This is a genomic window from Haloarcula nitratireducens, assembly GCF_019599505.1.
Genome location: NZ_RKLT01000005.1, coordinates 1 through 56,640, shown reverse-complemented (window position 1 = coordinate 56,640; position 56,640 = coordinate 1). Strand labels below are relative to the sequence as shown.

At 62.5% G+C, this 56,640-nt stretch carries 54 protein-coding genes and 1 pseudogene; 24 read left to right on the top strand and 31 right to left on the bottom strand.

Annotated features, from left to right (window positions below; translation table 11 throughout):
* Window positions 1-57: 57 nt before the first annotated feature.
* The 3 genes from EGH23_RS14900 (at window position 58) to iolM (ending at window position 2,919) form a co-directional block, all read left to right on the top strand.
* The gene (locus tag EGH23_RS14900; RefSeq protein WP_220580785.1) at window positions 58-843 is read left to right on the top strand and encodes an SDR family NAD(P)-dependent oxidoreductase; all 786 of its coding nucleotides are present in this window, start codon (window positions 58-60) and stop codon (window positions 841-843) included.
* A 47-nt stretch (window positions 844-890) separates the two neighbouring features.
* On the top strand, window positions 891-1,694 hold the full coding sequence (locus EGH23_RS14895) for an aldo/keto reductase (RefSeq protein ID WP_220580784.1): 804 nt from the start codon (window positions 891-893) through the stop codon (window positions 1,692-1,694).
* Window positions 1,695-1,761: 67 nt separating this feature from the next.
* Window positions 1,762-2,919: a scyllo-inosose 3-dehydrogenase gene (gene iolM, locus EGH23_RS14890; protein ID WP_220580783.1), complete on the top strand. Its 1,158-nt coding sequence runs from the start codon at window positions 1,762-1,764 to the stop codon at window positions 2,917-2,919.
* 51 nt (window positions 2,920-2,970) lie between these two features.
* Here the strand turns inward: iolM and EGH23_RS14885 are convergent, their stop codons facing one another.
* Both EGH23_RS14885 and EGH23_RS14880 read right to left on the bottom strand, forming a co-directional pair.
* Window positions 2,971-4,710: a thiamine pyrophosphate-binding protein gene (locus EGH23_RS14885; RefSeq protein ID WP_220580782.1), complete on the bottom strand. Its 1,740-nt coding sequence runs from the start codon at window positions 4,708-4,710 to the stop codon at window positions 2,971-2,973.
* 104 nt (window positions 4,711-4,814) lie between these two features.
* Window positions 4,815-5,792, bottom strand: coding sequence for a TIGR03557 family F420-dependent LLM class oxidoreductase (locus EGH23_RS14880; RefSeq protein ID WP_220580781.1), 978 nt, complete (start codon window positions 5,790-5,792; stop codon window positions 4,815-4,817).
* A 289-nt stretch (window positions 5,793-6,081) separates the two neighbouring features.
* Between EGH23_RS14880 and EGH23_RS14875 the strand changes: the two genes are divergently transcribed.
* Both EGH23_RS14875 and EGH23_RS14870 read left to right on the top strand, forming a co-directional pair.
* Window positions 6,082-6,846 (top strand): IclR family transcriptional regulator, encoded by a 765-nt coding sequence (locus tag EGH23_RS14875; RefSeq protein ID WP_220580780.1) that lies wholly within the window; start codon window positions 6,082-6,084, stop codon window positions 6,844-6,846.
* 196 nt (window positions 6,847-7,042) lie between these two features.
* Window positions 7,043-8,020, top strand: a complete 978-nt coding sequence (locus tag EGH23_RS14870) for a TIGR03557 family F420-dependent LLM class oxidoreductase (RefSeq protein ID WP_220580779.1) — start codon at window positions 7,043-7,045, stop codon at window positions 8,018-8,020.
* 37 nt (window positions 8,021-8,057) lie between these two features.
* Here the strand turns inward: EGH23_RS14870 and EGH23_RS14865 are convergent, their stop codons facing one another.
* The 3 genes from EGH23_RS14865 to EGH23_RS14855 form a co-directional block, all read right to left on the bottom strand.
* Complete coding sequence (locus EGH23_RS14865; RefSeq protein WP_220580778.1) at window positions 8,058-9,065, bottom strand: C-terminal binding protein; 1,008 nt, start codon at window positions 9,063-9,065, stop codon at window positions 8,058-8,060.
* 651 nt (window positions 9,066-9,716) lie between these two features.
* On the bottom strand, window positions 9,717-10,775 hold the full coding sequence (locus tag EGH23_RS14860) for a DUF8147 domain-containing protein (protein ID WP_220580777.1): 1,059 nt from the start codon (window positions 10,773-10,775) through the stop codon (window positions 9,717-9,719).
* 236 nt (window positions 10,776-11,011) lie between these two features.
* Window positions 11,012-12,508, bottom strand: coding sequence for an extracellular solute-binding protein (locus EGH23_RS14855; protein WP_220580776.1), 1,497 nt, complete (start codon window positions 12,506-12,508; stop codon window positions 11,012-11,014).
* Window positions 12,509-12,604: 96 nt separating this feature from the next.
* Between EGH23_RS14855 and EGH23_RS14850 the strand changes: the two genes are divergently transcribed.
* Entirely contained in the window at window positions 12,605-14,599 is a 1,995-nt protein-coding gene (locus EGH23_RS14850; protein WP_220580775.1) for a DUF7997 domain-containing protein, read from the top strand.
* A gap of 108 nt (window positions 14,600-14,707) precedes the next feature.
* On the top strand, window positions 14,708-15,763 hold the full coding sequence (locus EGH23_RS14845) for a TrmB family transcriptional regulator (RefSeq protein WP_220580774.1): 1,056 nt from the start codon (window positions 14,708-14,710) through the stop codon (window positions 15,761-15,763).
* A gap of 526 nt (window positions 15,764-16,289) precedes the next feature.
* On the opposite strand, the gene EGH23_RS14840 is transcribed toward EGH23_RS14845, so the two are convergent.
* The 7 genes from EGH23_RS14840 to EGH23_RS14810 form a co-directional block, all read right to left on the bottom strand.
* The gene (locus EGH23_RS14840) at window positions 16,290-16,607 is read right to left on the bottom strand and encodes a DUF7521 family protein (RefSeq protein WP_220580773.1); all 318 of its coding nucleotides are present in this window, start codon (window positions 16,605-16,607) and stop codon (window positions 16,290-16,292) included.
* 1 nt (window position 16,608) lies between these two features.
* Entirely contained in the window at window positions 16,609-16,980 is a 372-nt protein-coding gene (locus tag EGH23_RS14835) for an ArsR/SmtB family transcription factor (protein WP_220580772.1), read from the bottom strand.
* 301 nt (window positions 16,981-17,281) lie between these two features.
* Window positions 17,282-18,466, bottom strand: a complete 1,185-nt coding sequence (locus EGH23_RS14830; RefSeq protein WP_220580771.1) for a LolA family protein — start codon at window positions 18,464-18,466, stop codon at window positions 17,282-17,284.
* 184 nt (window positions 18,467-18,650) lie between these two features.
* Window positions 18,651-18,941, bottom strand: a complete 291-nt coding sequence (locus tag EGH23_RS14825; protein ID WP_220580770.1) for a winged helix-turn-helix domain-containing protein — start codon at window positions 18,939-18,941, stop codon at window positions 18,651-18,653.
* Window positions 18,942-19,107: 166 nt separating this feature from the next.
* Window positions 19,108-20,121, bottom strand: coding sequence for an mRNA 3'-end processing factor (locus EGH23_RS14820; RefSeq protein WP_220580769.1), 1,014 nt, complete (start codon window positions 20,119-20,121; stop codon window positions 19,108-19,110).
* Window positions 20,122-20,164: 43 nt separating this feature from the next.
* Window positions 20,165-21,835 (bottom strand): ATP-dependent DNA ligase, encoded by a 1,671-nt coding sequence (locus EGH23_RS14815; protein ID WP_220580768.1) that lies wholly within the window; start codon window positions 21,833-21,835, stop codon window positions 20,165-20,167.
* A gap of 112 nt (window positions 21,836-21,947) precedes the next feature.
* A complete protein-coding gene (locus tag EGH23_RS14810) occupies window positions 21,948-23,162 on the bottom strand; it encodes an aminotransferase class V-fold PLP-dependent enzyme (protein ID WP_220580767.1) in 1,215 nt (404 codons plus the stop codon).
* 217 nt (window positions 23,163-23,379) lie between these two features.
* On the opposite strand from EGH23_RS14810, the gene EGH23_RS14805 reads away from it, so the two are divergent.
* The gene (locus EGH23_RS14805) at window positions 23,380-23,829 is read left to right on the top strand and encodes a response regulator (protein WP_220580766.1); all 450 of its coding nucleotides are present in this window, start codon (window positions 23,380-23,382) and stop codon (window positions 23,827-23,829) included.
* A gap of 162 nt (window positions 23,830-23,991) precedes the next feature.
* Here EGH23_RS14805 and EGH23_RS26865 read toward each other — a convergent pair whose 3' ends face one another.
* From EGH23_RS26865 to EGH23_RS14790, 4 genes are all read right to left on the bottom strand, one after another.
* The gene (locus tag EGH23_RS26865) at window positions 23,992-24,126 is read right to left on the bottom strand and encodes a hypothetical protein (protein ID WP_268899451.1); all 135 of its coding nucleotides are present in this window, start codon (window positions 24,124-24,126) and stop codon (window positions 23,992-23,994) included.
* Between the two features lie 33 nt (window positions 24,127-24,159).
* Window positions 24,160-24,303, bottom strand: a complete 144-nt coding sequence (locus tag EGH23_RS14800) for a hypothetical protein (RefSeq protein ID WP_220580765.1) — start codon at window positions 24,301-24,303, stop codon at window positions 24,160-24,162.
* A gap of 84 nt (window positions 24,304-24,387) precedes the next feature.
* Window positions 24,388-24,588, bottom strand: coding sequence for a hypothetical protein (locus EGH23_RS14795; RefSeq protein ID WP_220580764.1), 201 nt, complete (start codon window positions 24,586-24,588; stop codon window positions 24,388-24,390).
* A gap of 66 nt (window positions 24,589-24,654) precedes the next feature.
* Complete coding sequence (locus EGH23_RS14790; RefSeq protein ID WP_220580763.1) at window positions 24,655-24,828, bottom strand: hypothetical protein; 174 nt, start codon at window positions 24,826-24,828, stop codon at window positions 24,655-24,657.
* Window positions 24,829-24,990: 162 nt separating this feature from the next.
* On the opposite strand from EGH23_RS14790, the gene EGH23_RS14785 reads away from it, so the two are divergent.
* Together EGH23_RS14785 and EGH23_RS14780 are read left to right on the top strand one after the other, a co-directional pair.
* Window positions 24,991-25,851: a M48 family metallopeptidase gene (locus EGH23_RS14785; protein ID WP_425433233.1), complete on the top strand. Its 861-nt coding sequence runs from the start codon at window positions 24,991-24,993 to the stop codon at window positions 25,849-25,851.
* A complete protein-coding gene (locus EGH23_RS14780; protein WP_220580761.1) occupies window positions 25,852-26,088 on the top strand; it encodes a DUF6199 family natural product biosynthesis protein in 237 nt (78 codons plus the stop codon).
* A gap of 401 nt (window positions 26,089-26,489) precedes the next feature.
* Here EGH23_RS14780 and EGH23_RS14775 read toward each other — a convergent pair whose 3' ends face one another.
* On the bottom strand, window positions 26,490-27,545 hold the full coding sequence (locus EGH23_RS14775) for an inositol monophosphatase family protein (RefSeq protein ID WP_220580760.1): 1,056 nt from the start codon (window positions 27,543-27,545) through the stop codon (window positions 26,490-26,492).
* Window positions 27,546-28,010: 465 nt separating this feature from the next.
* Window positions 28,011-28,166: a hypothetical protein gene (locus tag EGH23_RS27210; protein ID WP_425433232.1), complete on the bottom strand. Its 156-nt coding sequence runs from the start codon at window positions 28,164-28,166 to the stop codon at window positions 28,011-28,013.
* Window positions 28,167-28,448: 282 nt separating this feature from the next.
* Between EGH23_RS27210 and EGH23_RS14765 the strand changes: the two genes are divergently transcribed.
* Window positions 28,449-29,306: a universal stress protein gene (locus EGH23_RS14765; protein WP_220580759.1), complete on the top strand. Its 858-nt coding sequence runs from the start codon at window positions 28,449-28,451 to the stop codon at window positions 29,304-29,306.
* A gap of 89 nt (window positions 29,307-29,395) precedes the next feature.
* The gene (locus tag EGH23_RS14760; RefSeq protein WP_220580758.1) at window positions 29,396-30,271 is read left to right on the top strand and encodes a universal stress protein; all 876 of its coding nucleotides are present in this window, start codon (window positions 29,396-29,398) and stop codon (window positions 30,269-30,271) included.
* Between the two features lie 14 nt (window positions 30,272-30,285).
* On the opposite strand, the gene EGH23_RS14755 is transcribed toward EGH23_RS14760, so the two are convergent.
* Entirely contained in the window at window positions 30,286-30,717 is a 432-nt protein-coding gene (locus EGH23_RS14755) for a universal stress protein (RefSeq protein WP_220580757.1), read from the bottom strand.
* A gap of 155 nt (window positions 30,718-30,872) precedes the next feature.
* Between EGH23_RS14755 and EGH23_RS14750 the strand changes: the two genes are divergently transcribed.
* Window positions 30,873-32,402 (top strand): SLC13 family permease, encoded by a 1,530-nt coding sequence (locus EGH23_RS14750; RefSeq protein ID WP_220580756.1) that lies wholly within the window; start codon window positions 30,873-30,875, stop codon window positions 32,400-32,402.
* Between the two features lie 45 nt (window positions 32,403-32,447).
* On the opposite strand, the gene EGH23_RS14745 is transcribed toward EGH23_RS14750, so the two are convergent.
* Window positions 32,448-33,191, bottom strand: coding sequence for a proteasome assembly chaperone family protein (locus EGH23_RS14745; RefSeq protein ID WP_220580755.1), 744 nt, complete (start codon window positions 33,189-33,191; stop codon window positions 32,448-32,450).
* A 669-nt stretch (window positions 33,192-33,860) separates the two neighbouring features.
* On the opposite strand from EGH23_RS14745, the gene fabG reads away from it, so the two are divergent.
* A complete protein-coding gene (fabG, locus tag EGH23_RS14740) occupies window positions 33,861-34,631 on the top strand; it encodes a 3-oxoacyl-ACP reductase FabG (RefSeq protein WP_220580754.1) in 771 nt (256 codons plus the stop codon).
* A gap of 105 nt (window positions 34,632-34,736) precedes the next feature.
* Here the strand turns inward: fabG and EGH23_RS14735 are convergent, their stop codons facing one another.
* From EGH23_RS14735 to EGH23_RS14715, 5 genes are all read right to left on the bottom strand, one after another.
* Complete coding sequence (locus EGH23_RS14735) at window positions 34,737-36,161, bottom strand: sodium-dependent transporter (RefSeq protein WP_220580753.1); 1,425 nt, start codon at window positions 36,159-36,161, stop codon at window positions 34,737-34,739.
* A 289-nt stretch (window positions 36,162-36,450) separates the two neighbouring features.
* Complete coding sequence (locus tag EGH23_RS14730) at window positions 36,451-37,296, bottom strand: sugar phosphate isomerase/epimerase family protein (RefSeq protein WP_220580752.1); 846 nt, start codon at window positions 37,294-37,296, stop codon at window positions 36,451-36,453.
* 123 nt (window positions 37,297-37,419) lie between these two features.
* Window positions 37,420-38,358 (bottom strand): UbiA family prenyltransferase, encoded by a 939-nt coding sequence (locus EGH23_RS14725; protein ID WP_328766030.1) that lies wholly within the window; start codon window positions 38,356-38,358, stop codon window positions 37,420-37,422.
* Window position 38,359: 1 nt separating this feature from the next.
* Window positions 38,360-39,187 carry a sugar phosphate isomerase/epimerase family protein gene (locus EGH23_RS14720; protein WP_220580750.1) on the bottom strand — a complete coding sequence of 276 codons (828 nt, stop codon included), beginning with the start codon at window positions 39,185-39,187 and terminating at the stop codon, window positions 38,360-38,362.
* 6 nt (window positions 39,188-39,193) lie between these two features.
* Entirely contained in the window at window positions 39,194-39,994 is an 801-nt protein-coding gene (locus tag EGH23_RS14715) for a TatD family hydrolase (protein WP_220580749.1), read from the bottom strand.
* Between the two features lie 210 nt (window positions 39,995-40,204).
* On the opposite strand from EGH23_RS14715, the gene EGH23_RS14710 reads away from it, so the two are divergent.
* On the top strand, window positions 40,205-41,413 hold the full coding sequence (locus EGH23_RS14710; protein ID WP_220580748.1) for an inositol-3-phosphate synthase: 1,209 nt from the start codon (window positions 40,205-40,207) through the stop codon (window positions 41,411-41,413).
* A complete protein-coding gene (locus tag EGH23_RS14705; protein ID WP_220580747.1) occupies window positions 41,410-42,813 on the top strand; it encodes an alkaline phosphatase family protein in 1,404 nt (467 codons plus the stop codon). The genes EGH23_RS14710 and EGH23_RS14705 overlap by 4 nt, the downstream gene beginning before the upstream one ends.
* Window positions 42,814-42,815: 2 nt before the next feature.
* Here the strand turns inward: EGH23_RS14705 and EGH23_RS27205 are convergent, their stop codons facing one another.
* Together EGH23_RS27205 and EGH23_RS14695 are read right to left on the bottom strand one after the other, a co-directional pair.
* On the bottom strand, window positions 42,816-42,965 hold the full coding sequence (locus EGH23_RS27205) for a YHS domain-containing protein (protein ID WP_220580746.1): 150 nt from the start codon (window positions 42,963-42,965) through the stop codon (window positions 42,816-42,818).
* Between the two features lie 153 nt (window positions 42,966-43,118).
* On the bottom strand, window positions 43,119-44,351 hold the full coding sequence (locus EGH23_RS14695) for a polysaccharide deacetylase family protein (protein WP_220580745.1): 1,233 nt from the start codon (window positions 44,349-44,351) through the stop codon (window positions 43,119-43,121).
* 349 nt (window positions 44,352-44,700) lie between these two features.
* Here EGH23_RS14695 and EGH23_RS26365 point away from each other — a divergent pair, with 349 nt between their 5' ends.
* Window positions 44,701-44,865, top strand: coding sequence for a hypothetical protein (locus EGH23_RS26365; RefSeq protein ID WP_236044856.1), 165 nt, complete (start codon window positions 44,701-44,703; stop codon window positions 44,863-44,865).
* A 107-nt stretch (window positions 44,866-44,972) separates the two neighbouring features.
* On the opposite strand, the pseudogene EGH23_RS27200 reads toward EGH23_RS26365, so the two are convergent.
* Window positions 44,973-45,092: pseudogene (locus EGH23_RS27200) on the bottom strand (PhoD-like phosphatase N-terminal domain-containing protein); the annotation flags it as partial.
* Window positions 45,093-45,414: 322 nt separating this feature from the next.
* Between EGH23_RS27200 and EGH23_RS14685 the strand changes: the two are divergent.
* Window positions 45,415-46,776 (top strand): GntP family permease, encoded by a 1,362-nt coding sequence (locus EGH23_RS14685; RefSeq protein ID WP_220580743.1) that lies wholly within the window; start codon window positions 45,415-45,417, stop codon window positions 46,774-46,776.
* Between the two features lie 646 nt (window positions 46,777-47,422).
* Window positions 47,423-47,881 carry a pyridoxamine 5'-phosphate oxidase family protein gene (locus EGH23_RS14680; RefSeq protein ID WP_220580742.1) on the top strand — a complete coding sequence of 153 codons (459 nt, stop codon included), beginning with the start codon at window positions 47,423-47,425 and terminating at the stop codon, window positions 47,879-47,881.
* A 67-nt stretch (window positions 47,882-47,948) separates the two neighbouring features.
* Here the strand turns inward: EGH23_RS14680 and EGH23_RS14675 are convergent, their stop codons facing one another.
* Together EGH23_RS14675 and EGH23_RS14670 are read right to left on the bottom strand one after the other, a co-directional pair.
* On the bottom strand, window positions 47,949-48,416 hold the full coding sequence (locus tag EGH23_RS14675; RefSeq protein WP_220580741.1) for a pyridoxamine 5'-phosphate oxidase family protein: 468 nt from the start codon (window positions 48,414-48,416) through the stop codon (window positions 47,949-47,951).
* Window positions 48,417-48,511: 95 nt separating this feature from the next.
* Window positions 48,512-49,441: a CBS domain-containing protein gene (locus EGH23_RS14670; protein WP_220580740.1), complete on the bottom strand. Its 930-nt coding sequence runs from the start codon at window positions 49,439-49,441 to the stop codon at window positions 48,512-48,514.
* A 307-nt stretch (window positions 49,442-49,748) separates the two neighbouring features.
* Here EGH23_RS14670 and EGH23_RS14665 point away from each other — a divergent pair, with 307 nt between their 5' ends.
* Both EGH23_RS14665 and EGH23_RS14660 read left to right on the top strand, forming a co-directional pair.
* Complete coding sequence (locus EGH23_RS14665; RefSeq protein WP_220580739.1) at window positions 49,749-50,654, top strand: universal stress protein; 906 nt, start codon at window positions 49,749-49,751, stop codon at window positions 50,652-50,654.
* Between the two features lie 41 nt (window positions 50,655-50,695).
* Window positions 50,696-51,781: a sodium:phosphate symporter gene (locus EGH23_RS14660; RefSeq protein ID WP_220580738.1), complete on the top strand. Its 1,086-nt coding sequence runs from the start codon at window positions 50,696-50,698 to the stop codon at window positions 51,779-51,781.
* A gap of 193 nt (window positions 51,782-51,974) precedes the next feature.
* Here EGH23_RS14660 and EGH23_RS14655 read toward each other — a convergent pair whose 3' ends face one another.
* Window positions 51,975-52,871 carry a CPBP family intramembrane glutamic endopeptidase gene (locus tag EGH23_RS14655; protein WP_220580737.1) on the bottom strand — a complete coding sequence of 299 codons (897 nt, stop codon included), beginning with the start codon at window positions 52,869-52,871 and terminating at the stop codon, window positions 51,975-51,977.
* 92 nt (window positions 52,872-52,963) lie between these two features.
* On the opposite strand from EGH23_RS14655, the gene EGH23_RS14650 reads away from it, so the two are divergent.
* The 3 genes from EGH23_RS14650 to EGH23_RS14640 form a co-directional block, all read left to right on the top strand.
* Window positions 52,964-53,392 (top strand): universal stress protein, encoded by a 429-nt coding sequence (locus EGH23_RS14650; protein WP_220580736.1) that lies wholly within the window; start codon window positions 52,964-52,966, stop codon window positions 53,390-53,392.
* Window positions 53,393-53,517: 125 nt separating this feature from the next.
* Window positions 53,518-55,698 (top strand): heavy metal translocating P-type ATPase, encoded by a 2,181-nt coding sequence (locus EGH23_RS14645; RefSeq protein ID WP_220580735.1) that lies wholly within the window; start codon window positions 53,518-53,520, stop codon window positions 55,696-55,698.
* Between the two features lie 206 nt (window positions 55,699-55,904).
* Window positions 55,905-56,640: DUF4396 domain-containing protein (locus tag EGH23_RS14640; protein ID WP_236044855.1), on the top strand; the 736-nt coding region annotated here is incomplete at its 3' end.

The following is a 56,640-nucleotide window of genomic DNA, read 5'->3' as shown; positions in this document are numbered from 1 at the left end:
CCGCTACTACCGTGACGCCACCCAACGCTTATCAGAGTCGGGTCGGAGGGGGACAGTATGGGACGTGTCAACTTCGACTTCACAGGAGAGACTGTCATCGTCACCGGCGGTAGTTCCGGCATCGGCCGGGCCATCGCGCTCGCGTTCGGAGAGGCCGGAGCGACGGTGGTGAGCGCGGATATCGACCCCGACCCGAAGGACGTCGACGCAGAGCGGCCGACTCACGAAGCCATCGAGGCCGACGGCGGCACGGCCGAGTACGCCGAGACCGACGTCTCGAATCCGGACGACCTCGCGGCCGTCGTCGAGGCCGCCCGCGAGTACGGCGGCGTGGACGTGATGGTGAACAACGCCGGCTGGTTCACCCGCGGCGACCTCTTCTCGGTCGACCGGGAGACCTTCGAGCGAATCCACGGCGTCAACACGAACGGCGTCTTCTTCGGCACGCAGGCGGCCGCCGCGGACATGCGAGAACGAGGCGACGGCGGCGTCATCGTCAACACGGCGTCGATCAGCTCGACGCACGCTCAGCCCGACCAGATACCCTACGACTCGACGAAGGGCGCGATCAGGATGATGACGCGCGGCGCGGCGCTGGAACTGGCCGACGAGGACGTGCGGGTCAACGCCGTCGCGCCGGGCCACATCGCCACCGAGTTCGGCTCCGGTGCCGAGAGGAAAGAGGAGTCCGTCGCCGCCGACGACCTGCTGAAGCCCATCCCGCTCGACCGGCCGGGCTATCCCGAGGACATCGCGCCGACGGTGCTCTTTCTCGCCAGCGACCAGGCCGACTACGTCACCGGCGAGATGGTGTACGTAGACGGCGGCTGGCAGACGTTCTGACTGACTGACGACAACCACTTTATATCCGGGCCGAGTACGCCGCTAGCGTGTTCGACACCGCCACGCGACTCGGCTTCGGGACGTACAGTCTGACGGGCGACGAGGGGAGCGCCGTCGTCGAGACGGCCATCGACACGGGCTACCGTCACGTCGACACCGCCCGTCTCTACGAGAACGAACGGGAAGTCGGCGACGCCATTGCCGCCGCCGATATCGACCGCGACGACCTCTTCGTCGCCACGAAGGTCGCCCACTTCGAGGAACCGGAGAAGACGCCGGAGTACGTCCGCGAGGCCGTCACCGACAGCTTCGACCGCCTCGGGCTGGACCGCATCGACCTCCTCTACCATCACTGGCCGAAGAACCAGGACGACGTGGAGACGGTCCTCCCGCTGCTGGCCGAGTACGTCGAAGACGGCCGCGTGGACAACCTCGGCGTCAGCAACTACACCACCGACGACCTCGACCTCGCCCGCGACCTCGTGGACGTGCCCATCGCCGCCAATCAGGTCGAGATGCACCCGCTGCTCCAGCAGACCGAGATGCGCGAGTACCTCGACGAGATGGGCGCGCAACTCGTCGCGTACTCGCCGCTGGCACAGGGCGAGGTGTTCTCCGAGGGCGCGATCAACTCCGTCGCGGAGAAGCACGGCGTCTCCGAGGCGGTCGTCAGTCTCGCGTGGCTGCTCTCGAAGGAGAACGTCGCGGCGATTCCCCGCTCCAGTTCCATCGAGCACCTCAAGGACAACTTCGGGGCGATAGATCTCGAACTCGACGACGAAGATATCGAACGCATCGACGGTATCGAGCGGACGCATCGCTGTGAAGACCCGTCGTGGATGACGTGGTAATCGGTCGGCCAGCAGCATAGCCCGCTGACCACCCAGACTTATTATACTGTGGCTGTTCCGTTCGGCTATGCGAGCCCTAGTACTCGATGCGGAGTGGAATCCGCGGCCGCAATACGACCTCTCGGACGACGAGCGAGAGCGACAGCGCGCGATGAACTCCGGGCAGATCTGGCAGGACCCCGAACTCTCCGTCGAAGAGCGAGAGCGACCCGAACCCGAAGCCGACGAGGTGCTCGTCCGCGTGAAGTACGCCGGTATCTGCGGCAGCGACATTTCGATGTACGAGACCGGCGACGACGGCTACATGCACTACTCGGCGTACACGCAGTTACCGAGCGTCACGGGTCACGAGTTCTCCGGCGTCGTCGTCGAGAACGGCGACGACGCGGACCTCTTCGAGGAGGGCGAACCCGTTACAGCGGAGGTCACCGACTACTGCGGCCGCTGTCAGATGTGCCGGCAGGGCTTTCACGGCCACTGCGAGAACTTCGAGCAGCTCGGCTTCACGATGGACGGCGCGTTCGCCGAGTACGTCACCGTCCCCGAGAAGATTCTCTGGAGCGTCGCCTCGCTGGAACAGACCTACGACGACGAGGACGACCTGTTCCGGGCGGCCGCAACGGTCGAACCGAGCACCATCTGCTACTACGGCCTGTTCGGGCGGGCCGAGGGCATCTGGCCCGGCGATTACCACGTCTACCACGGCACCGGTCCCATCGGTCTCACCGGGATGAACGTCTCGCGGGCGTCCGGGGCGGGAAAAGTCATCGCGTTCGAGCCGTCGGACCCGCGCCGCGAGATCGCCCACGAGATGGGTTTCGAACACGTCTACGACCCCATTGAAGTCGACCCCGTCGAGACCATCGCCGAGGTGACCGACGGTGAAGGCGCTGACGTCCACGTCGAGACCAGCGGTGCGGTGGGCGCGACCTACCCCGTCATCGAGGACTCGCTGGCCGAACGCGCCAACGTCGTCCACATCAGCAACGCCGGTTCGGACCCCGAAATCGCCTTACGGAAGTACCAGGGCAACAGCGCCCAGTTGTACGGGTCAGAGGGCCACACCGGCCAGCAGGTGTTCCCGCGGACGATTCGGCTGATGGCCAGCGGGCAGCTCGACAACCTCCCCATGATCACCTCGACGTACGACCTCGAAGACGCCGACGAAGCCGTCGAACAGGCCGCGAAGCGGGTCGACGGCAAAGTCCTCGTCCAGATGAGCTAAGGCTGCTGCGGTCGTCTGCGTCTGAGAGAAAAACGAATCGCCCCGGGCGGCTTACTTCTCGAGGTCCGCGAGGTCCCACTCGCCGGTGACGATCGCACCGGAGTCGGGGTTGTCCGGTTCGACCATCGCCTCGACGATGGCCGGGCCGTCGTGGGCGATCGCCTCTTCGAGGACGCCGTCTAAGTTCTCCGGCTTGACGACGCGTTCGGCGAACTCGACGCCCAGCCCGTCGGCCATCGACATGAAGTCGATGTCGGTCTCCTCGTCGAACTCCGTATCGAGCACCCGGTCCCAGCCGTACTTCGCGACCTGCAGGTTCCGGATGGACTTCCAGCCGTGGTTGTTGACGATGAGGTAGTTCACGTCGATGTCGTGCTGGACGGCACAGGCCACCTCCTGGTTGCACATCATGAAGCTCCCGTCGCCCTCGACGTCGACGACGGGGCTATCGGGCTTGGCGAGTTTCGCGCCGATAGCGGCGGAGACGCCGAAGCCCATCGTCGAGAACCCGCCGCAGGAGATGTTGGTGCGCGGTTCGTACACCGGGAACTCGGGGTTGACCGTCTCCTGTGGTTGGCCCGCACTGGAGACGACGACGCCGTCGCGCGGCAGGACGTTTCGGAGGCTGGCGATAGCCCTGGAAATGCTCATCGGCACCGCGTCGTCCTCCCACCGCTCGGCGACCATCGACTCCCACTCCTCCCAGAGGCCTTGAATCTCGTCGTAGTACTCGTTGTCCTCTTTCGAGACCGGGTCCGTCCGCTCTCGGAGCTCTTCGGTGATCTGTCGCGTGACCACCTTCGCGTCGCCCTGGATGCCGACCTCGACCGGGTAGTTCTTCCCGATCTCCTCGGGGTCGATGTCGACGTGGATCAGCTTACTCGGCGGGATCTCGAAACTGACGCCCTCCTCGAAGGAGGAGGTGTGCATGTCCGTGAATCGGCAGCCCACCGCGAGTACCACGTCGGCGTTCGACGCGAGTTCGTTGCCCGCCGTCGAGCCGATCCAGCCCGCGTAGCCGACGAAGAGGTCGTGGTCCTCGGGAATGATCCCCTTCGACTGGAAGGTCGGGATGACGGGCGCTTGGAGGTGTTCTGCGAGTTCTTGCACCTCGTCCCACGCTTCTGCGATCATCGTGCCGCCGCCGGGGACGATGACCGGTCGTTCGGCGTCTTCGAGCAGTTCCGCGGCGTCCGAGACCGTCCGCGGGTCGCCGCCCGGCCGGCTGTGCGGCCGAGATTGGGTCGGTTCGGGGAGTTCGACGTCGGCGGCCGCGCCCTGGACGTCCATCGGGACGTCGACGTGGACCGGGCCGGGCCGCCCGGAGAGCGCGACCTGGAACGCGCGGCGGAGAATGCGCGGGAGCTGCTCGACGTCGTCGGCGACGAAGCTCTGCTTGGTGACCGGTTCCATCACGCTCGGGAAGTCACCGGGTTTCTGGCGCTCAATCTCCTGAAGGATTCCCTCGCCGTACTCGTGAGTCTGGGGCGCACCCGTGAAAATGACCATCGGGATGGAGTCGACGTAGGCCGTCGCCGCGCCGGTGACGGTGTTGGTCGCGCCGGGGCCGATGGAGGTGAAGACGGCCAGCGGCTCGCCGCTCGCACGGGCGTAGCCGTCGGCGAGGTGTGTCGCACCTTCCTCGTGTCGCGGTTGGATGACCTCTACTTCGGAGTCGTTGAACGCGTCGAGCAGGTTCGTGCTCCCGTGGCCGGGAATACCGACGAGGTACTCGACGCCCTCCTTCTCTAGGTACTTGGCGATGATTTCGCCACCGTTCAGTCTGGGCATCTCGTTCAAAGAAATATACGGGCCATTTCTTAAATATTCCCCCCGACTGCCGTCCAAATGCCTCGTCTCGCTGTCGCCCAAACGCCCACTCGGCTGTCGTCCGGTTATAGCGAGGGAATGACCTCGTCGCCCATGACCTCGAAGAACGTCTCGGGCTCGGGGCTGGTGTTGCCCAGCGCGATGCGGTCGAAGCCCATCTCCGCGTACGCGGAGAGCTGTCCGGCGATGTCCGACGGGTCGTCGGCGATGAGGAACTTGCCCTCTATCTCCTCTTCAGTAGCCTTCTCGCCCTCGGCTTCGATCTCCTTCGGGTTGGCCATCGCGCGGTCGAAGACGTTCTGGGTGGTCGCCCACCACGGCCGGGTCGCGGCCCGCGCCCTCTCGTAGTCCTCGTCGTAGGAGGCGATGACGAGCAGCGTCGTCTCGATACTGTCGGGATCACGCCCCTCATCTTCGGCGTAGCGGCGAATGGCGGGGTACATCCGCTCGGTGTACTCCTCGCCGGTCTTGACGGTGATGAACCCGTCGCCGTACTCACCGGTCAGCGAGGCCGTTGACGGGCCGTTAGCGGCGATCTGTATCTCGGGACGTTCCTCGGGCATCGTGTAGAGCTTCGCGTCGTCGACGGTGAAGTGCTCGCCATCGTAACTGTAGAAGTCGTCGTTGTCCCAGAGCCCGTGGACGATCTCTAAGGTCTCTTCGAGCCGGTCTCGCCGAACGGGGTAATCCGGCCACTCGTGGCCCATCGGCTTCTCGTTCATGGCCTCGCCCGTCGAGAGGCCGAGGACGACGCGCTCGTCGTGCATCTCCTGTAACGTGGCGAACGCCTGGGCCATCAGCGCGGGATGGTAGTGTTCGCCCGCGGGCGTGACGCAGGTGCCGATAGGGACGTCGATCCGCTCGGCGGCCGCGCCGAGCCACGACCACGCGAAACCGGCCTCGGCGTCCGTGTGGAACCACGGGTGGAAGTGGTCGGAGGTCCAGACGAACTCGAACCCGTTGTCGGCGGCGAGTTCGGAGAAACGCAGCAACTGCGAGGGGCTGTACTGCTCCTGATGGGCCATGTAGTCGATGCTGACCATCGTACTTGCTCATGGCGCGGCGTGCTTAATATTGGTTTCCCCATCGCCATCGACGGGCGGTTCGCTCTCTGACCCCACGTTTTCCCCGAGTTCGCAAGGACCGAACGGTCCCTCTCGACGAGTTGTCGACGACCGTAGCCGGAAAATAATATCGAGACGAAGTTCGGGAAATGAAGTGTAACGGGCGGCCGCCCACGCGCGTGCCAAGGAGATTGTTCGCCTCTCGCGAACGCCGGTTCCACGTTCGCGCCTGCCGAACATTTATGGTATAGTGTGTCTCACGCTAGGTATGGCCACGAAATCTTCACCTCGAACTGTGGACGCCGTGGAGACTGCCCTGCAGATCGTCGAAATCCTCCAGGAGCGAGACGGGGCCGGCATAACGGAAATAGCCGACGAACTCGGCCGTTCGAAGGGGACGGTCCACAGCCACTTGGCGACGCTCGCCGAGAACGAGTACGTCGTGAACGACGACGGGCGCTACCGGTTGAGCCTCCGCTACCTCGAACTCGCTGAGACGGTCACCGACAGGCTCCAGATATACGACGTCGTCCGAAACGAGCTCGACGACCTGGCGGCCGAGTGCGGCGAACTGGCGCAGTTCGCCACCGAGGAGCACGGTCGCGCCGTCTACCTCTACAAGACCGGCGGCGAGAACGCCGTCCAGACGGCGTCCTCGACCGGCGACCGGGAGTATCTCCACTGCATCTCGCTGGGGAAGGCGATGATGGCCCACATGTCCAGAGAGCGCATCGAAGAGATAATCGACCGCCACGGACTGCCGGGCTTCACCGACTCGACGATCACGTCGAAGTCCGAGTTGTTCGACGAACTGGCGGCGATACGCGAACAGGGCTACGCCTTCGACCGGGAGGAGAAGATCGCGGGGCTGCGCTGTGTCGCCGCACCCGTGGTGACGGGCGGGGAAGTCGTCGGCGCGTTGAGCGTCTCCGGTCCCGCGAGTCGGTTCGAGGGCGAACTCTACGAGGAGGAACTCCCGAAGATGGTGACCCGCTCTGCCAACGTCATCGAGATCAACTCCCAGTTCTCGTAGACGGGAGAGCGTTCGCATCTCCCGAACGACGTTTCGTTTAGCCCTGTTCGTCCCACCCCTATCGGAAAGTCGCACGGCAGTGCATCTGTTATCCCACCTCGCCGCAGACGCGCACGCGAACGGCTAAGCCGACAGAACCGGAGCACCCCTGACGCCCGGCAGCAAGTGTTTTGGTACTGCCAGCGCGACGTGGTGTATGGTCGCAATTGACTACGATGCACACCAAGAGCAGTACGAACCCGACGAGTTACTACGGTACGCTGAACTGGCCGAAGCGGCCGGGTTCGACATGATATGGACCTCCGACCACTTCCACCCCTGGTTTCACAGCCAGGGTTCGTCCGGCTTCGCGTGGTCGTGGCTGGGCGCGCTCTGTGAACGCGTCGACCTGCCGATGGGGACCTGTGTGACGCCGACGACCGGCCACTATCACCCGGGTATCGTCGCACAAGCGTTCGCCACGCTCCAGGTGATGCACGACGAGCGCGTCGTCCTCGGCCTCTCGACGGGCGAGGCCATGAACGAGAAGCCGCTCGGCTTCCCGTGGCCCGACTATCCCGAGCGCCGGCAACGGCTGAAGGAGTCGCTCGAGATCTGCCATCACCTCTGGGAATCGGACGACTTCGTGGACTACGACGGGGAGTTCTACCGACTCGACGGCGCGAAACTGTACACGAGGCCCGAGACGCCGCCGGAGGTCCACGTCGCCGCCAACGGGCCGAGTACGGCGTCTCTCGCCGGAGAGTACTGCGATGGGTTCATCACCGTCCTGAAAGACGAGGAGTACACCGACAAACTATATCCGGCGGTGCGTCGCCACGCCGAGGAAGCCGATCGCGACCCCGATGCCGTCGAGACGACGCTGCTCGTCACCGCCTCCTACGACGAGGACTACGAGAGGGCCTACGAAGCGACGAAGCCGTGGTGGGCGGCCACGCAGGACGTGTTCAGTCGCGGCCTCTACAACCCCAAGGAGATAGAGGCGGTCGGCGACGACGCTACCCGTGAGGAGGTCGAACACAAGTTTCTCGTCGCGGACGACCCCGCCGGAATCGCCGCCCAACTGGAGGAATACGCCGAACTCGGGTTCGATCGCATCACGCTCGGGAACACGAGTCCCGAACCGGAGACGTTCTTCGAGGTCATGGGCGACGAGGTCATTCCCTCGCTGTGAGTCCCACGGCGGAAGAGGGGTTCTCCGCTCGGCGACGCTACTGCGGGTCGTTGACGGGGTTCTCCGGCACCGTCCCCTCCAAGACCCTGCGAACGTCTCTGGCGGCTGTCCGTCGGCGTTCGTCGTTGGCCTCCTGGGAGAACCACGCGACGTGGGGGGTGAGCACGACGTTGTCCAACTCTCGAAGCCGGCTCTCGAACGGCGGGAACGAATCGCCCTGGCTGGCCGGTTCCTCGGCGAACACGTCCAGTCCCGCACCGGCTATCTCTCCCTCGCGCAGCGCCGTGACCAACTCTTCCTCGACGACGAGGCCGCCGCGAGCGACGTTGACGAGGTACGCCGAATCGTTCATCCGCTCGAACGCCGCGGCGTCCATCGTCCCCCGGGTCTCTTCGACGAGCGGCGCGTGCAGGGAGATTACGTCCGCGTCGTCGAGCACCGCCTCGAAGCTCCGTTTCTCGACGCCCGCCTCGTCCATCGCCGCCGCGTCGACGTAGGGGTCCGCCGCGACCACGTCCATGCCGAACGCCTGTGCCTTCTCGGCGACGAGGCGAGCGATGGTCCCGAAGCCGACGAGCCCCAACCGCTGGCCGTCGAGGCGGTGTACCGTCGGCGTCGTCACGTCCTGTGCCCAGACGCCGTCCCGCATCGCCGAATCGTACGCCGAGAGGTTGCGCTGGAGCGCGAGAATCAGCAGAAGGGTGTGTTCCGAGACCTCGTTCTGGCAGTAGACGGGGACGTTGACGACGTACATCCCCCGCTCGGCCGCGCGGTCGGTGTCCAGCGCGTCGACGCCGATCCCGCAGCGGGCGATGATTCGGCACTCGGTGAGTGCGTCGATCACCTCGGTCGTGTAGGGGGCCGCCAGCAACCTGTCGATGACCGCATCGACGTCTGCCAGCTCCGCGACGAGGTCGTCGGTCGACTCGACGTCGACCGGTCGAAACCTCACGTCCATGCCGTCGAAGACGTCCCGTTCGACCGAGAGGTCGAACGCGTTCCCGGCGGTCACGCCTACGGTCGGAGTATCACGTCGCTCGTTCATAGCGTCGTTACCGCGTCGTAGACGCACCTAAAAGTACTTTTCCCCCGCGGTACACGCCTCGTCAACGTATCCACTGAGAGATAGGGCAACACGCCTCGTTTGGGAGATGCGAACAGGATGTGACAGACGGTGGCTGTTCCGGTAGTCGACCGCCGTTCTCACCGCTCTCCCGCGTTCGTGCGGGGAAGAGCGGGCCGAGCGAAGCGGACTCTGGTAGTAACACATGTACTATCGTTATTGCTATCGCTCCGTCTCGCGCCTTCCACCTTTTTACCACGACTCAGCCAGGCAGGCCGGGCCAGATAGAAGAGGATATCGAGAACCATCTCTTGAAGGGTTCTAGTCTCGCCATGTTTGAGTGTCTGTATCTCCTATCCCTCAGAAAAGAGATATTAGATAATAAACTCGGAGTAGATACACCCAGACATCTCCAATTTATCGAATATATTCTGAAAATACCTCTCGAATCCCGAACTTTTATACCTATTTGGTCCTATATAGGTACATATCTCGATATCTCATCTATATATTGAATTTTCATATTCTAATACGGCCTAGTCGAGTCTATACTGTAGAACCCCCCGTCGATCACTCGCGCATATTTCCGCTACCGTCGATCGATAGCCGTTCGGGAGAGGTGGAGGTGACGGCTCACTCCCGATAGCTTCCGCTCCCGACTTCGAGTTCGCCCTCGGCGAGATACCACCCGTCCTGCGGACCCTGCAGTTCGACGTGTACCCACTCTCGGTACTCGTTCCCGGACCACCCACCGGAGAACCACTCGTTGCGGCCGGAGAGCTCCGACGAGAGATAGACGGTGGTGTCGTTTGCCGTGTCGTAGTTCGCATACACGCGGCCGTCGTACTCGTAACAGCGGTGTCGACTATCAGCGCCGAACGTACACTCGACCGCCGACCGGTTGTACGACCGCGAGAGCATCGGTTCGTCGTCGAACGGATCGGCCGTGTCGATGCGGTCCGCCGAGGCCGTCGTAACCGTGAAAGTGAAGCTCCCGTCGTTTCGGACGCCCATCGACGGATCGCTCGGGTCGTAGGCGTCGGGACTGATTCGTTCGTTCCATCCCGTCGTCTCGTTCTCGACGCTGCGGTAGTACACCGTCGAGACCTCGATCCGATCGGCCGAGATGGAGAGCATCGGACCGTGCTCGGTCTCGACCACGTCGTACGTGAAGTTCACCGGCGCGGGCTCGCCGTCGTATCCCCGTACGGACGGCGTGTGCCGCTCGTATCGGACGCTCTCGACGAACTGTTCGCCCAACCGAGACTGTCCGCCTTCGACCGGGACGGGGACGTACACCGTCGCGTTTTCGAGCGTCTGGTCCGCCGAGAGCGTCACTCGGTACTCGTAGGTACTCTCGTAGCTCTCGTCCAGCCGCTGTTGCCCGAGCGCGTACAGGCCGCCGACGAGGAGACCGAACACGAGGAAGAAGGCGACGATACCGATGCCGATCGTCCGCCGGTCGACGCCGCTCTCGGGCCCGCGGGTAGCGTAGTAGTAGCCGACGGCGGCGACGGCACTCCCGGTGGCGAAGCCGAGCGGGAGGCTGACGAGGAGTGACGGCCATATCAGCGGGTCGAGCACGGCGGTCAGAACGACGGTGACGACGGCGAACGTGAGGAGGCCGGCGACTAGACAGCCGATGACGACGGTCCACCGGGGGGAGCGCGGTTGTCGCGTCTCTGAATCCATATCTTCGGCGACGCGCCGACGAGACTTAGATGCCGGTCCTTGCTCGCTCGCCGAGAAGCCGATCTGCGACACCGCGAGCCGGAGAGAAGGAGGATACCGGCCGCGGCCACCGTCCCGAACCCGATCGCCAAGCCCACGGGAAATCCGAGCGTCAGCGTCCGTTCTATCGTCGCTCGGCGCGACGTATCCGGTTTGGCTGAGGGGCGAGCCCGGATTTGAACGCCGAAGTTGTAGCGTCAGTTACCGCTTTCCGTCTGCTCTAAGCCGGACTGGAGCGTGGCCATCGCCTTCGCGGAGGAGACGTCCTGATTGACCGCGCGGTTGGCCTGCTGAGCGATCTTGCTGGACTGGTCGCTCCAGACGGCCGTGACCGGGCGGGCCATCGTGTTCTCGCCGGCCACGCGGAGCGTGTCCATGTAGTCGCCCATCGGGTCGATGTTCGACGCCTCGTCCGAGTTGAACAGACTGCCCCGCGGCGGGAGCCACCCCTCCATCTCCAGTAAGAACAGCTGGAACTCGGGTTTCATGGTGGCTCCGATGACCTCGCGGACCGCGTCGTGCTTCTCGCTGTAGGGGTTGACGGTGACGTGCCAGCCGCCCAGCGCCGACGTCGTTCCGCCGGTTCCCTGGAACTCGGCGTCGCTCTCCGAGACGGCGTAGGGAATCGGCATCGTCCCGAGGTCGTCGCCGAACTCCGAAGCGGCCTGGTTGATGGCGTAGGGCCAGTTGCGGTGGAAGACGGCGTTGCCGTCGAGGAACGGCGCGAGCGAGCCGTCCTCTATCCAGCCGAGGACGTTAGTGGGCGTGAAGCCGCCGCCGTAGCCGTCGAGTTCGTCGAAGTCCTCGTCGTGGACGAACTTCCGCATCATGTTCAGCGAGTTGACGACGGGTTGGGAGTCGACGGTGACGGGTCGGTCGCCGACCGGCCCGAAGAGGTTCTCGCGGCCGCCGAAGTACGCGCCGCCCCACGAGGAGAGGACCTCGTTGAACGTACAGCAGGCGGTCCCCTCGTAGATGTCCCACTGGGTCGAGAACCCGTACTCGACGTCCGCCGAGTCGAGCGTGTCGGCCGCGACGTTCGACCACCGCTTCCACGTCATCGGCTCGGTGGCCCAGTTCTCGGACTCCGGGCTGTACCCCGCCTTCTCGACGAGGTCCTTCCGGTACAGCATCGTCGGGTAGTCGGGGTAGAGCGGCACGCCGAAGAGGTCGCCGCTCGACGGGTCGACGGCCGTCTCGGTGAAGCCGCTGAAGTACTCCTCGTCGATGGTCGAGAGCATGTCGTCCGTGAGGAGGTCCGAGAGGTTGGCGAGTTGCCCGCGCTGGACGAAGACGTTCACCCAGCCGTTGTCCATCAGGAACACGTCCGGTTCGGTCTCCTGAGAACTCAGGAGTCGGTTGTAGTTGGCTCGGCGCTTCCCGCTGTCGGGCTGTCCCTGTGCGAACTCGATTTGGATAGTATCCGAAAGCCCGCCCTCCTCGTGAAGCGCGTCGCGGACCTCGTCGGCGTGGTCCTGCACCACCGTCGCGTCGAACCCCCACGTCACCGTCGTCGCTTCGCCGCCGGCCTCGCCGGTCTGCGTCCCGCCGGCGTTGCCGTCGCTCCCGCCGCCGTTGAACACGCTCGCACAGCCCGCGAGCCCCGCCGCGATTCCCGATGCGCCCGCGCCCGCGACGAACCGTCGCCGCGAGATGCCGCTCCGTTTTCGCTCCGTCTCTGAGTTCTCTGTCATCGCTCGCTTCGTCAATCAAAATACGTCCACTTATAGATTAGGGGTTTGAATTGAGATATCACAAGAACTTTATCTGCAGTCTGCCGCACCTCCGGTATGGGACTCCGACGGGCGCTCGACGATTACAAGCGAAACCGAGAGAGCGAAGACGTATTTCCGGGCGAGCGGCGCACGCAGACGGGGCGGTTTACGGGTTCGAAGCGACGGCTGGTCCACGTCGATCCGAGCGGGTCGATCCGAGACTACTCGTATCCGCTCTCGGGATTCCACGGGATCGCATCCTCCCGGTTCGGGGTTCGAATCGACGGAACAGTCACGTGGTTCGACAGCCTCGGCGGGTCGTCACAGACCTCGCGCGAAGCGGACGCGGTCGTCGAGACGGTCCACGACTTCGGGACGTTCGACGTCGTCCAGCGCGACTTCACCGACGACCTCACGCACGCGACCACGTTCGAACTCGACGGGGAGAGGCTGGAATCCCTCGAGATCGTCGGGTTCGCCGAGTTCGCCCCGGAGGGGCAGGCGGACCGGATCGGACAGTTGGTCCACGACGGCGAGGTCGTGGAGCTGTACCACGACCGGGAGCACGACTATCTGGCCGCGTCGACGGAACTGGCGGTCACGCCGGAAGTGATGGAGCGGTTCGACGAGATTCTGTCCGACGGGCCGCAGTCGTTTCCGCGAGGGGGCGAATCCGAGAGCTACGAGGGGAGTCGCCTCACCGGCGGCGTCTCGTTCCGGGCCGACCTCGAAGGCGGGCGGACGACGGTCGTCACTACGCTTTCGGACATCGAGGAGCGATCGCGCTCCGAGAGCCTCGCTCGGATCGCCGACCGGACGCGGCGGTACCGGTATCCGTCGCAGTTTCTCGACGCCGCGCGACAGTCGACGCCGTCGACCGACGGGACGGACCGGCTCGTCGAGACGGACCTCCACGTCCTCGACCTGCTGTCCGCGCCGACCGGGGCTCGGATAGCGGGACCCGATTTCGACCCGCACTATCAGTACTCCGGCGGCTACGGCTACACGTGGTTTCGGGACGACGGCGAGATCTCGACGTTCCTCTTAGAGGCCGACGAGCGGCTCGGTCTCGACGCCGGGGAGCGACACCGCAAGAGCGCCGGGTTTTACCTCCGGACGCAACTGGCCGACGGCCGGTGGCCCCACCGCGTGTGGCCGCGGAACGGTCGACTGGCCCCCGGGTGGGCGAACGGACACGTCGAGGGGTCCGAGACGCAGTATCAGGCCGACCAGACCGCGAGCGTCCTCGTCTTCCTCGCGGAGTACCTCGCTACCCACCGCGATTCGCTCCCGGCGGAGTTGGCACTCGACGTCGAGAGCGCACTGGAGTCGGGCGTCGAGGGAATGGACGTCTCGCTGGAATCGGACGGGTTGCCGACCGTGTGCGAGAACGCCTGGGAGAACGCGAACGGCCGCTTCACGCACACCGCGGCGAAGTTCCTGCACGCCTACAGCGCGATCGCGGCCGCGCCGCTTTCCGACGCCGTTCGGACTCGCGCGGCGACGCAGGCGGACCGACTCTACGATGCGCTGGAGACGATGTGGTGTCCCGACGAGGGCATCTACGGACTTCGACTGGACGACGGGGAGCTAGACGCGCGCGTCGACAGCACCACGTTCTCGCTACTCGACGCGCATCTGGCCTACGAAGCGGTGGACGACGTGGACGACGAGCGACGACGCCGGCTCGAAACCCACCTCGAAACGGCGTTCGAACGGCTCTGGACGGAGACCGAGGCCATTCGAGGGCTGAAGCGGTTCGAGGGCGATACGTGGCGTCGACGCGGACAGTCGAGCGAGAAAGTCTGGACCGTCTCGACCGGCTGGGGGGCGTACGCGGCCGAGAAGGCGATTCGACTGTTCTCTTCGACGGACCGGGAGTTCGACCCGGCGGCGTGGGCCGACCGGCTGTTCGCGGAGATCGACCTCGCGGGGTCGCTCTGTCTCGACTCGGGATACCTACCGGAACAGTTCTTCGACTCCGGCACGCCGGACAGCGCGACGCCGCTGGGCTGGTCGCACGCCATCCGACTCGCGACGTACGCCGCTCGGCATTCGCGGGACGCGTGAGACAACCGAGGCGCTCCGAGGCACCCCGTCGCGGACGCCGGTGGACCGCCGTGAACGGTGTTTCGCCGATACTAAGCTTTATCTCCGGCATCGGCCCAACGAATTAGTATGGCGGCGGACGACATCGTCGACAGTCTCACCCGGTTCGGTCTCTCGGAGAAGGAGGCGCTCGCGTACGTGACCGTCCTCCGGAACGGCTCCACGACGATCCGCGTGGTCTCCGAGGAGACGGACATCTCGAAGAGCTACGCGTACGACATCGTCGATAAGTTGGCCGAGCGCGACCTCATCGAGATCGACGACCACGTCCAGCCGACGCGACTGCGGGCGATTCCGCCCTCGGAGGGCATCGAGAATCTGGTCTCGCAGTTGCACTCCGTCGAGGCGCAACTCGACGACCTGTTCGACTCGGAGAGCTACGAGCAGGAGAAGTTCAGCATCATCAAATCGCGTCGGACGATATTCAGGCAACTCGGCGAGTTGATCGACGCCGCCGAGTCCGAGATCGTCCTCGCGCTGCCGGCGTCGGCGCTGGAGCGGGTCGAAGCGTCGCTCCGAGCCGCTCGGGAACGCGGGGTGTTCTGTATGCTGTTGGTGACGGAGTACGACGGCGAGACTTCCATCGGCGAGTCGATCGCGAACGTCGTCCAGACCTGGAGCGCCCCCGCGCCGGTGACGCTCACCGTCGACCGCTCGGACGGCATCGTCTCGTCGGCCGACGCCCTGTTGAACTCGAACTCCGACGAGTACGCGATCTACCACGCGGAGGAACACATCGTCTCCTCGCTGTTCGACTCGTTCATCGCGAACTACTGGCCGATGGGCGAGCAGGTACACGTCTCCCGACCCGAGCCGTTGCCGAGGACCTTCGATAGCTTTCGCCACGCGGTGTTCGAAGCGGCGCTGTACCTACTGGACGGGAAGAGCGTTTCCGTCGAGATGGAGGTCCGACGCACACAGAGCGAAGAGCCCTTCGAGACCGTTACGGGAGCTATCGTCGACGTGAAGCAGAGTCTCGTCCGTCCCTTCTCGAACGAGTTTCCGACCCAGGAGTCGTTCGTCGTCGAGACGGGCGACGGAACCGTCACCGTCGGCGGTTCCAAGGCCTTCTTAGAGGATTTCGAAGCGGACCGCGTCACGCTGAAAAGCACCGTCGACGCCTGAGAGGGGCGGATCGTCCCGAGACAACTGTCGGCCGGTCGGCGTGCAACGCGGTCGGAGCGGCGAGTGACTCCCTTCGAACGGAACGGTTCGAGAGGTAACTACCGGAGAGATGGTTCGTTCGAAGGGAGGCCCATGGGAGCCGCGGCCGCGGCCCCCAGTGAGGGCGTCGTCGCCCGCTTCTCGTATCGGGCGACGGATGGTCGACGTCGAGTGCAGGAATCCTGCCTCGGCCGTCTCTGCGTCTTGGCGTCCGCTGTCATCCGGTAAGTGCTTTCTGGTGGGCCGCCGAGCGTGGGATTCGTTCTCTCACAGGGGACGGTCGTGGCCGTATCCGACCGGGATGGAGCGCCGGACTGTTCGAGGCGATAGTACAGTCGCGGCACGGCGAAGGGAACCAGGCCCAATACGAGAGCGAACGTCCCAAAGACGGCGAATCCGGCCGCGAGAACGAAGTCGGGAGGCATCAGTGGTACGGCGTTCGTCGAGATGAGTGGTGGTCGTGGTGGTTCGGCCGTATCAGTATCGGCTACTCCCGCGAGTGCAGAGAATAGGCGATTAGCAAGACGCCGAGGAACTGAAACAGCCGCGTGACGAGCGTGAGCAGCGACTGGTACTGGAGGCCGAGATAGCCCTCGCGGAGGAGCAGCGAGCCGACGAAGGCGATGCCGAACGCGACGGCCGTGAGGAAGAACAGGCCCAGAGAGAGCGCCCGCATCGTTCGGCTGTCGTGACGGCGATACCCGCGGTAGGCCTGATACCCCACGTAGCCGCCGACGAGCGTCGACCCGAGGGCGAGCGCTACGACGAGCCAGTCGATGATCGAAGCGACGGGCACGGGAGCCATCTCAGAGGTCCTCCCACATCTTCACGAAGCGGTCGGCGGTGTCGCTCTCTCCCTCGCCGGGGAACGATTCGTCGTCGGTGTGCGTCACGGCCGCCTCGAAGGATCCGGTGTCTAACGCCAGGGAGAATTCCGAGAGCGTCGCCGTGTAGACGCTGTAGTGGTTGTCGTCGGTCCGCACCTTGGTCTGTTCGTCGAGGAGGCCGTGCGTCTGTAATCGCTCTACCCGGCGGTAGACCGTCGGTTCGGACATCTCACACTCGTCGGCGAGTTCTTGTGCGGACATTGGTTTGATACTCGTCGCTGCGAGGATGTCCCGAGCGTACTCGTCGCTGAGGATATCGAGAATATCACCCAGCGCCGGATCCTCGCTCACGTTTCGGTCGAACGACTGCCTATCGCATTAATATGCCTACGAATCTCGAACGCGGAGCCGCAGCGACCGGGTCGGACCGGGAGTCCGGCGGGGCCGTCGGCGCGGGAGGGCGATACTGTGGAGGGGGGTCTGCGTCAGCGGAGACCGCAATGGGAAGCGTCGTGCTGGCCGCGGACACATCCTGGGACGGCCGGGGAGGGCAGCACGTTGTCGTCTCGACGGGGCCCATTGCATCTCAGTCGAGGGGCCGTCGGATAATATAAAAGAGGGGCGAGTTTCTGACCCAGAAGTTCGCGCGTTCTCAGGCCCGACAGCCCACGGATCGGGCGACTTCTGTGAGTCGATCCGTCGCGACGCCCTTCCCCCGGACGGTGTAGCCGTAGCCGTCGCAGTCCCACGCGATCGAGGTGGTCGGCCCGCGGTCGAAGACCGCCGGCTGGCCGCCGACGGTCACGTCGCGTTCGCCGGGGCTGACGTCGAGAGTGTAGTTGAACTTCGCGACCGTGAGTTCGCGGCCGTCGGCGACGTAGCGGAGACCGACCCCGTCGATGCGGCCGGTCGTCCGCGTGGCGTAGGCGAGTTCGAACGCCGGCGGGACGGTCGGTTTCGGTACCGAGAGCGAACTCCGAACCTCCAGCGCGGTGCGACTCCGATACCACTCCGTGGTCGGGGAGTCCTCGCGCCGTATCGTCGCGTTATCGTCGAACTCGGGCCGGAACTCGTCTTCCGATAAGCCGGGGTTAACCGTCACGTTCGTGTACGTCGTCGTCACCGAGCGCCGGGTGCCGTCGGCGGTCCACGTCGTCTGTTTGCGTAACGGGTAGAACCGCTCCGTGTCGACCCACAGCCGCTGTCGGTAGCGCGCCTCGCTCCGATTGCTCGCGGGAGCGATCTCGAGCATGTGCACGCTCCGTCCACCGACGGTATCGGTCCCGGCGAACTCCACCGTGTAACGTCCGTCCGCATCAGTTTGCGGGGCGACACCGGTGTGACGGGGCAAGACCGGCAGCGGCGACACGCCGACCGATTGCGGTCGACCCGCGTCGTCGGTCAGCCCCGCAGCGGTGACGAGCCGTTGGAGCCGAGCGGCCGTCCGCGAATCGGTCGGCGGTCCCGTTAGCTCGACGACGGTCACCGCGTTCGCGTCCGTATCGTGGAGCCAGAGCGTCGAGCCGTTCGAGACCTGTCGTTCGTACCGCCTGTCCGAAGCGTTCCGGAAGCGCATGCGTTTCCGGTCGGTCCCTGGGACGAGCGTGACGTCGGCGACGTTCCGGGACGTGACGGTGCCGTTGGTCCGTACCGTCGTCGTCTGCATACCGGTGAGCGCGTCAACGGAGCGGTAGCGTTCGGTCACGTTCGAGTCGATAGACGGTCTCTCGTCACCGATCGCATCCCCGGACGCCCAGAGAACCGTGGGGAGCGCCACGCCGAGGAGCAAGAGCGCGAGGAGCGTGCGTCGGTCGAGTCGGGGTGGTAAGAGCCTCATACTGATGGCGAGGGTAGGTTCGATTACGTATCGGATTGCCGAGGATTAAATACTTCTGGACGCTCGTCGCCGTAATTTGGACCGGAGGTCACACCGAGAGCGCGAGTAGGGTATCCCACGGGGCGGGACCACGCCGAATTCGCTCAGCGACGAAACAGTTCGCTGGCGGGCGGCGACGAGTGTCTCACTCGGCTTCGGCCATATTCTGCGAGTCGATAGTATCCCAGACGGCTTCGCCGGCGTCCGTCGCCCCGTAAACTCGGCCTTTCCGGCGGTCTTCGGAAACTAAGAGCTCGATGAGATCAGCGTCGCGTAACTCCCGGAGCGCTCTGGAGACGTGCGCGATGCTCTGTCCCGTTTCGTCAGTGATGAGTGATGGCGTCGCGGGCCCCTCCGAGAGCCGTCGTAGCGTCGCGACGCGGTAGCGCGAACTGATCACGAAGCTGATATCGTCCCAGTTATCGTCGTCTGTCATCGGCCGACCTCCGCTCGTCGAATGCGAGTGTATTTCACCGTCATTACGTGTCGAGTCGACATCTACCGGTCGATCGCTGATTAACAGCCCTGATAGTTTCGCCTGGAAGGAATCTCGAAATGGGAGTCTACTGCCGGTAACCGGCCGTTTCTCGGCGATACGCTCGCTAGAAGTCGTCGAGTGCAGTCTGGTTGCGCTTGAGCGAGCGCGCGTCGATCCCCAGTTCCGTCTCGACGTGCGCCGCGAACTCGTCTGCGAACCCGTGTTGGGTGTACACCTGCGACGGTCGCAGCGTCTCGACGGTGGCGACGAGCTCCGAGAAGTCGCTGTGGTCCGAGAGGACGAACGTCTCGTCGTAGCCGCCGCGGTACTTGAACGAGTCGTCGACGGCCCACCCGGAGAAGCCGGCCGTCACGGCATCCGTGTTCTCGACGATGCGGTCGACGAAGGAGAGCTTCGACGTCTGTGCCGGGAGCACCAGCGCGTCGCCCGGCCCGAGCGTCACCTCCTCGCCGTACCGCGCGGCGCGGAAGTCGACGCCGTGTGCGTCCTCGATGATCGCGTTCAACCGCTCGATAGCGGCCGTCACGAACAGCCGCTCGCGGTCGGAGCGCGCGACGAGGTGCTGGAGTTCCTGTGCGCGACCGAGCGTGTATCCGAAGAGGACGACCGGCGCGTCGTGCCCGTCGGTCAGCCAGTCGACGATTCGACCTTCGAGGGCGTCCTGGGGCTCGAAGACGTACTCGGGTTTCCCGTAGGTCGTCTCGGTGACGAGCACGTCGACGTCGTACTCGGCGGCGACCGCGTCGGCGTCGAACCCGGAGAGCGTGAAGCGGTCCCGCGTCGAGAAGTCCCCGGTGTAGAGGTAGGTCGTCCCGTCGCTGTCCTCGACGACGGTCGCCCGCGACCCCGGGACGTGGCCCGCCGGGACCTGTTCGACCGCGGGGTGGGTCGTCCGCGAGAGCGGTCCCTCGTCCTCGCGCCGCGCGGTCGCGAGGCGAGCGGTGAGCGGCGAGCAGATCACGTCGGTCGGTGCCCGCGAATAGAGGTGGTCGCCGTGCGCGTGGCTCAGCGCGACGACGTCGCCGCTGGGCTCTGACGCGTCCGCGACGAAGCGTTCGCCGGACGCGAGGTCGATTCGCACCCCGTCTCGGAGGCTGACCGCGCCAGCTCGCGTCACGGCTCCGCCCCGCTGTCTCGGTCGTTCGTCGTCCTCGCGGCGCTCATTGTTCCTCGTAGAGGCGTTCGACGCGTTCGAGACGGTCGGCGTCCTCGGGAGCGAGGTCCTCTCGGAACCCGCCGAAGCGCGGGAACCGCAGCGCGTACCCCGAGTCGTACGTCGTCGACGACTGGATCTCCTCGTACTCGACTTCGATGACGACTTCCGGGCGAAGCTTCGCGGTGCGACCCTCGACCGACTGGACGAGCGGTTCGAGTTTCGCCGTGATCTCCCGGAGTTCGTCGTCGGTCAGTCCCGAGAAGATACGCCCGATCTCGCGGAGTTCCTCGCGCTCTGCGTCCCAGCAGGCGAGTCGCAAGCGGCCGAGCCACTCGCTCTTTCGTCCCTCGCTCCACTTCGCCTGCACGACGACGAGGTCGAGCGGCTCCATCGTGGGCTTGACTTTCTGCATGTAGCCCACGCGAGACCCCGGCTGGTAGGCGGCGTCGAGGTTCTTGACGATGATGCCCTCTTGGCCCGCCGCCAGCGCGTCGCTGTAGAACGATTCTGCGTCGTCCAGTGACTCCGGCCGGCGGTGCGTCGCCCGTTCGAGCGTCTCACCGTCGGCGTCGAGAAGGGCGTCGAGATGGTCGAGTCGTTCGGTCAGCGGTGATTCGAGAAGCGACTCGTCGTCGCGGTAGAGGCAGTCGAAAACCTGGACCGTTACCGGGTACTCGGCGGCCAGTTCCTCGATGTCGCTCGTTCGCTTGATGCGCTTCGAGAGTTCCTGAAAGGGGATCGGACCGCCGGTCTCGGGGTCGTAGCCCACCACCTCGGCCTCGACGATAGCGTTCTCGGCGTCGAGTTCCGCCTCGACGGCGACGACGACGTCGGGGAACTGCGCCGTGACGTCTTCGAGTCGCCGGGTGAACACGCGCACCTCGCCGTCCCGGACGTGAATCTTCGCCCGCATTCCGTCGTACTTGTACTCCAGGAGCGGCCGTTCGGTCGAATCGAGCGCGTCCGCGACGCTCTCGGCCTTCCGTGCGAGCATCGCCTTCACCGGGCGGAACAGTTCGACGTCGAGGGCCGCCAGCCCCTCCCGTCCCTGCGTGCGGGCGGTCTCGCTGACAGTCCGAAAGTCGTTCGTGACTTCGTAGGCCCGCTCGACCGCGCCGACGGCCGCCTCCGAGCCGTCGAGGAACGCCGCGGCGATAGCGTCGCGAATCGTCCCCTCACCGACGCCCAGACGCATCGCTCCGACGACGGTCCGGACGACGTAGCGCGCCTCGTCCGGGTCCGCGTCCGCGAGCAATCCGGCGATGTCGTCGATGCGGCGGTCCTGACTCCCCGCCCCCTCGTAGTCGGCGAGCCCGCGGAGCGTCTCGTAGACGGTAGCGACGTCGAGCGTCTCGGAGACCAGCGTCGCCTGCGAGCGGTTTTCGACGGCGAGCGCGGCGGCGTCGCCGAGGTCGCCCGTCTCCCGCCACCACGATTCGACCTGTTCGTGTGCCACCCCGGTCGCGTTCGCGATCGCCCGCGCCGTCAGCGACGAGGAGACGCCGAGGTCGTCGGGTTCCCACGGAGCGAAGAGCCGGCCCCGAGCGAGCTGCGTGAGCTCCGGCAGCAACTCGCCGGCGTCGTCGAAGGCCGCCGCCAGGATCTCGGTCTTCTCGATGGTGGACGCCGTCGCGTCGAGACGGTCGTACGTCGCTACGAGCTGGCGATATTCCATCACGGAATGCAGGGGCGGAAGCCGCAAAAGGGCGCGGGTTGCGGCCTCGTCTCCCTGTTTCGCGAGCAGTGCGCACGGTGGCTAGCTTCGTCGCCCCAGAAGCGGCGGTGGCTCAGCCGTCCACGACGGCGAGAATCCGAGAGACCGCGTAGTCGGCCTCATCGTCGGTCAGGCACATCGGGTTGACGACGATCTCGTCGGCGTCGATGCTATCCGCCCCGACGTAGACGCGGGGGTTCTCGTCCCTGAGCGCGGCCACGAGGTCACGAGCGCTGGTCTCGACGCCCGAGAGCGAGACGACGGCTTCCGGTGCGACGCTCGTCCCTTCCGGCTCTGTCGTCGTCACGTCGAGACCGCCCTCGCGAAGGCGGTCGGTGACGCGACCAATTCGGGCGCTCCACTCCTCTCGTACCGCCTGTTGGTCCTCCTCGACGAACGAGTCCAGCGCGCTCACGAGGCCGACGAGTTCCTCCTTGCCCACTTTCATCGGCCGTCCGATACCCTGCCGGGGGACGCCGTCGAAGTTAGCGCGGTCGATGAGCCCCTCCGGCGGGTTCCACGCGTCCGCGGCGACGTGCATGTCGAGGTGTTGGGCGGCGATAGATTCGATATACTCGCGCTCGCCGGCGACGATACCGGTGGTCTGTGGCCCGCGGATTCCCTTTCCGCCGCTGAAGACCACTACGTCCGCGCCCGCCTCGACGAACGCCGAGAGGTTCTCGACGGGGGGAGCTTCCGCCGCGGCGTCGACGATGACCGGTACGTCGTTGTCGTGGGCGATTTCAGTGACCACCGAGAGGTCGGGTCGCGTGTACGACTTCTGGACGTAGCCGACGGCGACGGTCCGGTCGGTTATCGCCCGCTCGATCTCCCACGGTTCGACGTTGGTCGCACCCGTGCCGAGGTGGTGGTCGTTGGTACCCACGTCGACGATGGTCGCGCCGGCCGCCCGGAGCGCGTGGTCGTAGCCGGTGCGATGCGTTCGGGGCATCACGATCTCGTCGGGAACGTCCCCGGTGTCGGGCAGGCGGTCCATCAGGGCGACGTCCGTCCCGGCGATGGCCGCCGCCGCCGAGAGGAGGAGGCCGGCGGCCGCGCCGCTGGTGACGTACCCCGCCTCCGCGCCGGTCACCTCGGCGATCAGCTCCGAGGCGCGAGCCTGTAAGTCGCCCAGCTCCACGAACTCGCCGGCGGCCCGGCGCATGTCCTCGAGCGCCTCGGGGCGGATGCGGCTGCCGCCGATCCGCGTCTTCGTCCCGGCGGCGTTGACCACCGTCGGGACGCCCAGTTCCTCGTAGACGGAGTCCTCGCATGTGTGTTCTGACATAGGGAGCGACCGGCCGACAGTGGACTGTCGCCGGGCATCGATACCGGACAACGAGGGGTCGATAGTTAAACCCAGAGAATGTGACTGACGGCGCGCGGCGTCGAACTGTCTCAGACGGATCGGCTGCCGTCCACAAACGACTGTGTCGGAGCGTATACGGCCGATAAATTGATACAGCCGGGCGATACAACTCATAGACAACCGATTCTCATCACTCATGTCCGAGGAGTCTACAGTGCTGGTCGTCGAAGACAACGCCGCTGACCGCCGACTGTTCGAAGAAGCGGCCGCCGAGGTCGAGTTCTCGAACCTCGAATTCGCGACCGATACGCAGGGGGCAATCGAGTTCTTTCCGACGCTGTCGGAAGATAGCGAGGGCAGTGACGCGGCCGCGATGCCGGACCTCCTCCTGCTCGACCTCGACATCCCCGGTGAAGGAGGGATGGCGCTGCTCGAAGAACTCAAAGCCAGTTCGGAACCGTGCCGTCGGGTCCCGATACTCGTCCTCTCGAGCGAGGACGACCAAGAGACGATCGATAGAGCGTACGACCTCGGTGCGAACGCGTATCTCACGAAACCGGTCGACTACGAGGCCTACGTAGCACTCGTAGCGGAAGTGCGAGACTTCTGGCTCGACCGGATCGAACGACCGTCGTATCGGCACTGACCGGCTTTCACGGTTCGGAGCGTCCGAGATCGAGGCGACCGCCCGGTCACGAACCGGAGTCGGCGGCGACCGCTCCCCTCGTCCCCCGAGTACCTCGCGGTGTCGTGCCCGGCGACCGTGAGAACCGGGCGTCGGGCCGTACGCGACGACCCCGGCGAGAACTCACCCGTCGTGTTCGTCGAACGCTTCGCCGGTCTTCTCGGCTCGTTCGGCGGCGAGGATATCGGAGTAACGCCTCTCGACGACTTCGACGGAGTTGCCGAGTTGGTCGGCGGCGGCGTCGGCCCCCTGTTGCATCGCGAGGACCCGGCCCCGCTGTGCCCAGCCCAGCTACGCGGAGACGTAGTCGTAGTACTTCTGTACCGTCCGCGGTGAATGACCGTGTCCTAAGAGTTCCTGACGGATATACCGCCGGAGCGTCCGGGCCTCGATCCCGTCGAGTCCCTCGATACCTTCGCGTTCGAGGTAGGTCACGAACCCCCCCAGTTCGCGCTCGGCGTGGCGTCGGTAGATCCCGCTTTGCTTTTGCCCGCCCGTCCCGACGTGGCTGGTGACCTATCAGTCTTCACTTTCTATGCCGCCAGTGATCTCACGGAGCGCTTGCACGAGGTCCGCGATGACTTCGAGAAGATCGACGATCTGTTGGAGCAGTTGCTCGAGATCTTCCAGTATCGTCTGTGCATTCTGAGTGTCAGTGGGCGCGTCGGCACCCAGTGCAGTTCCGCTGCCAGCGAGTGTGACTGCGACTATCACCAGCATAGCGAGGGCCACGCGAACGAGCCGATAGCGAGAATTCACGTGTTGTTCGTGGCGTCCACCGGGGTATTAATCGGACGGTTTCGGAACCGTTCTGTCCGAAAACGGTGTTATGATGAGTTTCTCAATGGCTTCCATCATTACCGGTTCGTAATCCCGCCCGGAGACAGATCCAACATCGAGCCCGAGCGCCCACTCGTCGACGAGAGTGAGGACATGGACGGTTGCCCCGATCAACTCCACGAGCGCCAACCCACGCTGCGCTGTCCGGGTTGGGCCAACACTGCCATCTACTGGAATAACACGGTGCATAGCAGCCGCTCACTGGTCTGGACTGTAGTAGCCGGATTTATACGCCTGAGTTCGTAACCAGCGCATATGAGACATCTTGGCCTCAAGGTCCGGATGGCCGTCGTTGGTGCCCTCCTCGCGGCGTTCTATCTCGTCGCCGTTGCCGCGGCGATGGTGGTGTTCGGTCAGGGTATCCTCCCGATCGCCATCGTTGGCAGTCTCCTCCTTGTCGGCATCCAGTACAAGATCGGCAAGTGGGCTGCCTTACGGAGCGTCGGTGCTGAGGACCTTCCCGAGAACCAGTACTCACAGATCCATCAGTTCGTCGAGCAGGTCTGCCGCGACAAGAATCTAGAGAAGCCGTCACTGAAGATCGCCGACATGGGTGTGCCCAATGCGTTCGCGGTCGGCCGCCGGGGCAATGGGACTGTCGTCATCTCCCGAGAGCTCATCCAGTTACTCGATCGCGACGAACTCGAAGGCGTCATCGCCCACGAACTCGCACACATCGACAACCGCGACGTCGTCACGATGCAGCTCGGCCAGGGCATCGCGTCCATCGTCGCTATCGTAGCCCAGTACGCCGTGCTCTTTACGGGAGACAATGATCTCGCGGATTTCTTCCTCGCCATCGTCGTGGGGAACGTCGTCCAGTTCGTCGTGATGATCTTCGTCCTCGCCATCTCGCGGTACCGCGAGTACGTCGCCGACGCCGACGCCAAGGGTGTCATCGGCCGCGGCGAGCCGCTCGCTCGCGCCCTCGAGAAAATCCAGCAGGGCAACCAGCAGACCCGCGAGTCGACCCGGACTGCTCAGCGTGGCCGCGGCCGTGCCCGTAACGACCGACGCCGGGACACGAACGTCGACCAGCAGGTGAGCGCGCTCTGTATTTCCAGCCCCGACCGCGGTTTCCTCCAGCGCATCGTCTCCACGCACCCACCGATGGAGAAGCGCATCCAGCGGCTCCGCTCGTAGATGGCTGGGATTCGCGAGCTCCTCGCGGTCGTCCTCGGCGTCCTATTGGGCGTTGCGCTGCTCGTTGCGCCACGAACGGCGCTCCAACTGTCCGTCTTCATGGGCCCGACCCGTCGACGCCGCGGAGAGTACGGGACCGACGACCCAATCTCTGACACGTGGACGTGGGTCGTCCGCGCGCTCGGTATCGCGTGTCTCGCTATCGCCGCGTTCATCGCCTATCAAACGTACCTTTGACGTCTTGATCGGCGATTCCTCAGCTTGTGTTTCCGAACCCCCGATTTGGAAATAGTCGCAGTCATGCGCTGGGTAGGAGTTGCACCTACAGCTCAGCCCTTGGTCGGGCTGAGCGTTCCGTTACACCACCAGCGCCTATGATTCTCAGAGAGCGGAGACAGACATTGTTACACGGCGTATATGTCTCAGTAGCTGCCCTATATCGTGTCGTCAGTGTAATCCGAACCAACGTCTGTGGATTTCTCGGTATCTGCGAAGCGCGTCATCGAAACAGGAAGGCCACCTGCCCGGAGCAAACGGCGTCAATCGCAAGCGAATAGGAGAGGGGAGTTCACTATGCTCGCGAGAGGCAATCGGTTTGTCGGTCGATTACAGCGATAGCAAGGCGAAAGCCCGCCCGTTCACGGGCGGGTCGAAGACTCGGAAGATTCCACCCTCTCTCGCACAGTGTCTATCGGACTAATGAGGAGCGACCGTGCGTCGGGCCGGTCGTAGATGTCGAGCAGCGAATCGTGGATCAGGCCGTTTGTAGCGACGACGGTTCCGTCGAGTATCGTGTCTTCACTATCGTCGCCCTCGAAGTCGGTCACCTCACCGCCGGCCTCCTCTACGAGCAGTGTTCCGGCGGCGACGTCCCAAGCACTTAGCTGCTTCTCGGTGAACCCTTCGACGATTCCGTCGGCGACGAAACTGAGGTCTGCAGCGGCGGCGCCAAGACGCCGAACGCCCTGCGTCGATGAAAAGAGGTACCGAAATAGCGTCAGGAAAGCGAAGTCGTCGTCTGCCTCGTTGAGCCCGATCGTAAAGAAGGAATCTTGGAGATTCCCTTCATCAGTCACGGATAGCGACTCCGTTGTACCGGCTGCGACTAAGTTCTCATCCCCGCCCTCAAATTTGAAGGCCCCTTCGCCTCTCACAGCCGTATAGACCGTATTCTGTGGGGTGTAGTAGACGACCCCCACTTGTCGCTCACCATCGATCGCGAGGCCGATCGAAACGGCGAAATGTGGAATGCCGTTCACGTAGTTCGTCGTCCCATCGAGCGGGTCGATGATCCAAACGTACGGGGCATCAAGCGTTCCGCCTTCTTCTTCGCCGAAGAACGCGTGACCGTCCGCGTCGAACTCGTTTCCGAGCTCCTCCCGAATCGTGCTTCTGATAGCTTGCTCCGCCGATCTATCGACCTCCGTGACTAGTTGCTGCCGGTCTTCCTTTTGCTCGATTTGCTGTATCTCGCCGAAGTTCTCCGTGTGAATCGCGGCGCCTTCTCTCGCCGCACTGACCGCGACCTGCAGGTACTGATTCGCGATAGGTAACTCATCAAGTTGAGTAGCCCCTCCCGTAGTACTCGAGAGGCTAGCGATTGTTGCGATGGAACCGACCGCCTTCAGGAATTGTCGTCGTGGACTACCCAGTCTGGCGGTACTCGTTTGGGTTGCGTCGGTGGAGTCTGGCATGGTTGCCGCCTCCAGAGAGATTTTTATATTGAATGATAATTACGTTTCCGGTTCGGTATTCCATTTCTTCGAATGAGGGAGTTGCTTGGGTATTCCATCGTGGTCGATGCCTTTCTGTTTCCACATCACAGCAGAGCACGAGTGTCGGTCGTCGCGTTTTTAGCTGACCGCAGGCACTAAGACGACAGTCTTGCCGACACCGTCTCGAATCATCTACTGGTGGTACGCGGTTACTGGAATCGCTCTCAGAAATTCCGGGATGAGTGGTTCGTCACATCCGTTGTGAACAGGGAATCGAGAGTGGTCGCTCCGTTCGTGTGACGAACACTCCTGCAAAAAGAGGGGCGCTCCCGGTTGCGACAGCTACCGGACAGCAACGTCAGCATCGGCAGAACACGTGCCACCGCGTTCATTAGCGTCAGTTCTGTGTCGGTTCTCTCCTCAGGGTGTGCTTCGTTCACAGGGTTAGGTCGAAGACTCCACCACAACGGGTGTGACACCTCCTGTGGTTGCTTTCCGGTCGCCGTTCTCCGGCAAATCCAAGCCGACGTAGCGTTGCTCGACCAAGCCTTCTGCCGTCTCGGCATCCAGCGCCAGTAGTTCGGCCTGCGTCTGGTCCATCCCACTCGTCGCGTCTTCGCAACGAGATCGTCTCCACCTAACTCCGGCAGTTTCTCCTAAACGCGCTTGACCTCTCACCGGTGCGGTCCTTTCCCGGGAGCGAACCGCATCAGTCGTGTGCGGGCAGGGTAGTTCACTCGCGAGCCGAGCCACCGTTTGTTGACACTAATTGCCTGGTTGAATGCAGGAATTCCCGCGGCGGAGAGGAGCGCGAACGTGTTACGAGAGTGGATTGTTCCTACCTTTGATATAGTTCCCGGACGAATTCGATGCTATCTACCGATGTTCGACAACATCCTCGTTCCAACTGATGGAAGTGATTGTGCACAAGCAGCCGTCGGGTACGCCGCAGACCTGGCGACACGTTATGAGGCGAGTGTGCACGCACTATCTGTCGTCGATTCCAGGATGCTGGAGGATGGTCCACAGTCCGATGAAGTCACGAAAGAACGTGCAACAATCGCTGAAAGGGCCTGTAACGACCTTTCCGAGAGTGGCATCTCTGTCGAACAAGCCGTCCGTACTGATATCCCCCACAAAGCGATTCTACGGTACGCGACCGAACAGGGCGTCGACCTCATCGTCATGGGAACGCACGGTCGGACCGGCGTCGAACGATATTTGCTCGGAAGTGTCACCGAGAGGGTTGTCCGCCTCTCGGACGCGCCAGTACTGACGGTCAAGACGGCAGACGACGGCGGAGTCACGTATCCCTACACCGATATTTTAGTGCCGACCGACGGAAGTGAGGGAGCTGAGGCCGCTATTAGCCCCGCTATCGATGTTGGGAACACCTACGATGCTCGACTACATGCCCTCTCGGTCATCGATACGATGGCGCTGGGCCTCGACGTCCGATCGGCAGGAATGCTCGACGCGCTGGAAGAATCGGCCCGGTCAGCGGTCGAAACCATCGAGAAGCAAGCGACCCAGGCCTCCGTGTCTGGGGTCGAAACCGCGATTGAACACGGGAACCCCTACCGAGGGATTCGTGCCTACGTTGAGGAACACGATATCGACCTCGTCGTCATGGGAACCCAGGGGCGCAGCGGTATTGAACGATATCTCCTGGGAAGCGTCGCCGAAAAGACAGTACGGACATCGCCAGTACCGGTAATGACGGTTCGGCAGTCAGAATGACCGCGGGCACGTCCAAACGTGAGGAGGGCGATCATACCAGATTAAAGAGAAGATTAGTACGTCGCCTGTGCTAAAGGATAACTATCGACATGAAGAAACAGAACGGAACGCTCCTAGTGCCTGTAGCGAACCCTGAAACCGTAGAACGATTACTTGACACCGCTATCGATATCGCGCGTGGTCAGTCTATGCGGGTCGTCGTGTTACACGTCGTCGAGGTGCCGCCTCAGATTCCCCTCTCTGCAGGTGACAGCCTTCTCGAAGACGACGGTGAAGAGGTACGGCTCCTCGATGAGGCAGTCGAACAAGCCACAGACGCTGACGTGGCAGTCGAATCACGGATGCGCTATGCACGGGACGTTGCGACCGGAATCGTGGGAGCAGCCGATGTGCACGACGCTGACGCCCTGCTCGTAGGATGGCGGGGACGTCCTCGTCGGCGCAACATCATATTGGGGAGTTTTCTCGACCGAATTCTCGGTGAAGCACCGTGTGACGTCTTCGTCAAACGCATCCGCACACCATCGAGAGACGTCGACTCTATCTTAGTTCCAGTCGCAGGTGGCTCACACTGTGAGCTGGCCGTCGAACTCGCCGGTACAATCGCATCACAGCGCGATGCAGTTGTTCATCTGCTTCACGTTACCCATCCCGATGCAGATGAGTCGACGCAGGAAGATACCTCAGCACTTCTCCAGAATTACGGTTCTTCCCTCAGCGAGAGGGATGTCAAAACCGAGTCGACAACGCTTCAGAGTGACCACGTTGCGGGCGCAATCACAGACGAAACAGCGAACCACGATCTCACCGTCCTCGGCGCTACACGCGACCCATTCCTCAAGCGAAAGCTCGTTGGATCGGTTGCCGAAGGCGTTGGACGAGCGGCTGCAAGTTCCACCATTCTGACGCGTAAAGCCCGCCAGACGAAGACGCCAGATGATTCATTGGAGAGTTTAAAGCCATGAAAGTATCACGTGGCTCATTCGCTAGTACTATTGACCACCAAGACGGGCACCTGATCGGCCCGTAGAAGCGCCTCCGTTGTGCTTCCAAGTAAAATCGTCTTGAAGGCGGATCGCCCTTTCGCACCCACGACCACGAGGTCGATCTCTTGATCCGCTACGTAGGCGAGAAGCTCTTCGTGCGGAACACCTTCTCGAATAGAGGTGACGACGGAGATATTCGGCTTACCCTCCGCTTCGATGGCTGTTAGGGCTTCTGCTCCTTCTTCTCGAAGGTTCTGCCGTACGGTGTCGGGATCGACGATCGCGTTATCGTACCCAGTTCTGGTTTCGATAACGTAGACTGCGTGGAGTTCGGCTCCGGACTGCCGAGCCAAATCCAGTGCTTGGTGTGTCGCGCGTCGTGCATTATCACTCCCATCCGTTGCGACGAGGATCCGATCGTACATTGTACACCGCTACGCGTTGCGGAGCAAAAGAAACGGGGGCTAAACGCGATATTCGGGAGTGCTTCTCCCCGTTACGATCGTTCCCGTACCAGAAGCTTCACTGATAAGTACCGTGTAGCCACTCGCACTCTCGAACACAGACTCGGCTTACAGATATGGTCACTTACAGTCGCTTCTCCGAATTCGCCACCCGGCAGCTGTTCGGATTGATTCTGGGGCCAGCACTGTTCGTCGGCTTTCTCCTATTTCCTCCGTTCGACATTTCCTCGTCGGCGAATGCAGCACTGGCAAGTACACTCTGGCTTGCAATCTGGTGGGTAACAGAAGCGATTCCGATTCCGGCGACAAGCCTCCTTCCCATCGTACTCTTTCCCCTGACCGGCGTCGTCGATACCCCAGCGGCTACGGCACCGTATGCCGATTCGGTTGTGTTTCTGCTACTCGGTGGGTTTCTGCTCGCACTCGGAATTGAGCGTTGGGGACTCCACCGGCGAATCGCACTCACTATCATGAGCTTCGTAGGGGTGCGATCCGACCGGCTGCTACTCGGGTTCATGGTAGCGACTGCCTTCCTCTCGATGTGGATCTCGAACTCGGCGACGGCGATGCTGATGGTACCGATTGGGACCGCAGTCATTGTCTCGGTCGGAACTGTTGACGAACAGGAACGAAAGATGGCTGAGGGTGACGAAGAAGACGATCTCGTCCCAGGAGTTCGCACGGATCCAGACGAACGTCCCGTTAGCGACTTCGGACTCGCGCTGATGCTCGGGATTGCGTATAGTGCATCAATTGGTGGTGTGGCAACGCTGATCGGGAGTCCACCGAACGCCGTCTTCGCAGGCGTTGCAGAATCCCGTCTTAACGTGCAGGTCAGTTTTCTGGACTGGCTCGTGTTCGCGGGGCCGCTATCTATCGTTTTCTTGCTCGTCACGTGGCTGCTGCTGGTGAAACTCCTTCGGCCGGATATTCCGCACGACCAGGGCGCTGAAGCTGTGATTCGGACACAGCGGGAGGAACTCGGCTCGATCTCTCGCGGCGAGCGGCGGGTATTGGCAGTCTTCATTCTCGTCGCAGCCGGATGGCTTCTCCGGCCGTTTGTTCTCCAGCCACTGTTCCCAGCAATCACGGACACAGTCGTTGCCATCGTTGGCGGAGTACTCTTATTCGTCGTTCCCGTCGATTACGAGAACCGCGAGTTCCTCCTCGACTGGAGCGATGCGACACGCGTGCCGTGGGGTGTTCTCTTGCTCCTCGGAGCAGGATTTTCACTGGCGAATGGCTTCCAGGAGAGCGGGCTGGATACGGTTATCGCACGAGGTTTAGCCGGTATTGCGGGCGTTCCATTGGTCGTTCTCGTACTCATGATCGCCGCGGTCGTCGTGTTTCTGACGGAGGTCACGTCGAACACGGCGACCGCGACGGTCTTCATACCGATTATGATAAGTCTCGGACTCACGATCGGAGCGCCCCCACTCACGTTGATGGCGACTGTTTCCCTGGCAGCGTCGATGGCATTCATGCTCCCGGTAGCGACCCCTCCGAATGCGGTTGTCTTCGGTAGCGGGTACGTGACCATTCCAGAGATGTCGCGTACTGGTCTCTGGTTGAACTTGATTGGTATCGTCGCAATCGTCGTACTCACGTACACGTGGCTTCCGATAGCCCTCACACTCACCGGATAAACCGCCGAGAACTGTCGGGCAAGAATCGAGTTCTCCGGGAGAGCTTCACATATACATCCGGTCTTCGTAACTGTCTGACCGATCAACCGCCTGTAATCGCTCTTCAAGATCACGGTAGTACTGCTCAATTTCCCCTGCGAACTGCTCTAGAGCGGTCATATCGATATCGAGATCGTATAACTGTTCGACGGCGACGAGCAGTCGTAGTGCCGCGTCGACATCCGGAACCCGGGGGTGGACCGGTGTAACGAAGACCCCGACGCGGAGATCAGTATCCATTCCGCGACCGATGAGACTTGCATTCACGCCATCCAGGAATCCGGTGCCCATCGCTGGAATCTCGGTCGATGTCAGCCGTTCGCTCTGATAGTCTTCGGTAGCGACGTAGAACACCTGGTGTTCCTGTGGACCATGGGGAAGGGGAACGCCTGAGAGGATCGCGATCTCCTCGACAGTATTCGTATCGGTCCATTTGAGGATGGACTTTGCGAACGGATCGGCCGCCCATAGCGGCACAAAGAGTTCGTTCACCAGCAGAGTGAGATTCAGGTCAGGACGAGAGAACAATCGGGTGTGGTGGCGGGGTGTGCCGTTCTCGAAGGGCGTAATCGATGGCAGCGCCTCAGTCGAGATATAGCCAGTTTCTTCCAGCTCAAGCTGGTCTATCAAGAAGTTAACCGCGGTTAGCCCGGCTAGCCCAAACGATGAGAAGCCGGCAACGACCCTCTCAGACGGCGTTGTCTCGTGAGTGATCTGGAATGACGGACGAGTGGATGGATCAGCGGCCATATCAGGCGATATTTTCGAGAAGCAATAATTATTGGGCAGCCGATATTCGATGGGGCCCCAGCCGAGATGCGCCAAACCTGCGTGGCGGCTGAGGCAGGGATAGGAGTGCGATACCGTGTCGCTGGTATTCGTCTGTGTCAGTGCTGTCGAACTCTAGGAAGTCATCATATGCAACGGGGTCGCCGGTACCCGTCGCGGGAGTTTCCCGACCCGCCCTCTCTGCCTTTCAACGATTGGTCGAAGTCAGACCGCTTTTGCGTCTCCCCGCGGTACGCGCAGTCCGCGATGAACACGAAGCTCTTGGCGGGCAGTCCTGGCCGGACTCAGTCTCCTCGGGGCCATCCTCAATGCATGGGCCCAGCACTTCTTTTTCGCGCTGTTCCACGTCGCACGCGGTGAGTCCCTGGAAGGTGCCGGGAGCTTCGATCCGGGTCCGTACGGGGTAGCTCCCGAATCGACCCAAATCTTCCTCGGGATCCGGCTGTTACTCTGGCTACTCATCTTCTCCGGAATTGCGCTCCTGGCCTGGGGCATTCTCGAAGAAATCCGATCGGCCGGCTAGCGACATAGACTCGAGAAGCCCCGCCGTCAATTATATCTGCGGAGTGCCTGCGTCGGAGGGGAGGTAATTTGGTTCGGCACTCGCTAGTACGACTCAGAGGGAAAGCAATGACTGTCGATCAGAAAACCGTGGTAATCACCGGTGCTGCACGTGGAATCGGCAGAGGTATCGCCGAGACGTTCGCCGACAACGGCGCACGCGTCGTCCTCGTAGACGTGGACGAGAAGGCGGTTCAGCGAGCGGCCGACGAGATCGACGATGAGTCCGTCGAGGCACATGCAGGTGATGTCACAGAGTTAGAAGAGATGGAAGCTATCGCTGAGGCTGCCGCCGAGCGGTACGGCGGAATCGACATCGTCTGTGCGAACGCCGGTATCTATCCGTCGGCCTCGCTCGAGGAGATGACCGAAGCCGACTGGGACCGAGTCCAGAACGTGAACCTGAAGGGGACGTTCCTGACGGTCAAGGCCTGTCTCCCCTATCTGAAAGACCAGGACTCCGGGCGAGTGCTGCTGACATCGTCGATAACCGGTCCGATGACCGGGTATCCGGGCTGGAGCCACTACGGTGCGACGAAGGCCGGGATGCTCGGGTTTATGCGAACGGCGGCCCTGGAATTAGCCCAACACGACATCACAGTAAACGCCGTTCTTCCCGGGAATATCCGCACCGAATCGCTCGACGAGTTAGGAGAGGAGTACATCGAACGGATGACTGCGAGTGTTCCGCTCGGCACGCTGGGAGACCCAGAAGACATCGCACACGCTCTGGTGTTTTTGGCCTCGGAAAGAGCGAAGTTCATCACGGGGCAGACGCTCGTCGTCGACGGCGGACAGACGCTCCCGGAATCGGCGATGGCCCTCGAGGACAGCGACTAGCTCCGTGCTTTCGTTCGAAACTATCTGATGGAAATGGCGTCGATGGTGTCAGCCGACAATGCGGGGCCCGGAGAGATGGACGACCGAGACTACCGCAATGTCGGGTCAGCGCCGTCGGCTACGGAGGCGAGGCGGGGTCGGAAGGCGGTCCCGAAGTCCCCATCCCAGTACTGCAAACGACAGCAACAGGACGGCAGCGACGAGCAGTCCGAGCGAGCCGTTTCGGGCGTGATCGACGATAAGCCGCCACGCCGGATGGACGATACCGACGCCCTGCGCGGCGATGACGACGACGAGAACGGCCGGAATCAGATACCGGACTAGCGGGTAGAGCCGTCCGAGTTCCTCGTGGACAGTCTCGAGATCCGCGACCCAGACGAAGGCGAACAGGAGACAGAGCGCCGAGATGGGGAGTGCAAACGTCCCGACCGACTGGTCTACCAGGTCCAAAATCGGTCGCCCTGCGACAGCGAGGCCGGCAGGACTATAGCTCAGTGCGGAGGGAACGCCGGCGACGAACACCCCACCCGTCAACAGCAGCGTTGCTCGCCGGCGAGAGAGTCGCGTCGTGTTCTCCGCGGCGGCGACGCCGACCTCGAGGAGCGCCACGGACGACGACAGGGCGGCGAAAAAGAGGAGCCCGAAGAAGCCGACCGCGATGACCCGCCCGAACGGCATCGCCGCGAACGCCGTCGGTAACGTCGTGAAGGCGAGTTCCGTTCCGAGGGTCGGCTGGAGACCGAAGCTGAATACGATCGGGAAGATGACGAGGCCGGCGATAACGGCCGCCCCGATATCGGCGACCGTGATCACGAACGCCGATCTGAAGAGATCCGTCTCCGCCTCCACGTAGCTCCCATAGGTGAGCATGATCCCTTGGCCGACGGACATCGAGAAGAAGACCTGTCCGAAGGCCGCACTCCAGATACCGAGATCCGTGAGCACCGAGAACTCGGGCGTGAACAGGAAAGAAGCGGCCTGCGTCCATTCTGACAACGTCACCGCGTACAGCGCAAGCGCGATGAGAAGCGCGAACACGGTCGGCATCACGACTTTCGACATTCGCTCGATACCGTCGCGGACGCCCATCGAGACGACGACGCCAGTCGCTGTCGTTGCGACGACGAAATACCCAACGGGTTGCCAGCTCGCGGTAAACGAAGCGAACGTGGCCTGTGACCCGAGACCCCACGAGAGGAAAAACCCGAGTACCCACCCCGTGAGGACGAGATAGTAGCTCAGGATGAGGAGGACGCCTCCCAGAACGAGCCATCCCAGCGCTGTGTATTCCGTCCTGACCGATCGAAAGGCAGAGACGACGTCCGTCCGGAGGGACCGCCCGATGGCGAGTTCCAGGATGAGCATCGGCACTGCACAGACGAGGGCTGCGATCAAGTAGGGTACGAGATAGGCACCGCCGCCGTTCTGCCCGACGACAGCCGAGAACCGCCAGATGTTCCCGAGGCCAACCGCGGCTCCGACCGTCGCGAGCACGAAGCCGAGTCCCGATGACCACCGTGCTGTAACCATGTTTTAGCGTTGTCGAGCGAGCATTTAAACGCCAGTTCTTCGGGGGAGCCGCGCCGGCTCGCTTCCGAACGAACCCGGAAGTTGTGACGATAACGAGTGACGCAGCGGATTCTATTCGGCAAGGGATGGTCAGACTGACTGCACCCGCCGTAGTTCGCACGTAGCTTCTGATACGAAGTGAGGATATCACGATCCGTCGCGTTACAGCTCTATGCGGGTTTACGCGTTATTTCGGATAGCTCGACCGCTATCCTGAACCGGTGCGATCAACGAGCGGTCTTCTGACAATTCAATACTGCGCCAAGACTTCGTACGCACGCGTTGCGGCATGATCCGGATCATCGGAGTACGTATAGAGTTCCAGGGTCGCGAACCCCTCGTAACCGATGTCGTCCAGCGAATCGAACACCGTTCGGAAGTCGAGATCCCCCTCGCCGGGAATTCGGTGATAGTGTTTCCCTCGCCGACCGCCCTCGATGTCTTCGAGATGTATGCCGGTGATACGTCCAGCGCTCCGGTAGATGGCCTCGGCGACGTCCTCACCGTAAACTGCCGCGTGCCCGATATCGAGGTTCACGCCGAGCGAGTCGCGCCCGATCTCGTCGATGAGTTCGAGCACGTCGGTGGTGCATTCGACGAGGAGTTCGGGTTCGAACTCGATACCGACCTCGACCTCGCGGGGCTCGGCGTAATCGAGGATCTCGTGAAGCGAGTCCAAGAGGTACTCACGGGCGCGTTCCGGTGGATTCCCGGGTAGTGGCCGCCCCGTAGCGAGACAGACTGCCGGCGCGCCGACCGCAGCGGCGAGATCGATCGCGCGCTTCGTGTATGCGATTCGCCACGTCCGGTCCCCATCGTCGGCAGTGATGATGCTCGGTTCGAAAAACGCCGAGGGCGGCGCATCATCGTAGTACCCCATCGCCGTGTTGGCATTGATATTCGACACCGAAATGCCGGTTTCATCGAGGGCCTCGCTCAGTGCCCGCTCTCGCTCGTGGTCGAATGCCGGGAAGTAAGCGTGCGGATCGTCACCCAGCAGTTCGACGCCCTCGTATCCGCGGTCGGCGATGCGCCGAACCGCCTCCGGGAGCGCGTACTCGGTGTACGCGTTCGTCGAAAAGGCTAGCTCGACCACTAGGGCTCACCACCGTGGTGGCAGACTACTTCAGGCGTGTTGATTCGAGTTCGATACGATCTGAGTCGGAGCGGTTTCGACCGCGTCGTGTACTGTGTCAGTTGCATGGTTGTATGACCGTAGCTACGATACATCGAACAGCTGCGAAAGTCCGACAGCGGGAACGACGAACGCGAGCGCCGTCAGCGCCCAGCGACCGCCCGCGATACTCGCGATTGCCGCGTCGACGACGACGAGCGCCAGTACGCACGTTCCAACTACCGGTCCGATAGTTTCGGGTGACGGAGTTCGGTAGGCCCGGCCGAGCGCTTGTCCTGCCGTGGCGAGAAATCCGCCGGCAAGGACGATTCCAACGCCGGCGGCGAGTGAGCGCGTAGCGAGCGGGGTTATCGTATGAAGAGCGATCGCTCCCAGCCCCGCAATGCCAGCGCCGACGCCCGCGACGACTACCGCGCGGCGAGTCGCACCGGTGGCCTCTCGGGCTGCCATAGCTGTCACGCCCGCGATATAGGCAGCGACGGCGAGTGGCACTCCGAACACCCACGGGGGAAGCGAGATGAGTGAGACAGTTGTCGCCGTCATCCCGAATAGGACGTTCAGGCCACGCGTGACTCCCATCGCGACGAAACCCGCTGGACCGCCTTTCAGAACACCGTCGTACGAAACCACAGCGAGTGCGACTGCGGCCGCGCCGATACCAGCAGTCACACCAGCGAGGGCGGCAGCGACGACGACGCCACTGCCGAGGAGCACGACGCCGAGGAGCCCGGCCACCGGACGAGCGATTCGTCCGGAGGGGATCGGCCGCTCTGGACGCTCCTCAGCGTCGACGGGCGCGTCAACGTAGTCGTTGAGCGTGGTTCCGCCAGCGTAGAGCAGCATCGACGCACCGGCGACGCCTGCTGCAGCCGACAACGAGACCGTCCCGCCGGCGGCGACAGCGAGGGCCGCTCCGGCGATCACGTCGGGTGGGGCAGTGAAGAGGTTGGGCACACGTACCAGCGCGGCATACGCCGCTGCGGTCCGTCGCAGTTCGCGCGTGCGACGCCGGGAGTGTGCCACGTCAGATCCACCCGCGCTCGTCGAGGTAGGCGTACGCTTCCCGCGCGGTTTCGGCGGCCGTTTCCTGATACGGGTAGAGTTCGACGGTGACGAACCCATCGTAGCCCGAGTCCTCGACTGTCTGGAGGAAGCCGTCGATATCCATCGCACCGTCACCGAGCTGCGTGTGTTCGTGGGTGCGGTCGGCGGGGATATCTTCGAGGTGATAGTGTGGGGTGTGGTCGCTGAGTCGTCCGACCGCTTCAGCCGGATTCTCGCCGACGCAGAACAGGTGACCAGCGTCGAAATTACAGCCGACGGCCCCGGAGTCGAGACGGTTCGCGAAATCGAGATAGTGCTCGGTCGTCTCGATGAGCAGGTCCGGTTCGGGTTCGACGAGGATGTTCACACCCCGCTGCTCGGCCACCGGAACGATCTCGCGCATGCTCTCCGCAAACGTCTCCATACCCCATGCACGGGACTGTCCGTCGGGAATCGGACCGCCCGGCTGGATGGAGATAGAATCCGCATCGAACGTGTCGGCCAACTCCACTGCCTCGCGGGTGTATTCGATGCGCTCCCGTCGGTAGTCGGCGTCGGGCTCGATGTACGAGGGGTGCTGGAAATCCGTCTCCGAGATCATGAACGCGTTACAGTTGCTGATCTCGAGACCGGTCTCCTCGAGCGCTTCCGTGACAGCAGCGACGTCTTCCGCACTGGTGTCGGCCGGGTGGAGGTGTGTGCCCCCGAGTAGCGGCTCGACCCCGTCGTATCCGATATCGGCCAGGATCTCGACCGTTTCGACGGGACTGTACTCGTGAAACGCGTTGGCTGAGAATGCGAATTGCATCGGTGATCAGCGCTCGTACTCGAAGTTCGGCGATTGGTCGAAGAACTCGTAGGGGTTGTCGAAGACGACCGTCTGGACGTCTTCGCGGTCCCACCCGCGGTCGAGCATCATGTCGCGGGCCTTCGGTACTGCGAGGGGATCAGACGGGTCCCAGTCGGCCGCGCTGTTGAACAGCATCTTGTCGGTCCCGTACTCCTCGAGCAGGTCGATCGCGCTCTCGGCCTCGATCTTCCCGGGGTAGAGAGTGAACCCGATCCAGCAGTCGGTCCGCAGCGAGGTGTCGATAGTGTTCTCCGTGTTGTGGTCGAGGATGATCCGCTCCTCGGTGACGTCTTCCTCTCGGATCATCTCGACGAGACGCTCGGTCCCTTCGGGCTTGTTCTCGTGAGGCGTGTGAACGATAACAGGGAGTTCGCGCTCTTCGGCCATTCGGAGCTGTCTGCGGAACGCGTATTCCTCGGCCTCGGTGCCCTGATCGAGTCCGATCTCGCCGACGCCGACGACGTTCTCCCGGTCGAGGAACTCGGGGAGCCGGTCCAGTACCGTCTCGGCCATCTCCGGGTAATTGGCCTCCTTCGGCTCCAGACCGATGGTAACGTAGTGGTCCATCCCGGCGGCACGCTCGGCGCGCTCGGTCTCGAAGTCGATGAGGTGTTCGAAGTAGTCGAAAAACGAGCCCGCGTACTGCTTGTCGGTCCCGCTCCAGAACGCCGGTTCGATACAACACTCGATGCCCGCGCGTCGAGCGCGTTCGTAGTCGCCACTCGACCGCGACACCATGTGCATGTGGGGGTCTATTACACGCATCGAATAGAACCTCAGCGAGGTACCACTTTGTTACCACACGGCTACCAAGCCTATCGGATGTCGAAATATGGCGTAAAGCGGCCGGAAACCCGTGAAATGAACATACCCACTGGAGTTGAGAAGCTCGGGAGTCGGTATTCGTTCAGGCGGGCTATACCACCCGTTCAGGGGAGATATAATGAAACTAGTAGTAGCCGATGGGTAGGACTGATGACAGAAACAGGCGTCTGGCTGATCGGTGCGCGCGGAAACGTCGCGACCACCGCAATCACGGGAGCCCGTGCGATGGCTCGTGGCGAGACTGACACGACCGGACTGGTGACGGGTCGGGCTCCATACTCGAAACTAGCGCTTCCGGATATCGAGGGGTTCGTGTTCGGTGGTCACGACGTTCGCGAGCGAAGTCTCCTCGAGACTGCGCGGGGGCTCTCGGAGAACGGCGTCCCGAAACCGGACGTCGTCGAGGAGGTAGCGGACGACCTCCGAGCTATCGACGACCGGATCGAGACCGGCACGGCGATCAACTGCGGGACCGCAGTCGACGACCTCGCCGACCGCGAATCGCTGGAGGATCGACTGGCCGTCGGCGAGGTCGTCGACCAGATTCGAGACGATTACGAGTCGTTCGGTCGCGGCCACGATCTCGACCGCCTCGTCGTCGTCAATGTTGCGTCGACCGAACCACCGCTCGAGGATCCTGATCGATACGATACCCGAGAAGCGGTCGAACGGGCGATCGAAAACGACGACCGGGAGCTTCCGGCGAGTGCGTTGTACGCCTACGCCGCACTCGTCGACGGACATCCGTACGTGAACTTCACACCCAGTACGGGCTCGGCCCTCGGCGGACTCGAGGAACTCGCGCGGGAGCGAGCCGTCCCGCATACGGGCCGCGACGCCAAGACGGGCGAAACACTCGTCAAGTCAGCGCTCGCGCCGATGTTTGCCGGCCGAAATCTACGCGTCAAGGCGTGGGAGGGGCACAATATCCTGGGCAACGGCGATGGAAAGGTCCTCGAAGACGACCGCAATAAGGCGGGTAAGATCGCGAGCAAGGGTGACGTGCTCAGTTCACTGCTGCCCGACATCGGACACAACCGAGTACGTATCGACTATACGCCGTCGCTGGACGACTGGAAGACGGCTTGGGATTACATCCACTTCGAGGGGTTCCTGAACACGGAGATGAAGATGCAGTTTACCTGGGAAGGGTCCGACTCGGCGCTGGCCGCACCGCTCGTTCTCGATCTCGTGCGCTTGCTCGCACACGCCGACGAGCACGACGAGAGCGGACTTCAACCGCAGCTCGCATCGTTTTTCAAGGCACCGCTCGGCGTCGAGGAGCACAACCTCTCTCGTCAATTTGCGATGCTCGACGAGTACGTCGAGCGCCACACGACCGAGGTGATGAGTGAATGACCACAGTAGGCGACGCGACCGCGGCCGGTCGCGTCATCGTCCTTGACGTCGTCGGGCTTCAGCAGGATCATCTCGGGAACGGCAACACACCGAATATAACTGCACTGCTCGAGGGAGGGACGTCTGCCGACCTTCGACCCCCTATGCCCGCCGTCACAGTCCCGGCCCAAACCACACTGGCGACCGGACGATCGCCCGCATCACACGGAGACGTCGCAAACGGTGAGTACGACCGTGAGACAGGCAAAGTAGCCTTCTGGGAGCGGGATCGAGCCGACAGAACTCGTCTCTGGGAAGCTGCGAGCGAGGCTGGGCTCACCACGGGAGCGTTGTTCTTTCAACATCTCATAGGGACTACCGCTGACGTCGCAGTGACTCCCTCGCCGATAGAAGACGAGGACAACAACCTGCTGGAGATGAACTGTTGGACCAATCCAGACGGGTTCTACGATGACTTGGAAGCCGAATATAGTCACTTCCCACTGCACCACTACTGGGGGCCAGGAGCGAACGAACGGGGCAGCGAGTGGATTCTGACGGCTGCTCGCGAGACAATCGAACGATATGACCCGGACCTGCTCTGGATATACGTACCCCATCTCGATTACGATGGCCAGCGCTACGGTCCTGGAACCCCTGAGTTCAAGAACGCGCTCGAAACGGTCGACAGGTTGGTCGGTGAGTTCCTCGACTTCCTCCGTGAAGACAGTCGATGGGACGCGACGGCGGTAAACATCGTTAGCGAGTACGGGTTCCACAGCGTCGATACGCCTATCTTCCCGAATCGCGCGCTACGCGACGCTGGCTTGCTCTCAGTAGATAACACTGACGACCACGGCGACGAGGTCAACGTTCCACAGTCCCGGGCGTTTGCGATGGTCGACCATCAGGTCGCCCATGTGTATGTGGAACCTGATGCACTACCTGCTGCCAGAAGAGCACTGAAAAATCTCGATGGTATTGCGTCGGTTTTAGAGACGGAGGGCAAGGAACGACATAACATCGATCATCCCAACGCGGGGGACCTCGTGCTCATCGCAGAACCAGCCGCGTGGTTCCAATACTACTGGTGGACGGTCGAGGAGAACGCCCCTGCCTATGCGACGGATATGGACATTCACTCGAAACCGGGGTACGATCCGTGCGAGCTGTTCTTCGGCGACTCGGGGCTCGCGTCGCTGGATCCGTCGAAAGTACGTGGGTCTCACGGGCGAGTAGACGACGAATCGCTCCCACTCTACGGACTCGGCGGCCCTGCTGCGCCCGAGCTCCAGGTAACCGAGCCAGTCGATGCGCGTGCCGTCGCACCGACGGTGTCCGAGCTACTCGGCATCGACCTCAGTTCAACTCTTGCGTTCGATGTTCCTGCGCTGATATCCCAGAATAGCACCGTAAAATAGTATCAGACGAATTTCTCCGGCGTTCGTTTGAATACCACTTCGTGTTCGTCGGAGCAAAAATAGTACTCCTGCCCCGAATACTGCACGCTGAGTTCTTCATATTCGTGTACGTTGTTGCCACAGATCGTACAGTCGCGATTCGTATTGACCATAAATCAAATAGAATTGATAAGTATATGAAAGTTAGGGTAGATTAAGTGATGCCATCATTCGCGTATCGGGACTGGTCGCTCCGTTCGCGTGACGGTCACTCACTCCACGCCGGCAGAGATCGGGTCGCTCCCGGTTCCTGCATCAAGATCGCTCTACAACAGCGGCGGCGTGAGGACGTCCTCGAGTAGTGCCGATGGCGTTACCACTTCGAGGTCCTCGGTAGCTGCAATCAACTGCATCTGGTCACGAAAGCCGGCCTCATCGATCCACTTTCCAGCGCCGATCTCGTGGTACGCGAGTACGACGACCTGGTCGTATTTCGCAGCCAGCGACAATGCATCCGCGACGCGTTCGCGCTCCTCAGCGAAGATCCGCCCCACGGTCAACGGCCCCCGGAGTTGCTGCCCATGAGTGTTGCTGCCATCAGTGAAGGCCAGATAGTGATAGTCGCTCACGACGTCACGCGTGAGCGGATCGCTGCTACTCCACGGGTAGACGAAGCTGTCCGCCCCGGTCTCGAAGCCGTTGTCGAGTAGCCACTCTTTGGCCGTTGCAACTTGCTCTCGGGCCTCCGACGTCTCTAGTTCCGGGAGGTTGCGGTGGTCCATCGTGTGACTCCCGATCTCCCAACCAGCATCCTGTAGGTCCTCGAGCTGCGCAAGCGAAAGCGACTCCTCGTCCCCGACGCGGTCCGGGTTGATCGCTGCAAACCCCGGAAACCCGTATCGACGCATGACCGGAAACGCTTTCTCGTACTGAGACTCCGGCGTGTCATCGAATGTGAGCAGTACGTACCCACCATCACCGCGTTCGGTCGCTCGCAGATCGTCGAGCAAGAGGGAGATCGGTCTACCATTGTCCTGATTCAACTGGATGCGAATCTCCGCTACGTTCTCGAGATCCGGATCCCCGTTCTCTTCTGTCACGCCTAAATCGAGAATGAACCAGCCGTAATCCGATTCGATCGTGCGTCGTCCCATAACAACTTCGTCGCCCGACTCGTCTTCGACGATGGCGTCCAGTTGCTCGACGTCGGGGGACTCGAGCCGAATTGCGACGGAGAGAGTGCGACCTGAGAGATCGAGGTCGTCGAATTCGCGACGGATCTCGATGTTCCCGCCGTCGTCGGTCGTCGATGCGAGGCGGGCCGACTGTGACCCCTCGTAGGTGGTACCCGTTTCGGCATCGAGCGACCCGCTCGTAGCCACCCACTCGTCGATGTCTTCGAAGTCATCGATGCGCTCACCGATATCCGCATATCGGGCGCGGCTATCGAACGCTGTATGTAAACGAGAGGTCGTGTTTTCGGCCCTCCGTTGTTCCTCGTCATCCGCATCTCTCTCCTCTTCGTCTTCATCATCGTCTTCGTCGTGAGCCGTTACCACGCCAGAAAAACTCACGAGTCCGAGAAGCGTCCCCGCGGAACCGAGAACTGCTCGCCGTGACGGCGAATGGGTTGGAGCCATGTGCTACCGATGTTCGTAGCGACGCGTTTATTGTAATATACAATTTTTCGAGAGTCTATTTCGATAATTTGGTCTTATTTGGGGGAACAGCGACGATAAGGTGGGGTTTCAGTTCCCCCTTCTACCAGTATCTCAGTCGAGCTTGTGTCTGAACACTCCGTGAACCGCGCCCACAGATGACTCCAGAGGGAGATCGCATCTTGCCTTCGGCGAATTCCGTGGTTCTATATTCGCGTGACACTGGCCCGTCTCGATAACTGTCGCGTAGATGATCGGCTATCCGACCGACTGCGGTGGCGTGCTCACCAGCGACGGAACGATGTCCGACCACACCGCCATCTACGTCGCCCTCCAGTCTACGACGGACTTCGAGACACGGGCGACGGGGCTTCGAGCAGATGGCCGACCGGGCTCTGATCCGGGGCGACTCTGAATTGGTAGTAGCGCTCTGTGCTGTGGTCCGGCCCCTCGACGAGCGGCGTATTCAGGACGTGTCTTCGCGGTGTCCCGTCCAACTGTGTTGTCCATCTCCCCGTCGGTCGGGATCGTCCACCGTACCGGTACTCGACGGTCGGGCATCCCACCGTCTTCGGCGAGTGGTTCGGGCGCGAGACGCGTCCAGAGAACGACCGAACCCCGGGAGAGATCGCCGGAAGCCACACCAGGCGTGAACGGATCGGCCTCGAGCGGTCCGCGGCCGTTGTTCGCTCGGGCGGCGGTTACCGTCGTGATCGCGTTTCTAATGAACTCACGTCGGCTGCTTTCGAGTGGGGTGGTCTCTGCTATCACTCACGTCTCATCGGCCAGCCGTCGGTGCAGTAACTTCGCATTTACGACGCTAATCGATATGGAGAGCCGTATACTCAGTCAGAGATAGCCCGCGAGTTTTCGAGCCTGTACCGCACAGGCATCGCGTATTCCTACAGTGCCAAGAGCACTAGATAGTAAGGTCCATGGTCGTTCCTGATTGTGTCCCGAGTGCATGCTTCAAGGATTACCACTGATACTGTTACTCGTCGGGGCAGTAGCGTTTATCATCATCGCCACGGCGAAATTGGATCTACACGCATTTCTTGCGCTCCTCATCGCCGCCTACCTGACCGGACTCGTCGCGGGGCTCGACCCCGCAGAAGCCGCCACATTGGTGACAGACGGGTTTGGCGGCATTCTCGGCTACATCGGGATCGTCATCATCGCCGGGACGATCATCGGCACCTGTCTCGAGCGGTCCGGTGCGGCGATCGTCATCGCGGAGACGATCCTCGACTACGTCGGCGAAGAGCACACGACGGAGGTGATGGCGATCACCGGAAGTTTCGTCTCCATTCCGGTGTTCTGTGACTCCGGATTCGTCATCCTCTCCGGATTGAACCGGTCGCTCGCCGAGCGCTCCGGGCTCTCGTTGTCGACGCTCGGCGTGGCGCTCGCCGGCGGGCTCTACGTCACGCACGTGTTCGTCCCGCCGACGCCCGGCCCGATCGCGGCCGCCGGGATCATCGGCGCGGACATCGGTCTCGTCATGCTCGCGGGAATTATCGTCAGCGCGCCGATCGTCTTCGTCGCTGCGATATGGGCCGACAGAGTCGCGTCGAACTACCACATCGATCCCAACCCGGAGATGACGATCGACGAGATCAAAGACGAATACGGGTCGATGCCATCGCGCGCCGCGTCGTTCGCGCCGCTACTCATTCCGATCGCACTCATCGCGATCGGGTCGATTGCGGCCTACCCCGAAGCGGAGAACCCAGAACTGATCACCGGAACGCTCCAGCGCTGGCTGCTGTTCCTCGGTGATCCGGCGGTCGCGCTGCTCATCGGTACGTTCATCGCCTTCGCGATCGTACCCGATTTCGACAGCAGCGTCACGGACGAGTGGGTCTCCGATGGAATCAAAAAGGCCGCCGTCATCCTCGCGGTGACCGGCGCCGGCGGCGCGTTCGGCGAAGTCCTCGGCGCACTGCCGCTCCAGAGCTTCATCACCAACACGTTGGGCGGCCTCGGCATCGGGCTGTTGGCCGCGTTCATCATCGCCGCGGCGATGAAGTCGGCGCTGGGCTCCTCGACGGTCGCGATCCTGACCACCGCTAGCCTCGTCGCGCCGCTGCTTGGGTCGCTCGGACTGAACACGGAGATCGGCCGCGTGTTCGCCGTCCTCGCGATCGGCGCCGGCAGCATGACCGTCAGTCACGCGAACGACTCCTATTTCTGGATCATCACGGAGTTCACCGACATGGAGACGGCGACGGCCTATCAAGCCTGGACGCTGGCGACCCTAGTGCTCGGCGTCTCGAGCATCATCTGGATCGTCATCCTCCAGAACACTGCGGGACTGGTCTTCTAGACGACCAGCACCCGTCGATCGTCGAGGTTCGTGCCAGTCGCGCTCATCAGACGGCTTAATACGTGCGGGGGAGACTCATACGGAACTACAAGGCTAATACCCACGCCGTTGGGCGTTGCATACAGCCGACATGGCGCGCAACTTCTGTCGGTCGATAGCATACCCCAGATAAGTACATTCAACAACGGTGGGACGAAGACGGCGAGATACCCGACGAAACCGAACTGGAATCGGCGTTGAAAGGTCACGAACCCTACAGTGACCTTCGTTACCCGGTCGAGCCAGCGAGTTCTCGAGCGGCGTTCCAGCGGTAGTTCTTGCCCTCACCGCCGCGACCCTATCACCGATCCCGGACTTGGTAGACGAGTCGGTCGGGACGGTTGTACTGCGCGAAAAAGAAGTGCTGTGCCCGTGCGTCGAGGTTGGCCCGAGGAGACTGAGTCCGGCCAGGACTGCCCGCCAAGAGCTTCGTGTTCATGGCGGACTGCGCGTACCGCGGGGAGACGCAAAAGCGGTCTGACTTCGACCAATCGCTAGAGGGCGGGTCGGGAAACTCCCGCGACGGGTACTGGCGACCCTCTCGCGCATAGCGTCTTCCCAGAGGTGGACGTGTGAGACTTTTAACAATCCGACCCGAAGTATCTGTATGGAAGATGCCCGCTCGGTACAGATGAGTACGGAAGCGCGGAACGAGTTCTTGGGGACGGGTGGAACTGGCGTCATCTCGTTCGATTCGGCGAACGGCGGTCCTCCGTATACCCGGCCAATCTCGTACGGTTACGACGCAGATACGGGGAATTTCTACTTCCGACTGGCTGTCGGTCCCGAGGACGCCGGAAAGAAGGAGCTCATCGGTGAAGACGGGGAGATATCGTTCGTTACCTACGAGGAGACGGGCAGTGGCTGGCGAAGCGTCATCGCAACTGGCAGTCTGGACGAGGTCACGAAATCGGCACTCGATCCCGAAGTCGCCGAGGCGATGCAGCGAATACGAATCCCGTTCGTGGACGTATACGACAGTCATCCCCTCACGCTGGAGTTCCGATTCTTCCGTCTCACACCGAACGAGATCACCGGCCAGCAAGAAGCCGGAACCGGAGAGTGAGCGTCCGAAGAGTGCGGGGCGGGCCTCCCCTCAATTATCCTCGTTACCGGCGAGGACCGGCGCTCGCTTAGCTATAGAAGCCCGGTGGGAGACCCGTGTGTCGGACTCCAGTCCACTCCTCGATCCGGAACTCGTATATCCGTGTCCCGAGGGACTCGCTCGCGGCTTCGAACAGTTCCGGACGCCACGTCGGCGCTGCCGTCTCCTCGACGTGGTCGCGCCTGTCTCCTGGGAGTTCCCGAATCGTTCCCGTGAGCCTGACGCTCTCCCAGTTAAACGCCGTCTCGGCGCTGTACACGAGGAACGACGCCGACTCCGCCCGGCTGGCCAATTCCGCTTTCCGGCTCTCGTTCCCCACGACGAAGTAGAAGTAAAGACGCGACCCGCCATCGTATCCGTAGGACATCGGAACTAAGTAGGGCTCAGTCTCCGTCGGGAGTCCGAGCGTTCCCATGCTCTGACTAGTGAGAAACCCCTCTATCTCCTCGTCGCTCATCTCGCTCATTCCGAAGTCGGTGAGTCCCTCGATAGTCATTCCGTCTCAAGATACGCTGCCAAGTGGCATAATTCCGTGTGTCGTCGCCTGTCTTCGAATACTCATCAGGTAGAGATCGTCTGTTAAGTACCCGGTCAGCTATTAGCGAGGGTCTCGACCGTGACTCGACCGGTCTCCGGCGTCTCGTCGATCAGGACGGCGGCCTGTCCCTCGATCAGACGGTCGCCGTCCTCGTCGAGCACGTCGGTCGTGAGCTGATATTTGTTCCTCCGCAGGTCCGTGACCACTTCGCACACCGCGGTGAGTCGGTCACCGACCTCGGCCGGTTTGAGGAACGAGAGATCCTGTGAGAGGTAGATGGTTACACCGGGGAGACGGGCCAGCGCGGCGCTGATCAACCCGCAAATGAGCGTCCCGTGAACGATTCGCCGGCCGAACCGCGTCTGGCTGGCGTACTCCTCGTCGAGGTGGAGCCGGTTGGTATCGCCGCTGGCGGCCGCGAAACTCTCCACGTCCTGTTCGCTGATCGTCTTCGAGAAGGTGACTCTGTCACCGACGTTGATACGGTCGTCGTCGAGGCCCGTACTCTCGACGTCCCAGTCGGCTTGCTCGTAGGCGGTCTCTTGTTGTCGATGGTAGCGAGCCGTCTGTCGCTCGTGATCTTCGATCTCCCGCCGCTGCAGGATTTGCGGGACGTGACGGACGATGTCGTCAGTGCTGACCAGCCCAACCAGTTCATCGTCCTCGAAGACGACCAACCGGGCGACGTCGTGTTCAGACATCGTTTCGACTGCGTCGCCGAGGGTAGCGCTTGCATCGACCGAAACGACGCCGGTCGACATGAACTCAGACAGCGAGCGCGTCTCCGGGTCCGACACCTCGCTGAGTAATCGCACGAAGTCGTCAGTAGTGACGATACCGATGACCGCATCGTCCTCGACGACGACCAGCGAGCCGATCGCGGCCGCGCAACACCGGCCGGCGGCATCGCTGGCAGGTGTCTCGGGCGAAGCCGTCGTGACCGGACTGCTCATCACGTCGTTGACGCGAATCGGGAACGCCATGGTCGTAGGTCGGTTCGACGTGACAAGAGGCTATTTGACGAAAACGTACCAACTGACGAAGGAGATCGGTCGGTCAAACGCGATTTCGCGGACGCGAGTTCCGGGCCAACTGGCGCCGAGTGACGGACGAGCACTACCGACGTTCCGCGAGTAGACTGCTTCGATGAACTGGCTGGTGTGACCGCCGCGATCATGGGCAACGCCAGAGACTGCATTCGGGCGAGACACCGGTCCGTCGTCACGAATTACCGCTGACCGAGAATCGTCGCTTAGGTTTACGACGTTCCGGTTCGATGTCACGAACGGGATGTCCCCTTACGACCGACTTCTGGTCCCAACGGATGGTAGCACCGTTGCGGAGGCAGCGGGCAACACTGCTATAAGATTTGCCCGTCAATTCGATGCCGCTCTTCACGTGATTCACGTTCTCGAATCCGATGAAGTACCGGCCGCCAGTGACGACGACGCGGCCCGAGAGTTCGATGGCCGCAGCGAGGAAGTGACATCGACTATCGCTGAAATGGCGATAGACGCAGGCGTCGACGTGCAGACCGCGTCTCTCGACGAACGCGAGTCCGTCCACGATACTATCCTCGAATACGCCGACGAACACGAGATCGACTGTATCGTCATGGGAACGCACGGACGTACCGGGCTCGACCGCTTCATCTTGGGTAGCGTTGCCGAACTGACGCTGCGCGAGGCGACGATACCTGTACTGACCGTCCACGAAGACACCGTCGTCGAGTCGGCGTTCGACTCGTTTCTGGTCCCGACTGACGGCAGCTCCTGTGCGACCACCGCAGCCGATCACGCGATTGACCTGGCACGGTGGACTGACGGAACGTTGCACGTTATCAACGTGGTCGACATCAGCGCTGTCTGGGGCGGGGCCAACGTAGCGACGATACTGGACGCGCTCGACGAGGCCGGTGAGCAAACCCTAAACGACGTTCGTGCCCGTGCGAAGGCCGCCGACGTGACGGCGATCGAGGGAGCGGTGCTCGACGGGATTCCCTACCGAGCGATCGTCGAGTACGTCGAGGAGAATGACGTGGACTGTATCGTAATGGGGACACACGGTCGAACCGGCTTGGATCGGTATCTCCTCGGGAGCGTTACCGAACGGGTTATTCGGCTCACGGACGTGCCTGTCCTCACAGTCCGAGAGCGAGCGACCGACACTGAGGGAGGTCCCCAAGATGGATACTAACCCTTGTGCGCCTACCACGGGGCTGTAGAGACAGAGTACCTGTGGGCCCGACTCTCGACGAGATACTGACACGGGGGCGTGCGTCCGGCGCGCTAGTCGTCGGCGCTCTCGTCTCCCTGTTACTGTTCCTGTTCGCGGTTCAGCTGCTGGGTGCGTCCACAGCGGCTGCGGCTGCTCCGCTCGAACGGTTCTTCAGGCGATACGTCACCGGGAGCGGGCAAGCCCTGGGCGCAAGCTGGCTCGCCACGTACGTACTCACTAACGGGTCAGTGGTGGCGGCCCTGTCCATCTCGCTGTTCAAAACTGGGATTCTCACGGCCTCACAGCTGTTCCTGATGCTCGCCGGCTCGCGCCTCGGGGGTGCCGCCATCGTCCTCCTGATCGGGATGCTCGACTACTTCCAGAAGCGGCGCTATTCGTTCAGTGAGTCCACCAGACTGGGGATACTGACCTTCCTCTTGTCACACTCGGTCTATCTACCGGCGACTGTGCTCGGGTATCTCCTATTACCGGTACTTCGGGCGGAGTTTGAGAGTGTCAGTAGCCGGATCGAACTCTCGGTTCATCCGCTAGCGGTTTTCGATCCCGTGACGGGGGCCGTTGTCGATACCGCCGGTGTGGGCACGGGACTCGTGATAGCCGTTCTCGTGCTGTTTGGAAGCCTCACTCTCTTCGACTGGGTGCTCAAGCGAATCAACACCGAATGGCTCCGCGAGCGGTTCTTTCGCCGATTTCGGCACAAGTGGACTTCGTTCGGACTCGGCGTCCTCATTACCGGCGTGACGACCAGCGTTGCGTTCTCGTTGGGGGTGGTCGTTCCCCTTTACAACCGCAACTACATCAGACGGCAGGAGATCGTTCCCTACGTCTTAGGGGCGAACATCGGTACCTTCTTCGATACGGTCGTCATCGCCGTACTGCTGGAATCCCCACGAGGAGTGGCTATCGTGTTATCGCTCGTGGCCGTCGGGACGATTATCACAGTCGGAACGCTGGTGCGGTTCTCGACGTACTTCCGGGCTGTCGAGACTATCCAAATTCGACTCGTTGCCGACCGTCGGTACCTGACTGGGTTCCTCATCTCATTGGGTATTCTCCCGATATTTCTGGTTCTACTCCCACTCTAGTTCTGTAGTCGAGACAGTCTGTTCTATCAGGAGCGGATTCCTAATACGGCGGCGTCCCCTCTGCAGACATCCGCTTCCGTGCTAATGCGTGCCTCTGGCATGCATCTCTGAGTATGACTCCCGTCGCTGAAGCCAAGGCCGCCCGGCATGGCGCTCCGTGCGCTCAACGCCGATGTCCGGTGTGGGAGCGCTCTCATGCGGTCGTTTCCGAGTCGGGTTCTGCCGGCAGACCAGCGTCTTGAGGCGTTGGAGGCTCGCGATTTGCGAGGCGGTCCCCGCCGTACACGACTACCAAGAGAATGGCGATCGCCACGAGGGGAAGGACGCCCGTAACTTCGGCGAGTAGATTCAGCCAGGGGTCGGGGACACCGTTCGGTATGAGCGCCTCCTGATCGGCGGGGTGGAAGATGCCCATCGCATTGACGCCGGCGTGGAACACCGCAACGGCGAGGACGCTCCCACCGGTGCCGTTGTACATCCACGTCCAGAGGATGGACCCAGCAAGGATGGAGACCATCCAGAGGAGTTGCTGCGAGAGCGGCCAACTGCCGTGAGTGGTCGTAGCATTCAGGAACAGAGGAAGGTGCCAGACGGCCCACGTGACCCCTACGATAGCACTCGAGACTAGCGCGCTGTAAGAGTCCTGAAGGATGGGCAGCATGAAGCCACGCCAACCGAGGTCCTCTTGGCCGCCACCCCATACGGTCCCCCACGCCATCGCGAACAGGTAGATGAACGGTGACTCGAACTCGGTCAGGTCGACCGGACCACCGGCGGCCACGAACAGCAGGACGCCGAGCGAGAGGACGGCGAACGGAAGGCCGAGTGCCAGCGCCCACCATTTCGCGCCGATCCGCCACTCGAACATCTGGCCGACCCAGGTGCGGAGACTACCACCAGAGGCCCAAATAACGACTGCCGCGCCGATCGGCGGGCCGAACCCGCCGAATCCAATCAGAATCGAGTGCGTCCAAGACGCTCCCATACCTGAATACACGAGCGCCCCTTGAATTGTCCACGTGAAGGCGTACGCGATTGTGACAAAGGTCAGGAGGCGGTGTCGATCGATCCACGTACGGATGCTAGGCATACCCGGTTGTGACAGACATCGTAGTTAACAGTACTCCCGGCCGCCCAGCTTCCGGCACCACACTCTTCTCAACTCGTCTCGAATCTACTCGTATGCCCGACAACGTCCTCGTCGCCTTCGATGGCTCCCCGCTTTCAGAGCGCGCGCTCACGTACGCTATCGAGACCTTCCCGAACGCCCCTATTACTGCGATCTACGTCATCGATCCAATCGACGCGGTTATCGACGCGGAGACCGGCGGCTTACCAGTCGCCGAAGACTGGCACGAGAATGCGAAAGAACAAGCAACCAGAATCCACACGACGGCCGCGGACCTCGCGACAGAACGCGACACTGAACTCGAGACCGTCACGGAAGTTGGGAGACCGGCACGCTCGGTTCTCGAATACGCGGCGGACCACGATATCGACCAGATCGTCATGGGAAGTCACGGCCGCTCAGGGATCGACCGGGCGCTCCTCGGGAGCGTCGCCGAGACAGTCACTCGCCGAGCACAGATCCCAGTGGCGATCATCAGCTGACTTGTTCGGTCGAGAACAACAGGAGAGCATCCCAAAGGGTCGAGAACCCACTCGAATTCGGGCAGATGAGGACATGGTGAGAAATCTATAATGCAAAAGCAGGACATATCGTACGGAGAAGTCGCGTGACCGTTACTGAACCACCCCCGCTATCGACGTGTACGGTCCAGATCGAACGGCGAGGCGGTCGCGGCGAAGCAGGGGCACGAGCACTCGAACGCCACCTCCAAGATACACCCGGCGTCCGCGATGTCGACGTCTCATTCCGAACGGGAAGCGTTCGGGTCACCTACGACGAGAGTGTCACCACGGAGAAACAGCTTCGAGAAACGGTCCGCGACCGCGACGTCTCGATTCGAGACGAACCGGATATGGGAACTGACGAGGTGGCCTCTCGCTCGGAGCTCAGACGCGAGACAGCGTTCGTCGGTCTGACGCTGGTCGGTATGGTGACCGGCTTAGCGACGGGGTGGCTCGACGGCCCGCCACTCCTTCTGTGGGCCGGCTACGGCGTCGCGTACGTCTTCGGCGGCTGGTACGGGCTCGAGGGAGCCGTCCAGACGCTCCGTCACCGGGCCGTGGATATCGACCTGCTGATGATCGTCGCCGCGGTCGGTGCCCTCTCGATCGGAGCACCGTTCGAGGGCGCGATGCTGCTGTTCCTGTTCTCGCTGTCGAACACGCTCCAGCACTACGCTATCGGTCGCTCGCGCCGGGCGATCAAGTCGCTCGTCGAGATGCGGCCGGACGAAGCGCAGGTCCTGCGCGACGGCGAGGAAGTCACCGTCCCCATAGACGACGTCGCCGTCGGCGACGTGTTCGTCGTGCGTCCCGGCGACAGAATCCCGCTCGACGGCGTGGTCACGTCCGGCGAGGGGACGGTCGATCAGGCGTCGCTCACCGGCGAATCAGTTCCCGTGCCGAAGGAACCCGGCGACGAGGTGTTCGGCGGGACGATCAACGAGAGCGGGAGTCTCGAAATCGAGGTCACTCGGCAGGCTCACGAATCGGCGATCAGTCGTCTCATCCACATGGTCGAACGCGCACAGAGCGAGAAAGCGCCGACACAGCGGCTCATCGACCGCCTCGAACAGCCGTACGTCCTCGCCGTGTTCGGGCTCACAATCGCAGCCATCGCAGTTCCGCTCGCGCTCGGCAACGAGTTCACGAGCACGTTCTACCGAGCGATGACGCTCATGGTCGCCGCCTCACCGTGTGCAGTCATCATCTCGACGCCCGCGGCGGTCCTCTCAGCGATCGCCTCCGGCGGCAAACAGGGCGTCCTGTTCAAGGGCGGCGAGCACGTCGAGACGGCGGCGAATATCGATGCGGTCGCTTTCGACAAGACGGGGACGCTCACGCAGGGCGACACGCGGTTGACCGACGTGTTCGTCCGTGACGGCGCGGCAGACGAGACGCTGACTGACGACCGACTGCTCTCACTCGCGGCCGCGGTGCAGGCCCGATCGGAGCATCACCTCGCTCGTGCGACCGTGACGGCGGCGAGAGACCGGTCACTCGACGCTCTCGATGCACGGCGGTTCCAGTCGGTCGCCGGAAAAGGTGTCCGAGCCGATGTCGAAGACGAGACCGTCCATATTGGGAATCAGAGCTACTTCGACACCGTTCTGGAAGGCCGAGCGATCGACGGGCTCGAACCGGGTCTGGCACGACTCCAAGAGTTAGAGGCAGAGGGAAAGACGGCTGTTCTCGTCGCACGGGAGAGCAACGGCGAAGTCACCGTATCGGGATGGCTCGCCTTCACCGATACGGTTCGTCCTGACGCCGCCGAGATGATCGCCGACCTCCGCTCGCTCGGCGTGGAGCACATCGTTATGCTGACGGGCGACAACGAGCGCGTCGCCCAGCGCATCGCCGACGAGGTCGGCATCGACGAAGTCCAGGCGGAACTGCTGCCAGAGGAGAAAGTAGCGACTATCGAAGCGCTAGTGGAGCGACACGAGAACGTGGCGATGGTCGGTGACGGCGTCAACGACGCGCCGGCGCTCGCCACGGCAACCCTCGGCGTCGCGATGGGGGGTGCGGGAACCGACGTCGCGCTCGATACCGCCGACGTGGTACTGATGGGCGACGAGCTCAGCAAGATTCCCTATGTCCTCGGCCTCGGACGCAGAACGCGTCGGACGCTCAGGATCAATCTCGCCATCGCTTTCGGCGCGATCGGGCTCATGGTCGGCACGATTCTGTTGCGGGGCATCCCGCTCCCGCTCGCAGTAGTCGGTCACGAAGGCTCGACAGTGCTCGTCTCACTGAACGGCCTCCGGCTACTCGGGTATCGTGGGTGAGCTGGCCACCGAGTGACTCAATCCTCGGAAGTCGTGAGAGCGGGAAATCGCTACTAAACATCGATATCATCGAGCCCGCGGAACCTACGCAGTAGCCACGCCCCATCTCACAGCCGTGTCACCTCCGAACGTCTCAGGCGAACCAACCCACTCGCTGTTCATTCAAGCTAGCAATCAAAGAGTCGGGAGGCGTATAGAGACCTTCTATGTTGGAACAACCAATACTGGCACTGGCGAGTTCGCCCGTTCCGGAGTGGGCGCTCCAATGGGCACATCAGATCGAACGGATGCTCGCGCCCGCTCGAGACGTCATCAAGCCGATCCTGTCGAGCGGGTGGACGCTGGGTATCTGGCTTACAGTCAATATCGTTTCACTGGGCGTGCTATGGTGGGACTTCGAGAAGTACAACCAGAACATCCCGTCGCTCATGAAGTTCGTCTGGTCGCTCGTCATCGCCTACTCAGGGCTGTTCGGCCTCGGCGTGTACTGGTTGACGGGCCGAACACAACTTGATAGTGACTCACTGTGGAAGCAGGGCTTCCGCTCGACATCGCACTGTTACTCAGGATGTGGCGTAGGCGAGGTGATCGGTATCACTGCCGCGACTATCATCCTCAGTGTCTCGACGCTCTGGTTGGTCGCGCTGACATTCACGCTCGCGTTCGTTGGCGGATTCGCGCTGACCGTCGGCCCGCTAATGCAGGAGGGTGTCGGCTTCAAGGAAGCGATGTGGGACGCCATCTGGAGCGAGACGCCCAGCATCACCATCATGGAAATCGTCGCCATCGGCACCGACCTGCTGCTGGCCGGTGAAGCGGGCTGGACGACGCCGCTGTTCTGGACGGCCCTGCTGTTCTCGCTGACCATCGGGTTCTTCGCCGCCTACCCCGTCAACGTCGCGCTCATCGCTGCCGGCGTGAAAGAGGGAATGGGCAACCCGG

What these genes read in the sequence shown, in the direction of transcription:
- EGH23_RS14900 (WP_220580785.1), top strand. Translation starts at nt 58, where the DNA reads ATGGGACGTGTCAACTTCGACTTCACAGGAGAGACTGTCATCGTCACC.
- iolM (WP_220580783.1), top strand. Translation starts at nt 1,762, where the DNA reads ATGCGAGCCCTAGTACTCGATGCGGAGTGGAATCCGCGGCCGCAATAC.
- EGH23_RS14885 (WP_220580782.1), bottom strand. Translation starts at nt 4,710, where the DNA reads ATGCCCAGACTGAACGGTGGCGAAATCATCGCCAAGTACCTAGAGAAG.
- EGH23_RS14880 (WP_220580781.1), bottom strand. Translation starts at nt 5,792, where the DNA reads ATGGTCAGCATCGACTACATGGCCCATCAGGAGCAGTACAGCCCCTCG.
- EGH23_RS14875 (WP_220580780.1), top strand. Translation starts at nt 6,082, where the DNA reads ATGGCCACGAAATCTTCACCTCGAACTGTGGACGCCGTGGAGACTGCC.
- EGH23_RS14870 (WP_220580779.1), top strand. Translation starts at nt 7,043, where the DNA reads ATGGTCGCAATTGACTACGATGCACACCAAGAGCAGTACGAACCCGAC.
- EGH23_RS14865 (WP_220580778.1), bottom strand. Translation starts at nt 9,065, where the DNA reads ATGAACGAGCGACGTGATACTCCGACCGTAGGCGTGACCGCCGGGAAC.
- EGH23_RS14860 (WP_220580777.1), bottom strand. Translation starts at nt 10,775, where the DNA reads ATGGATTCAGAGACGCGACAACCGCGCTCCCCCCGGTGGACCGTCGTC.
- EGH23_RS14855 (WP_220580776.1), bottom strand. Translation starts at nt 12,508, where the DNA reads ATGACAGAGAACTCAGAGACGGAGCGAAAACGGAGCGGCATCTCGCGG.
- EGH23_RS14850 (WP_220580775.1), top strand. Translation starts at nt 12,605, where the DNA reads ATGGGACTCCGACGGGCGCTCGACGATTACAAGCGAAACCGAGAGAGC.
- EGH23_RS14845 (WP_220580774.1), top strand. Translation starts at nt 14,708, where the DNA reads ATGGCGGCGGACGACATCGTCGACAGTCTCACCCGGTTCGGTCTCTCG.
- EGH23_RS14840 (WP_220580773.1), bottom strand. Translation starts at nt 16,607, where the DNA reads ATGGCTCCCGTGCCCGTCGCTTCGATCATCGACTGGCTCGTCGTAGCG.
- EGH23_RS14830 (WP_220580771.1), bottom strand. Translation starts at nt 18,466, where the DNA reads ATGAGGCTCTTACCACCCCGACTCGACCGACGCACGCTCCTCGCGCTC.
- EGH23_RS14825 (WP_220580770.1), bottom strand. Translation starts at nt 18,941, where the DNA reads ATGACAGACGACGATAACTGGGACGATATCAGCTTCGTGATCAGTTCG.
- EGH23_RS14815 (WP_220580768.1), bottom strand. Translation starts at nt 21,835, where the DNA reads ATGGAATATCGCCAGCTCGTAGCGACGTACGACCGTCTCGACGCGACG.
- EGH23_RS14810 (WP_220580767.1), bottom strand. Translation starts at nt 23,162, where the DNA reads ATGTCAGAACACACATGCGAGGACTCCGTCTACGAGGAACTGGGCGTC.
- EGH23_RS14805 (WP_220580766.1), top strand. Translation starts at nt 23,380, where the DNA reads ATGTCCGAGGAGTCTACAGTGCTGGTCGTCGAAGACAACGCCGCTGAC.
- EGH23_RS26865 (WP_268899451.1), bottom strand. Translation starts at nt 24,126, where the DNA reads ATGCAACAGGGGGCCGACGCCGCCGCCGACCAACTCGGCAACTCCGTC.
- EGH23_RS14795 (WP_220580764.1), bottom strand. Translation starts at nt 24,588, where the DNA reads ATGCTGGTGATAGTCGCAGTCACACTCGCTGGCAGCGGAACTGCACTG.
- EGH23_RS14785 (WP_425433233.1), top strand. Translation starts at nt 24,991, where the DNA reads ATGGCCGTCGTTGGTGCCCTCCTCGCGGCGTTCTATCTCGTCGCCGTT.
- EGH23_RS14780 (WP_220580761.1), top strand. Translation starts at nt 25,852, where the DNA reads ATGGCTGGGATTCGCGAGCTCCTCGCGGTCGTCCTCGGCGTCCTATTG.
- EGH23_RS14775 (WP_220580760.1), bottom strand. Translation starts at nt 27,545, where the DNA reads ATGCCAGACTCCACCGACGCAACCCAAACGAGTACCGCCAGACTGGGT.
- EGH23_RS27210 (WP_425433232.1), bottom strand. Translation starts at nt 28,166, where the DNA reads ATGGACCAGACGCAGGCCGAACTACTGGCGCTGGATGCCGAGACGGCA.
- EGH23_RS14765 (WP_220580759.1), top strand. Translation starts at nt 28,449, where the DNA reads ATGTTCGACAACATCCTCGTTCCAACTGATGGAAGTGATTGTGCACAA.
- EGH23_RS14760 (WP_220580758.1), top strand. Translation starts at nt 29,396, where the DNA reads ATGAAGAAACAGAACGGAACGCTCCTAGTGCCTGTAGCGAACCCTGAA.
- EGH23_RS14755 (WP_220580757.1), bottom strand. Translation starts at nt 30,717, where the DNA reads ATGTACGATCGGATCCTCGTCGCAACGGATGGGAGTGATAATGCACGA.
- EGH23_RS14750 (WP_220580756.1), top strand. Translation starts at nt 30,873, where the DNA reads ATGGTCACTTACAGTCGCTTCTCCGAATTCGCCACCCGGCAGCTGTTC.
- EGH23_RS14745 (WP_220580755.1), bottom strand. Translation starts at nt 33,191, where the DNA reads ATGGCCGCTGATCCATCCACTCGTCCGTCATTCCAGATCACTCACGAG.
- fabG (WP_220580754.1), top strand. Translation starts at nt 33,861, where the DNA reads ATGACTGTCGATCAGAAAACCGTGGTAATCACCGGTGCTGCACGTGGA.
- EGH23_RS14735 (WP_220580753.1), bottom strand. Translation starts at nt 36,161, where the DNA reads ATGGTTACAGCACGGTGGTCATCGGGACTCGGCTTCGTGCTCGCGACG.
- EGH23_RS14720 (WP_220580750.1), bottom strand. Translation starts at nt 39,187, where the DNA reads ATGCAATTCGCATTCTCAGCCAACGCGTTTCACGAGTACAGTCCCGTC.
- EGH23_RS14715 (WP_220580749.1), bottom strand. Translation starts at nt 39,994, where the DNA reads ATGCGTGTAATAGACCCCCACATGCACATGGTGTCGCGGTCGAGTGGC.
- EGH23_RS14710 (WP_220580748.1), top strand. Translation starts at nt 40,205, where the DNA reads ATGACAGAAACAGGCGTCTGGCTGATCGGTGCGCGCGGAAACGTCGCG.
- EGH23_RS14705 (WP_220580747.1), top strand. Translation starts at nt 41,410, where the DNA reads ATGACCACAGTAGGCGACGCGACCGCGGCCGGTCGCGTCATCGTCCTT.
- EGH23_RS27205 (WP_220580746.1), bottom strand. Translation starts at nt 42,965, where the DNA reads ATGGTCAATACGAATCGCGACTGTACGATCTGTGGCAACAACGTACAC.
- EGH23_RS26365 (WP_236044856.1), top strand. Translation starts at nt 44,701, where the DNA reads ATGATCGGCTATCCGACCGACTGCGGTGGCGTGCTCACCAGCGACGGA.
- EGH23_RS14685 (WP_220580743.1), top strand. Translation starts at nt 45,415, where the DNA reads ATGCTTCAAGGATTACCACTGATACTGTTACTCGTCGGGGCAGTAGCG.
- EGH23_RS14680 (WP_220580742.1), top strand. Translation starts at nt 47,423, where the DNA reads ATGGAAGATGCCCGCTCGGTACAGATGAGTACGGAAGCGCGGAACGAG.
- EGH23_RS14675 (WP_220580741.1), bottom strand. Translation starts at nt 48,416, where the DNA reads ATGACTATCGAGGGACTCACCGACTTCGGAATGAGCGAGATGAGCGAC.
- EGH23_RS14670 (WP_220580740.1), bottom strand. Translation starts at nt 49,441, where the DNA reads ATGGCGTTCCCGATTCGCGTCAACGACGTGATGAGCAGTCCGGTCACG.
- EGH23_RS14665 (WP_220580739.1), top strand. Translation starts at nt 49,749, where the DNA reads ATGTCCCCTTACGACCGACTTCTGGTCCCAACGGATGGTAGCACCGTT.
- EGH23_RS14655 (WP_220580737.1), bottom strand. Translation starts at nt 52,871, where the DNA reads ATGCCTAGCATCCGTACGTGGATCGATCGACACCGCCTCCTGACCTTT.
- EGH23_RS14650 (WP_220580736.1), top strand. Translation starts at nt 52,964, where the DNA reads ATGCCCGACAACGTCCTCGTCGCCTTCGATGGCTCCCCGCTTTCAGAG.